Origin of the sequence: Lacibacter sp. MH-610, assembly GCF_045780045.1 — a bacterium.
Taxonomy (GTDB): Bacteria; Bacteroidota; Bacteroidia; order Chitinophagales; family Chitinophagaceae; genus Lacibacter.
Window position 1 is genome coordinate 2,015,601 of sequence record NZ_CP116002.1, and the last position, 57,671, is coordinate 2,073,271.

General features: G+C 39.7%; 58 protein-coding genes and 1 tRNA gene (2 of these 59 cut by a window edge). 36 read left to right on the forward strand and 23 right to left on the reverse strand.

Annotated elements, in window-relative coordinates:
* The 5 genes from PDL71_RS09235 to PDL71_RS09255 form a co-directional block, all read left to right on the forward strand.
* Positions 1–263 carry the end of a hypothetical protein gene (locus PDL71_RS09235; RefSeq protein WP_407520215.1) on the forward strand. The gene continues 658 nt to the left of window position 1, outside the view, so the window shows 263 of its 921 coding nt (coding positions 659–921); its start codon lies off the left edge, out of view; the stop codon is at positions 261–263.
* 64 nt (positions 264–327) lie between these two features.
* Positions 328–768: a hypothetical protein gene (locus PDL71_RS09240; protein ID WP_407520217.1), complete on the forward strand. Its 441-nt coding sequence runs from the start codon at positions 328–330 to the stop codon at positions 766–768.
* 35 nt (positions 769–803) lie between these two features.
* Positions 804–1,307 (forward strand): GNAT family N-acetyltransferase, encoded by a 504-nt coding sequence (locus PDL71_RS09245; protein ID WP_407520219.1) that lies wholly within the window; start codon positions 804–806, stop codon positions 1,305–1,307.
* 86 nt (positions 1,308–1,393) lie between these two features.
* Positions 1,394–1,990, forward strand: a complete 597-nt coding sequence (locus tag PDL71_RS09250) for a hypothetical protein (protein WP_407520221.1) — start codon at positions 1,394–1,396, stop codon at positions 1,988–1,990.
* Positions 1,991–2,087: 97 nt separating this feature from the next.
* On the forward strand, positions 2,088–2,783 hold the full coding sequence (locus tag PDL71_RS09255) for a GIN domain-containing protein (protein ID WP_407520223.1): 696 nt from the start codon (positions 2,088–2,090) through the stop codon (positions 2,781–2,783).
* Positions 2,784–2,994: 211 nt separating this feature from the next.
* Here the strand turns inward: PDL71_RS09255 and PDL71_RS09260 are convergent, their stop codons facing one another.
* The 7 genes from PDL71_RS09260 to PDL71_RS09290 all read right to left on the reverse strand — a co-directional run bounded on the left by PDL71_RS09260 (position 2,995) and on the right by PDL71_RS09290 (position 9,211).
* Complete coding sequence (locus PDL71_RS09260; RefSeq protein ID WP_407520225.1) at positions 2,995–3,678, reverse strand: hypothetical protein; 684 nt, start codon at positions 3,676–3,678, stop codon at positions 2,995–2,997.
* 198 nt (positions 3,679–3,876) lie between these two features.
* Positions 3,877–4,362: a GIN domain-containing protein gene (locus PDL71_RS09265; RefSeq protein WP_407520227.1), complete on the reverse strand. Its 486-nt coding sequence runs from the start codon at positions 4,360–4,362 to the stop codon at positions 3,877–3,879.
* Positions 4,363–4,390: 28 nt separating this feature from the next.
* Entirely contained in the window at positions 4,391–5,167 is a 777-nt protein-coding gene (locus PDL71_RS09270) for a hypothetical protein (RefSeq protein WP_407520229.1), read from the reverse strand.
* Positions 5,168–5,341: 174 nt separating this feature from the next.
* Positions 5,342–6,181 (reverse strand): hypothetical protein, encoded by an 840-nt coding sequence (locus PDL71_RS09275; RefSeq protein ID WP_407520231.1) that lies wholly within the window; start codon positions 6,179–6,181, stop codon positions 5,342–5,344.
* Positions 6,182–6,215: 34 nt separating this feature from the next.
* On the reverse strand, positions 6,216–6,437 hold the full coding sequence (locus tag PDL71_RS09280) for a hypothetical protein (protein ID WP_407520232.1): 222 nt from the start codon (positions 6,435–6,437) through the stop codon (positions 6,216–6,218).
* A gap of 31 nt (positions 6,438–6,468) precedes the next feature.
* On the reverse strand, positions 6,469–7,821 hold the full coding sequence (locus PDL71_RS09285; protein WP_407520234.1) for a glycosyltransferase: 1,353 nt from the start codon (positions 7,819–7,821) through the stop codon (positions 6,469–6,471).
* Positions 7,822–7,939: 118 nt separating this feature from the next.
* Entirely contained in the window at positions 7,940–9,211 is a 1,272-nt protein-coding gene (locus tag PDL71_RS09290) for an OmpA family protein (protein ID WP_407520236.1), read from the reverse strand.
* 198 nt (positions 9,212–9,409) lie between these two features.
* Here PDL71_RS09290 and PDL71_RS09295 point away from each other — a divergent pair, with 198 nt between their 5' ends.
* The 6 genes from PDL71_RS09295 to PDL71_RS09320 all read left to right on the forward strand — a co-directional run bounded on the left by PDL71_RS09295 (position 9,410) and on the right by PDL71_RS09320 (position 19,216).
* A complete protein-coding gene (locus PDL71_RS09295) occupies positions 9,410–11,425 on the forward strand; it encodes a tetratricopeptide repeat protein (protein WP_407520238.1) in 2,016 nt (671 codons plus the stop codon).
* A 179-nt stretch (positions 11,426–11,604) separates the two neighbouring features.
* Positions 11,605–14,634, forward strand: coding sequence for a two-component regulator propeller domain-containing protein (locus tag PDL71_RS09300; protein WP_407520240.1), 3,030 nt, complete (start codon positions 11,605–11,607; stop codon positions 14,632–14,634).
* Positions 14,635–14,718: 84 nt separating this feature from the next.
* On the forward strand, positions 14,719–15,777 hold the full coding sequence (locus tag PDL71_RS09305; protein WP_407520242.1) for a sensor histidine kinase: 1,059 nt from the start codon (positions 14,719–14,721) through the stop codon (positions 15,775–15,777).
* A complete protein-coding gene (locus PDL71_RS09310; RefSeq protein WP_407520244.1) occupies positions 15,774–16,835 on the forward strand; it encodes a sensor histidine kinase in 1,062 nt (353 codons plus the stop codon). Before PDL71_RS09305 ends, PDL71_RS09310 begins: the two co-directional genes overlap by 4 nt.
* 132 nt (positions 16,836–16,967) lie before the next feature.
* Positions 16,968–17,732, forward strand: coding sequence for a LytR/AlgR family response regulator transcription factor (locus PDL71_RS09315; RefSeq protein ID WP_407520246.1), 765 nt, complete (start codon positions 16,968–16,970; stop codon positions 17,730–17,732).
* 119 nt (positions 17,733–17,851) lie between these two features.
* Positions 17,852–19,216 (forward strand): S41 family peptidase, encoded by a 1,365-nt coding sequence (locus PDL71_RS09320; protein WP_407520248.1) that lies wholly within the window; start codon positions 17,852–17,854, stop codon positions 19,214–19,216.
* An 86-nt stretch (positions 19,217–19,302) separates the two neighbouring features.
* On the opposite strand, the gene PDL71_RS09325 is transcribed toward PDL71_RS09320, so the two are convergent.
* Together PDL71_RS09325 and PDL71_RS09330 are read right to left on the reverse strand one after the other, a co-directional pair.
* Positions 19,303–19,896: a c-type cytochrome gene (locus PDL71_RS09325; protein ID WP_407520250.1), complete on the reverse strand. Its 594-nt coding sequence runs from the start codon at positions 19,894–19,896 to the stop codon at positions 19,303–19,305.
* Between the two features lie 40 nt (positions 19,897–19,936).
* Positions 19,937–20,125, reverse strand: coding sequence for a hypothetical protein (locus PDL71_RS09330; protein WP_407520252.1), 189 nt, complete (start codon positions 20,123–20,125; stop codon positions 19,937–19,939).
* A gap of 422 nt (positions 20,126–20,547) precedes the next feature.
* Here PDL71_RS09330 and PDL71_RS09335 point away from each other — a divergent pair, with 422 nt between their 5' ends.
* The 10 genes from PDL71_RS09335 to PDL71_RS09380 all read left to right on the forward strand — a co-directional run bounded on the left by PDL71_RS09335 (position 20,548) and on the right by PDL71_RS09380 (position 31,190).
* On the forward strand, positions 20,548–21,132 hold the full coding sequence (locus PDL71_RS09335) for a Crp/Fnr family transcriptional regulator (protein ID WP_407520254.1): 585 nt from the start codon (positions 20,548–20,550) through the stop codon (positions 21,130–21,132).
* A 139-nt stretch (positions 21,133–21,271) separates the two neighbouring features.
* On the forward strand, positions 21,272–21,997 hold the full coding sequence (locus tag PDL71_RS09340; protein ID WP_407520256.1) for an outer membrane beta-barrel protein: 726 nt from the start codon (positions 21,272–21,274) through the stop codon (positions 21,995–21,997).
* Positions 21,998–22,071: 74 nt separating this feature from the next.
* Positions 22,072–23,574: a hypothetical protein gene (locus PDL71_RS09345; protein ID WP_407520257.1), complete on the forward strand. Its 1,503-nt coding sequence runs from the start codon at positions 22,072–22,074 to the stop codon at positions 23,572–23,574.
* Between the two features lie 60 nt (positions 23,575–23,634).
* On the forward strand, positions 23,635–27,198 hold the full coding sequence (locus PDL71_RS09350; protein ID WP_407520259.1) for a two-component regulator propeller domain-containing protein: 3,564 nt from the start codon (positions 23,635–23,637) through the stop codon (positions 27,196–27,198).
* On the forward strand, positions 27,195–27,947 hold the full coding sequence (locus PDL71_RS09355) for a LytR/AlgR family response regulator transcription factor (protein ID WP_407520261.1): 753 nt from the start codon (positions 27,195–27,197) through the stop codon (positions 27,945–27,947). Before PDL71_RS09350 ends, PDL71_RS09355 begins: the two co-directional genes overlap by 4 nt.
* 78 nt (positions 27,948–28,025) lie before the next feature.
* Entirely contained in the window at positions 28,026–28,607 is a 582-nt protein-coding gene (locus PDL71_RS09360; protein WP_407520263.1) for a DinB family protein, read from the forward strand.
* Positions 28,608–28,638: 31 nt separating this feature from the next.
* Complete coding sequence (locus tag PDL71_RS09365) at positions 28,639–29,058, forward strand: DUF4345 domain-containing protein (protein ID WP_407520265.1); 420 nt, start codon at positions 28,639–28,641, stop codon at positions 29,056–29,058.
* A gap of 83 nt (positions 29,059–29,141) precedes the next feature.
* A complete protein-coding gene (locus PDL71_RS09370) occupies positions 29,142–29,756 on the forward strand; it encodes a hypothetical protein (RefSeq protein WP_407520267.1) in 615 nt (204 codons plus the stop codon).
* Positions 29,757–29,900: 144 nt separating this feature from the next.
* Positions 29,901–30,332, forward strand: a complete 432-nt coding sequence (locus tag PDL71_RS09375; RefSeq protein WP_407520269.1) for a RidA family protein — start codon at positions 29,901–29,903, stop codon at positions 30,330–30,332.
* Between the two features lie 66 nt (positions 30,333–30,398).
* Complete coding sequence (locus PDL71_RS09380; protein ID WP_407520271.1) at positions 30,399–31,190, forward strand: hypothetical protein; 792 nt, start codon at positions 30,399–30,401, stop codon at positions 31,188–31,190.
* A gap of 62 nt (positions 31,191–31,252) precedes the next feature.
* Here PDL71_RS09380 and PDL71_RS09385 read toward each other — a convergent pair whose 3' ends face one another.
* Complete coding sequence (locus PDL71_RS09385) at positions 31,253–31,807, reverse strand: DUF6580 family putative transport protein (RefSeq protein WP_407520273.1); 555 nt, start codon at positions 31,805–31,807, stop codon at positions 31,253–31,255.
* Positions 31,808–31,917: 110 nt separating this feature from the next.
* Between PDL71_RS09385 and PDL71_RS09390 the strand changes: the two genes are divergently transcribed.
* Entirely contained in the window at positions 31,918–32,271 is a 354-nt protein-coding gene (locus PDL71_RS09390; protein WP_407520275.1) for a YraN family protein, read from the forward strand.
* 136 nt (positions 32,272–32,407) lie between these two features.
* Here PDL71_RS09390 and purB read toward each other — a convergent pair whose 3' ends face one another.
* Positions 32,408–33,745: an adenylosuccinate lyase gene (gene purB, locus PDL71_RS09395; RefSeq protein ID WP_407520277.1), complete on the reverse strand. Its 1,338-nt coding sequence runs from the start codon at positions 33,743–33,745 to the stop codon at positions 32,408–32,410.
* 158 nt (positions 33,746–33,903) lie between these two features.
* Between purB and PDL71_RS09400 the strand changes: the two genes are divergently transcribed.
* The 10 genes from PDL71_RS09400 to PDL71_RS09445 all read left to right on the forward strand — a co-directional run bounded on the left by PDL71_RS09400 (position 33,904) and on the right by PDL71_RS09445 (position 43,014).
* Positions 33,904–34,647, forward strand: coding sequence for a menaquinone biosynthetic enzyme MqnA/MqnD family protein (locus PDL71_RS09400; protein WP_407520279.1), 744 nt, complete (start codon positions 33,904–33,906; stop codon positions 34,645–34,647).
* An 81-nt stretch (positions 34,648–34,728) separates the two neighbouring features.
* Positions 34,729–35,169, forward strand: coding sequence for a hypothetical protein (locus tag PDL71_RS09405; protein WP_407520281.1), 441 nt, complete (start codon positions 34,729–34,731; stop codon positions 35,167–35,169).
* A 6-nt stretch (positions 35,170–35,175) separates the two neighbouring features.
* The gene (locus tag PDL71_RS09410) at positions 35,176–36,435 is read left to right on the forward strand and encodes a class I SAM-dependent methyltransferase (protein WP_407520283.1); all 1,260 of its coding nucleotides are present in this window, start codon (positions 35,176–35,178) and stop codon (positions 36,433–36,435) included.
* Positions 36,436–36,452: 17 nt separating this feature from the next.
* On the forward strand, positions 36,453–37,166 hold the full coding sequence (locus PDL71_RS09415) for an FkbM family methyltransferase (protein ID WP_407520285.1): 714 nt from the start codon (positions 36,453–36,455) through the stop codon (positions 37,164–37,166).
* Entirely contained in the window at positions 37,163–38,038 is an 876-nt protein-coding gene (locus tag PDL71_RS09420; RefSeq protein ID WP_407520287.1) for a GDP-mannose 4,6-dehydratase, read from the forward strand. Before PDL71_RS09415 ends, PDL71_RS09420 begins: the two co-directional genes overlap by 4 nt.
* Before the next feature lie 47 nt (positions 38,039–38,085).
* Positions 38,086–39,144, forward strand: a complete 1,059-nt coding sequence (locus PDL71_RS09425; RefSeq protein ID WP_407520289.1) for a glycosyltransferase family 9 protein — start codon at positions 38,086–38,088, stop codon at positions 39,142–39,144.
* Complete coding sequence (locus tag PDL71_RS09430) at positions 39,141–40,412, forward strand: hypothetical protein (RefSeq protein ID WP_407520291.1); 1,272 nt, start codon at positions 39,141–39,143, stop codon at positions 40,410–40,412. Before PDL71_RS09425 ends, PDL71_RS09430 begins: the two co-directional genes overlap by 4 nt.
* Before the next feature lie 2 nt (positions 40,413–40,414).
* The gene (locus PDL71_RS09435) at positions 40,415–40,999 is read left to right on the forward strand and encodes an acyltransferase (RefSeq protein WP_407520293.1); all 585 of its coding nucleotides are present in this window, start codon (positions 40,415–40,417) and stop codon (positions 40,997–40,999) included.
* Positions 41,000–41,002: 3 nt separating this feature from the next.
* The gene (locus PDL71_RS09440) at positions 41,003–42,133 is read left to right on the forward strand and encodes an NAD-dependent epimerase/dehydratase family protein (RefSeq protein WP_407520295.1); all 1,131 of its coding nucleotides are present in this window, start codon (positions 41,003–41,005) and stop codon (positions 42,131–42,133) included.
* A complete protein-coding gene (locus PDL71_RS09445) occupies positions 42,133–43,014 on the forward strand; it encodes a glycosyltransferase family 2 protein (protein WP_407520297.1) in 882 nt (293 codons plus the stop codon). The genes PDL71_RS09440 and PDL71_RS09445 overlap by 1 nt, the downstream gene beginning before the upstream one ends.
* Here the strand turns inward: PDL71_RS09445 and PDL71_RS09450 are convergent.
* Together PDL71_RS09450 and PDL71_RS09455 are read right to left on the reverse strand one after the other, a co-directional pair.
* Positions 43,011–44,114: a glycosyltransferase family 4 protein gene (locus PDL71_RS09450; RefSeq protein WP_407520299.1), complete on the reverse strand. Its 1,104-nt coding sequence runs from the start codon at positions 44,112–44,114 to the stop codon at positions 43,011–43,013. The two genes, PDL71_RS09445 and PDL71_RS09450, sit on opposite strands and share 4 nt — an antisense overlap.
* Positions 44,115–44,171: 57 nt before the next feature.
* On the reverse strand, positions 44,172–46,637 hold the full coding sequence (locus tag PDL71_RS09455) for a YfhO family protein (RefSeq protein WP_407520301.1): 2,466 nt from the start codon (positions 46,635–46,637) through the stop codon (positions 44,172–44,174).
* Positions 46,638–46,990: 353 nt separating this feature from the next.
* On the opposite strand from PDL71_RS09455, the gene PDL71_RS09460 reads away from it, so the two are divergent.
* Positions 46,991–47,761 (forward strand): queuosine precursor transporter, encoded by a 771-nt coding sequence (locus PDL71_RS09460; RefSeq protein ID WP_407520303.1) that lies wholly within the window; start codon positions 46,991–46,993, stop codon positions 47,759–47,761.
* A gap of 12 nt (positions 47,762–47,773) precedes the next feature.
* Here the strand turns inward: PDL71_RS09460 and PDL71_RS09465 are convergent, their stop codons facing one another.
* Genes PDL71_RS09465 through PDL71_RS09485 form a run of 5 tightly spaced genes read right to left on the reverse strand, consistent with a single transcriptional unit; the run spans position 47,774 to position 51,438 of the window.
* Positions 47,774–48,226 (reverse strand): NUDIX domain-containing protein, encoded by a 453-nt coding sequence (locus PDL71_RS09465; protein ID WP_407520305.1) that lies wholly within the window; start codon positions 48,224–48,226, stop codon positions 47,774–47,776.
* Positions 48,226–49,164, reverse strand: a complete 939-nt coding sequence (locus tag PDL71_RS09470; RefSeq protein WP_407520307.1) for a magnesium transporter CorA family protein — start codon at positions 49,162–49,164, stop codon at positions 48,226–48,228. The genes PDL71_RS09465 and PDL71_RS09470 overlap by 1 nt, the downstream gene beginning before the upstream one ends.
* A 39-nt stretch (positions 49,165–49,203) precedes the next feature.
* The gene (locus PDL71_RS09475; protein ID WP_407520309.1) at positions 49,204–49,764 is read right to left on the reverse strand and encodes a DinB family protein; all 561 of its coding nucleotides are present in this window, start codon (positions 49,762–49,764) and stop codon (positions 49,204–49,206) included.
* A gap of 22 nt (positions 49,765–49,786) precedes the next feature.
* Positions 49,787–50,566 carry a diaminopimelate epimerase gene (dapF, locus tag PDL71_RS09480; protein ID WP_407520311.1) on the reverse strand — a complete coding sequence of 260 codons (780 nt, stop codon included), beginning with the start codon at positions 50,564–50,566 and terminating at the stop codon, positions 49,787–49,789.
* Complete coding sequence (locus tag PDL71_RS09485; RefSeq protein WP_407520313.1) at positions 50,563–51,438, reverse strand: nucleoside phosphorylase; 876 nt, start codon at positions 51,436–51,438, stop codon at positions 50,563–50,565. Before PDL71_RS09485 ends, dapF begins: the two co-directional genes overlap by 4 nt.
* An 82-nt stretch (positions 51,439–51,520) precedes the next feature.
* Between PDL71_RS09485 and PDL71_RS09490 the strand changes: the two genes are divergently transcribed.
* Positions 51,521–51,591, forward strand: a tRNA-Cys gene (locus PDL71_RS09490).
* Positions 51,592–51,855: 264 nt separating this feature from the next.
* Positions 51,856–52,254, forward strand: coding sequence for a hypothetical protein (locus tag PDL71_RS09495; protein WP_407520315.1), 399 nt, complete (start codon positions 51,856–51,858; stop codon positions 52,252–52,254).
* Between the two features lie 38 nt (positions 52,255–52,292).
* Here PDL71_RS09495 and PDL71_RS09500 read toward each other — a convergent pair whose 3' ends face one another.
* The 3 genes from PDL71_RS09500 to rocD all read right to left on the reverse strand — a co-directional run bounded on the left by PDL71_RS09500 (position 52,293) and on the right by rocD (position 55,973).
* Positions 52,293–53,945: a glutamine--tRNA ligase/YqeY domain fusion protein gene (locus tag PDL71_RS09500; protein WP_407520317.1), complete on the reverse strand. Its 1,653-nt coding sequence runs from the start codon at positions 53,943–53,945 to the stop codon at positions 52,293–52,295.
* A 71-nt stretch (positions 53,946–54,016) separates the two neighbouring features.
* Positions 54,017–54,580: a VIT1/CCC1 transporter family protein gene (locus tag PDL71_RS09505; RefSeq protein WP_407520319.1), complete on the reverse strand. Its 564-nt coding sequence runs from the start codon at positions 54,578–54,580 to the stop codon at positions 54,017–54,019.
* A 157-nt stretch (positions 54,581–54,737) separates the two neighbouring features.
* The gene (gene rocD, locus PDL71_RS09510; protein WP_407520321.1) at positions 54,738–55,973 is read right to left on the reverse strand and encodes an ornithine--oxo-acid transaminase; all 1,236 of its coding nucleotides are present in this window, start codon (positions 55,971–55,973) and stop codon (positions 54,738–54,740) included.
* Between the two features lie 263 nt (positions 55,974–56,236).
* On the opposite strand from rocD, the gene PDL71_RS09515 reads away from it, so the two are divergent.
* The gene (locus PDL71_RS09515) at positions 56,237–56,722 is read left to right on the forward strand and encodes a VOC family protein (protein ID WP_407520323.1); all 486 of its coding nucleotides are present in this window, start codon (positions 56,237–56,239) and stop codon (positions 56,720–56,722) included.
* Here PDL71_RS09515 and PDL71_RS09520 read toward each other — a convergent pair whose 3' ends face one another.
* Positions 56,723–57,460: a DUF2971 domain-containing protein gene (locus tag PDL71_RS09520; RefSeq protein WP_407520325.1), complete on the reverse strand. Its 738-nt coding sequence runs from the start codon at positions 57,458–57,460 to the stop codon at positions 56,723–56,725.
* A gap of 10 nt (positions 57,461–57,470) precedes the next feature.
* Positions 57,471–57,671, reverse strand: partial view of a 4-(cytidine 5'-diphospho)-2-C-methyl-D-erythritol kinase gene (ispE, locus tag PDL71_RS09525; RefSeq protein WP_407520327.1) — the end only. It continues 708 nt past the right edge of the window; only the last 201 of its 909 coding nucleotides appear in the window; its start codon lies off the right edge, out of view; it ends in the stop codon at positions 57,471–57,473.

Consider the following 57,671-nt stretch of genomic DNA (forward strand, 5'->3'; position numbering starts at 1 on the left):
GTTATTTAGACAAAGTGTTTGTTAAAGCTCAATACGTAGGTGAAAAACACCTGACACCGGATGAACGGAATGCATATCAAAAGGCGATTGCTCAAACCAATGCACAAATGCAGCAATTGCATGGTCAGCAGTGGGGGCTTATACAAAATGAATTAAACTTCATGAAGCAATCAACTGATATTATTATGGGTCGTGGCATCCGGTGGGATCCATCCAGGAACCGTTATGTGCAGGACGGCGGTATAGTAACAGAGTACTGGTAGCAGATAAATATAGTTATGTATTCCTGTTTTGATACAAATTCTATGGGTTTTAAAATAAAAATGTATGACAATCAAAATCAATACTTCAATTGCAGCTATTTTTCTTTGCTTTTCCTGTTATAAAAAGCCTCCACAACCCAACGAGCTACCAGTTACAAAAACTGTTCAGTTTCAAATTGCACAGGCCAGGGATTATTCGGCACCTGTTTATGATGGCCTGAAAATTGAGCTCAAACTATCGGTAGCAAAAGAAAATATAAAAGACGGCAAAGTACTGGCCTTATGGGATACTACATTCAGTTTAAGAAGCATTCGTGAATTTGCTGTTACTGCTGCTCCTTTTACCTTAAGTAAACAATTTAACGATATTTGGCAAAGCAGCCAGGTACTGCGTGTATCAAGAGCGTTTAAATATGTAGATGCGGCAAATCAGGTTACTCAAAACGGTTTTGGTGAAACCATTCCTGCAGCGGTAGAGGTAAAGCAGTTTCCTGTGAATTTATAGCGAGATTCTTTTGATTGTTCAGGTAATTCAATTTTATGATAGAAACAGCACGGCTCATTTTGAAACCTTTAACCTACACTCAGTTAGTAAAATATATAGCTGCAGATGGGTCATTGGAGAAAGAGTTGCAATTAAATACGGTTTCCAGAACGATATCGCCTGAGTTAAAGGAAGCGTTAGAACAAACCATTCTTCCGAATGTAGCTGATACTTCAAAAGACTATTTATATAATACATTGTGGTCTGCAATTGCAAAGGAAAGTAATCAGATTATTGGTGATTTATGCATCATTGGCGAGCCGAATGCTGCCGGGGAAATTGAGATTGGTTATGGTACTTATGATGCGTTTCAGGGCAAGGGATATATGACAGAAATAGTACAAGGAATTATTTCATGGGCTAAAACGCAGTTATTAGTAAAGTCAATCAAAGCATCTACTGAAAAAACAAATACTGCTTCTTTCAGAGTTCTTGAGAAAAATAACTTTATTAAAGTTGGTGAAACTGATACTGAGTTTAAATGGAAATTGGAGTTCTGAGCTTCTGGATGGTTGGATTATTTTCACATGATTATGTGATTGTTGTTTGTCTGAAAGTTGCTCAAATTTGTACAAACTTTATCATCATGCAATGCAAGAATTTAGTAATAGTCCTTTTTCTGGTCATAACCTTCGGCTCCTGCAAAAAAGAAACAGCAGTGGAAAATCCTTCTCCTTTGCCGGAGGTTGAAATGATATACTCCAATCTCAATGACCTTGAAGTAAAATACCTGAAGGATGCCGTTGTAGATATTAATAAGGACAACAGGGTTGATTTACTTTTTGAAGTCCTTCGGGTAGGGGACTTTGTTAACAAAGTGGATAAATTTCAGTTTAATATCCTTACGTCTATTTATACGGGTGTGCCTGTAAATAGTATTGAACAAATACCTGTAATGCAAAAGGGTGCACTTGTGCCGCTTGCAAATTTTACAGAATATGAATGGTATAGCGCTTCTGAAATAAATCTTTTTGAAAAAGTTTTGTTTGAAAATGGTGTTGTTCTATGGCGTGGTAACTGGCTAACGGCTCAAAAAGCATTTTTACCCTTTCAAATACGTATCAATAATCAAAGACACAACGGGTGGATTGAGGTAACGGCTGACCAGGCAAATGAACGGTTGATTTTACACCGTGCTGCTTACAGCAAACTGCCGAATAAGGATGTTAAGGCAGGATTTTAAAGACCCGTTTACAAATTCACATATTTATGCATTTATTTTTTGTTCTTATTACCTGAATTTTGAGCACTTAGTTTCTTCTTAATTAAACCTTATCATCATGCAAAAATTATTCTCAGTCCTGGTACTGGTGGTTATCATTTCATCCTGTAAAAAGCCCACCAGCCCGGTGCCACCTTCTCAACTCCTTTTTTCCTTTACAAACTTCAATAAGGTAAGTACGGGAGGTAATTTTAAAATTCAAATTACCAGGTCCGATAATTATTCTATTGCAGCAAGAGGCCGGCAAATTGATCTGGATGATATGAATGCAAGCGTGGCAAACGGTGAATTGTTTATTGAGTACAAAAATCCACTGCGTGTGCATGAAGAAGTTTTAATAACTATTGCCATGCCTTCTTTGCGTGGTTTTCAAATCTATAACAGGGCCACTGCAGACATAGCCGGTTTTACAGAAGCTGCGGAAGTAGAAGGTACAGTGGGTCAATATTCAAATGCTTCTGTACAAATGAATGTGACCCAGTTTACAATGAATGTACTCGATAATTCAGAGCTTTTACTAAAGGGCAGTGCAGAAAAAGTATATGTGAGGGCGGATAACAAGGGTGTTGTTCATTCTTATGCTGTTCTTTCTTCGCTTGGTCATGCTATAGCTGCTAAAAATTCTACTATCCGCATTCATGCGGCTGATGTGATTAATGCAAGTGCCGTGCAAAACAGTACTATTTACTATAAAGGAAATCCCGGTAATAAATTTATTGCCGAAATAGATAATTCAAGAGTTATTGCAGAATAGTGGTTTGAGTGTGATGATAAAAGGGGTGGCGAAAGCTGCCTCTTTTTTAAAGTACTGCGGATCTTAATTCAGCTTCAGTTAGTCAGTAGTTTAGGTACATATACAAAGCGCCCTGCTATTCTTAGCGGGGTTTCTTTATTTATAAAAAACCGGAATTACCTTTTGTAATCCCGGTGTATACTTATTGAATTGAAGCGGATCTGCTTTTTTTTCAGGAAGCCAGTAAAGCGCCTTCTGTAATATTGCTTAAAACTGTTTGTAAACGATCTTCAGGTAATTCTTTTTCAGCTAAACTGAGCATGCCGTTGAATACAAAATCAGGGGCATTGTCTTTAATACTCTTTAACCATCCAATGATTTCCTGGTTGCTTAAGGCACGCATCATCCAGGTGCTGTACTCCTGCATCTGTTCCGGTGGTAATTGAGCAATGATCTGTTGTGTGATGCCATGCAGTTCTTCATCGCTGTAATAATTCCAGAGCAATTGATTCAGCACCCGTTCTTCTTTGGCCATATGATTCAGGTTAAATACCAGGAATTCAGTAAATGCCAGGCGAATAGCGCTGCCCAGTTCTGTTTTTTCGGCATCCAGTGTTAATCCATCAAACATGGTAAGCAGGGAGCGGAGTTTATTGCTGAGTTCATGATCCAGCACATGTTCTTCTTCGAACAAATTAACTACAGATGGTTCGTATGTTTCAATAGCAGTTAAAACAAAATGATCTTCTGTATGCGCATGTTTGTCAAACAGGTTCAGTACCTGTGTAACCTGGTTAAATACAGGCTCTGTTTCTTCTGATACTGTAAAATCAATTTTTTGTAATTGGCCGGCTGTTGTGTAAAGCATTTCACGCAGGCCTTTGTGAATCATGTAAAACAGGTTGTAGCGTTGCATAATAATAAGGTTTAATTGTTAAGTTAATAATGCTAAGTTCAGAAAGTGAGTTTTGCTGAGCAATGACGGGTGCAATGAACCGTTGTTTCGGCCGTATGAGTTGGAGATTTTATTAATGCCTGCTTTCTTTTATAAGGCTTTGAAAAATGCCGGCAAAGAATTGCCGGCATTAACCTAAACCAACTATTGATACGGAACTCAGTTCTTTATCTTTCTTGATTGATACGTAAACGTATAATCGTTCGTAGCTGTTACATTTACTTTTCCTAATGAGCGGATCATGACTTTACAATCGCCATTAACTGTAATATTCAATCCGTTATTCTGAAGTGTCTGGTAACTGCCAATAATAGAATTGCCGTTTACTAAAATGCTCTTTAAAAAACGGGCAGACACAAAAACCGCTACCGCCTTTTCTTTATGCTCTTCCGTGCCTGAAATAATAAGTTCACCGTCTTTGAAACTTACATCTACTGAATGAACAAAGCCGGCTCTGCCTTCAATGAACACGTCATTTGTAATATCATCAATCAATACAAGGTTGACGCCGTTATTTAAAACAATAGAAGTAACGGGTGCAGCAACTTTGATCGTTTTGTTCTCCGTTCTTTTTTCAGCATCTGCCTGTGCAAATGTTGTGCAACCCAGAACAAGGGCTACGAAAGTGATCATTAATTGTTTCATCGTGATAAGGTTTTAATTGTTTAAGTGATCAGGAGGCGGTTCTGTACACGAGGCCTTCAAGGATTATGCTAACGGCATTGCCTTGCTTTTGTACTCTCATTTTAGTAGGATAGTAGCCGCTTTGTTGAACTTTAGCAGGTTGGGGGATGAGTCTTTCAAAGTTAGCAGTGGTTTTCAAAAAATCCAGTGTTATCATGGGTTCATAAAAAACTACTTTGCTGTCATAAGAACCATAAATAAATGTTTGCGTGAAAGGTTGCGGGTTGTTCGGGTTTAATTCAGGTGAAGTAACATCAACCCAATGCTTACCCATGGTTGGTACAGGATCGGCACCTACATGCATTGGTGGTAAATAACCTTCAGCAGGATCAGCATTTAATTTGGCGGGATCTACATAAGTATTTCTTTCGGCAGATGTGCTGGTGTAATAATGAATGTCAAAGTGCGGTTTTGTATAAATGTTGACAGGAGGATGTCCTTCAGGATTCCAGTTTAACCATACATGCTTAAATACAATTCCGTTTGCTTTTTCATGGAAGAGTAAAGCTGCATTGTCATCGTGTGAATGTCCGCCGTTGTTATTGCCGCCGCCTGTAGGTACACTGTTGAGCACATCATTATCAATTGAAACAGCAATACGTTCCAGTTTGCCATCGCTGCTTAACTGCACCCAGGTCCATGCTTTGCCATGGTGCATTTGAACTTCCGGTCCTTTAAATATACCGGCTTCGTTTTTTCCTTTGTCTTTAGTACAGGAAGCGGTAAACAAAATAATGGCCAGGGGAAGAATCAAGAATTTTTTCATGATGAAAGGTTTTAGTGATTAAATAATTATGAACTCAAAATTGCAGCGGTAATTGATGCTTAAAAAGTAGGTACTGCATGAATTGAACGATTAATAGTATGAATTGCAAATGCGTTAATAAAAAAACGAAAGAGTCCTGCAGGACTCTTTCGTTTTTGTGAATGTTATGATGGATTAGTGAATTTCATTCATCCATTGCTCAACAAATGTTCGGGCAGCTTCCACTGCTTCCCTGCCTGCACGAAATCCCATTTTCCAACGATAGCTTTTACTTTCATATACTTTGTTTGCAAAATATTTATTTCCGTTCTTTTCAACCAATTGTGCATTAAAGTCAATGTCTTTTGTTTCATCAAGAAACTGTTGCATGCGCATTTTTACAAACAGTAAATGATTTGATGGATACTTCGCTTCCCAGTCAGCTAAAAGTTTTTCATTACCCTTTTGGGCATCTTTCACAGCCTGGGGATAGTTTTTACGGTAGGTGGCAATCATTTTGTTATTGGGGTCTTCTGCTTCTTTCAATTGCTTTTTGGCATCTACCACCATTTTTTCAAACATGGGTTTAAAGGAGGCCTCCGCTTTTTGTGCACTGGCTTCCATCTCAGCAACTGATTTCTTGCTCCTTTCTATCAATTCTTTCTGCATTTCCTCCGGTGTTTGCAAGGATTGTATTTGTGGCTTCTGATTTTGTTTTAAGTCATTATATGCTTTTATAAAAGCAGCACTGTTAATGTAACTTTTACTGTACACCAGTACGTCTTTAACAATGGCTGCCCTGTTACCTGTTGCTATATTTTTAGCATTACGAAGCCCGTATTCATTAAAGGAGCCTGAAAGAATGGTGCTTACAATTCTTTCCTCTGCATCTTTTTTGGAGATGCCTAATTGTTTTAAGAAATCGCCGGTAAATGTTTTTACAGTAAATGAAAAAAGAAATACCGTTGTGAGAACTGCCGGCGTTAACAGCATAAAACCCGGAATGTATTTATTTGTTTTAATGTAACTGTTCATAAAGAAAGTTTTTAATTGATGAATAAAATATGTTTTACAGGAAGAGCCTGTAGTTGAAGTTTTGTTCTGTTGCTCCTTTTATAAATTGCTGTAATTCTTCTTTAATGCTTTTGGAAGAAGTAGATTCCTGCTGTGGCATTTCAAAAGCACTTCGTCTGTAAATACAGCTATTGTTATTGAAGCAGTTGATACACTTGTTTTCAGCACAGTCGTTAACGGTGCCAGTATTGTTTGATGAAAGAAGGTATTGTTTCATAATGATGATTTTTTATGGTGATATGTAACGGTTAGTAAACCTGTTCGTTTGGAAGGGTAGTTGCCCGTTTCCTGTTTGATTTCCGCAATACTTCATTTACATACTTCAGTGTGAGTTCATTGGCATTATACTGCTCAAATTCATTAGCCAGGCAATGAATCTTTTGTTTATACACTGCGTTGTTTAAAACTTCTTCTACAGCTGCTTTTACCTGTGAAGCCTTGGGTGTTTCTGTTTTGAGATTGATGCCGTATTTAAAATAACCGATACGTGCACAAATTTCATTTTTACCTTCATGTACACCGGCCACAACCAGTGGAAGACGATTCTGGATGCCCAGCGTTACTCCGCCATAACCACCGTTGGTAACATAAACATCCACATACGGCATTACATCATTAAAAGGAATAAAGTCTTCAATGATAATGTTGTTGTAAGGATATTTTTTTCTTAATGTATCTGTTTCTGATCCGCCTGTAGTGCAAACCACCAATGTATCACTGTTCTTAAATGCTTCTAATGTGGGAACGATGAGCTTGTTTACATCTTTTTCAACTGTGCCTTGTGTAACCAGTACCACTTTATTGTACCTCGTTAATCGTTCATCGTACCAGGGTTTACGGTTTTTGGAACGGGTCCATGGTAACAATGCACCTGCAAAGCGGATGTTACGGCTTAAATCGCTTCTGTAGTATTCAAAGCCCGGAGTGCCTATCTGCAATACATAGTCAGACAGTTTTGTAACCATATCAAACAAAAACACATCGTCTGCATAAACTCCATAGCTATTGAGCAGGTTATGCATTAGTTTGTTTGATTTTCTGAACAGGAATTTTTTGGCTATGGTACGAAGCAGTGCATGTTTCCATTTGCCCCATGAGGTAGAAGCCGGTGTTAATCCAAGCCCCGCAGGTCCCAGGTCTTTTGATTCTTCCATTACAGGAACTACACCGATAGATATAACGGGCACTTTCATGTATTCTTTTACTAAGGGAATTGCAGTAAATAAATTATCTGCAATCATAAGATCAAACGGAAATGCATTGTAGATATCCTGTATGTCATCCAGGTATTCTGTAGAGCGGCGGATGAAAAAATGTTCAAGATCGTAATTGAGTTTCTTGATCTGGCTGTTGATCTTTGCTCTTTCCGGAAACCGGGCATCTACTGTAGCTGCTGTAACATCCAATGCGTTTTTAAAGGTAAAGTGGGGTATTCCCATCTGTTCTAACTTCTCAGTATAAGCTGATGAAGCATACCAACGCACATCAAATCCTTTGGATTGTAAAAAACTGGCAATGCCTGTAAGCGGGTTAAAGTGACCGTCTGCCGGTACTGTGGCAAACAGAATACGTTTACCATTGAGGTTTAAAGTTTGATTCATGATGATGTTAAGGTTTAAATGATAGTCAATAATAAATTGATCTGTTACGTTTTTTCCTGCATGCCTGAACGAATTGATGATAATATGTTATGAATTGAAGGGCTGAACGACCGGTGTCTTATTGTTTTATAAATTCTACTCTCCGGTTCTGTGCCTTACCTTCTTTGGTTTTATTATCACCCACCGGAACCGATTCGCCTTTGCCATCACTCTCAAGCCGGGAGCGATCAATTCCATAATTTTTGATCAAAGCCTGCATTACTGCTTCCGCTCTTTTTTTGGATAGTTCCAGGTTGGATGCATCGCTTCCATCACTATCTGTATGCCCGATAATTTTTACTCTTAACTGAGCGTGTTGTTGTAATACATCAGCAATTTCTTTCAGTACGCCGCTGCTTTCAGGTTTGATGGTGGCTGTGTTTACATCAAATAAAATGCCTGTAGTTGAAAACGTACCCTCTTCTATCAGTTTGTGTCTTGTATCCGGCAGGCCTTTCGCCATTTTGATATTGCCGATTGCATAACCCACTTCTGCATCTGCTCCGCCATAGCGCTTTACATCAAAATACAATTGGTTGATGATGGAACCCGCAACAATTGCTTTTGGTAAATCGTAGAGTTTAGTTTCATTAAACCAGATGCGTAATCGTTCTTTCTGCACCTGCATGGCCACATGAATTACTTTATTAAAGTATTGCTCTAACACGCCAAACTTTTTGATGTCGGTGGTCAGGTATTTTTTTCTTTCATTGTAGGTATGCAGGTGCATATGTGAAGCATTGTTATCATAAGGCTGAACTTTTAGTTCGGTAGCAAACGTATAGGTATAGTCTTTCAGTAATTCATTGGCGGCGGGCTCATAAGTGCCTGATGCAAGTACACCAAACACCAACATAGGGAAAGGTGCTTTGGGATTGGTGCGTCGTAATACCAAATCAAATTCTACGGTAAAATTCTCCGTGAGTGAATCTTTGTTATCAGTTAAGTAAGCGGAGTTTTGATTCAGTTGTGCCCATTTGCCGGCTAACCCGTTAATCGTTACAACAGCGCCTGTACCGTTACTGTTCCAGCCCACAGGCAGTTCGCCCATGGCATCTGCAGCAAAATCATTACTGTAAATAACCTGTTCGCCGGGAATGAAATCGTATTTGGCGAATGACTGTAAACCATTGTTAACTGATGATGCTTCACTTGTTTTTGAATTGTTCGCTGTTGTTTGTTCTTTGCCTTCAATCTTATCCAGGGTTTTATCAATTTCGCCATCAATTTTTTTATCAACCCGGTTGTTTACTTTGTTTTTGATTTTATTCAGCAGGCCGCTTCCGTTTTGTGCCTGTACTAAGAAGGGGGCAATGGTAACTAAAAGAATGATGATAAGGTTTCGTTGCATGGTTTTGTGTTTTAAAATGCAAATATGAAAACCTGTTTCAAAGTTTTTATGAGGAGGTGTGATGAATTGAAATATATGTTGTGTGAAATGCACTGCTTTTTTAAGCAAACAATTCATGCAGGCAATAACGCAGTTCATCTACAGCAGGGTTGAGCAGTTTGGCTCTGCATTCTATTTTCGTGTTGTAAAAACAAACGGATGAAACAATACTTTTTTCTGCTGTTGATGCTTTCTTTCCATCTTTCAGTTCAGTCGCAATCAAAAAAACCGGTTAACCCGGCTATGCCCGATGTAAATGCGATGATGAAAATGAGCCCGGCTGAACTGGAAGCTTATAAGCAAAAAATTTTAAAACAATCCAGTATGCAGGCGAAGCAGATAGCTGCACAATCTAATATTAAGCTGGATGAAATGCTGCTGCCGGATTTTGAAGTTAAAATGCCTCCTAAAGACATGAAGCGGCTTGCCCTTATTCCCAAACAGCCTCCCACACTCATTCAACTGGCTGATGGATTACTGCAATCTAAAAAACAATTAGAGAGTGTAACGCCAAAAGTCATTGTGGAAGAAGTAAAAAATATAACTGCCGTTCAAACTCCGGAGCAACAACACGGTTCTGCCATTGGTGCTTTTTATGGTGATAAACCTGTGGAGGCATTACTCATTGCAATGAATGCTGTACTTAAAAATCCATCAGAAGCCATTGGCTGGAATAATCTTGCTGCCATGATGAATATGACCGGGCTGGAACATAAAGCCATTCCTATCCTGATGCATCATTTACAAAATGAACCTGACAACAGCATGCTGCTGAATAATATGGGACAGGCATATTTGGGTTTGGGCGATATTGGTATGGCTGAACTGTTTTTAAAGCAATGTCTGCAAAGCGATCCGTATCATCCTGAAGCTAATCGTAGTATGGGAATGATCCGTTTTTTTTATAAGGAGTATGAAGAAGGAATGAAGTATTTTGAAAAAGAGCTCGAAACGGCTATGCGGCGCAGTACACTTGCTTTAATGCGTAGCAAAAACAGTGCTTTGAATTTGTACAGGCTGCGTAAAAGACGCCCCAATATGCCCCAACGGAATTTCTTTGATGAAATACAGTTGGGCAAATTCACTCATGCTCCTTTACCGGAACGTACCGATGAAACAAGAACGGCGTTAGCAAAAATGGAATCCTTTGGTCAATCCGTAACCAATGAGATGTTATATTGGAATGAAAAAAGTTTATTGTCAAAAGAAGAGATCAGAATTGACGGGCAACGTATTCCCGGTATTTATGCTGATCTGGTTGAGGCATTGCTCCATGATTTGCATGAAGTGTACACGCCACAGGAGTTGAGCTTGTTTACAGACCTGGATCTAAATCATATTGCAGAGTTGCTGAATGATTATCACCGTAAACTGGCAGCGGTGGAATGCCCGGTTGCTCCGGCAGGTGCAACGCATGAAGTATATGAAGCTTATATTAAAAAATGTTGTGACTTGAAGAAACCCATTATGGATGCATTTGTACAGCAGTACAATGCGTTTGTAACTGCAAGGGCTAAAAGGGGCATTGGTATCTGGCGGGAATATATTAATGATTTAATCAATATTGTTTCCCTGGAGCCAAGTGCAGGAAATAAAATAATGGTGTACAAAGCACTTCATGGTTACTTCATCTTTTTATCGGGCACGGGTATGGGGCAGTTCCTGGATCCTCCTATGGAATGTTCTGTGCAGTTGAATACAAACGAAGCTGACAGCATTATTGCTTCCAGCCGTAATGTGGATTTGAAATGTCCGCAGGCTTTGAATATTGAATTTGATGTTGTGATTGCCAAGCTGAAAGCTGATTGTAACAAGTATGCCATTGAAGGCGGTAAATTACTCCAGGGTATGTATGAACATAACTTTCGAACAGGAACTACCACGCTTGCTGCAGGCGTTGGATTAAAGGCCAAGTTTTTTAAAGAAACAGGAAGTGCGGATATTAAACAGATGGTGTACATCTCCTTTGACAATAATAATGAGTTCAGTGATTTTGGGTTGATGGGTAAGGCATCCGTTAAGATAGCTGATAATCCTATTAGCGTAGGTGAAAAAGGAAAGATTGGTGGAACCATTGGCGGCATTGAAGGGGGTTATACACTGGGGATGAATTCCGGTTGGAAATCTTATGTAAAGGGAACGGGTGCCTTGGCCGATTTTATAAAGATTCAATAGGTTATGTTGCCCGCTGCTGATTGTAGGTGATATATGATAAATGCCCGGTATTGATAGCTGCAGTACAGACCTTTGTATGAATTGTACAAAATCCTGTATGAATTGTGGAAGCCATTGTATGAACTGACCGCTATTCCGCCGCTTCTTTGTTATTTTTGGAGGAACCTAAAATCAAACTGTTGCGGCAAATATTACTGCACATATTATTGTTTACTAAGCTTACAGGTTTGTACGCACAGCAACCTAATTATCTTTTTGAGCACCTGGGTATAAAAGAGGGTTTGTATGAGGAAATAGTGGGTGCTGTACAGCAGGATTTAAAAGGGTTTATATGGGTAAACACAAGTACAGTATTACAACGTTATGACGGGCATAGGTTCATCAGTTTTTTTCCGGGCAGACGCTTACCTGAGGGTACAATCCGTGCTATGAAGATGGATCAAAAGAACCGGATTTGGTTGTTAATTGGTGATGCACATTTCGGTTATCTTAATCCTGATGATTTTTCGTATCACCCGGTAAAAGTGGATGCGCCTGAATTGTATGGAGGTATTCCAACGGGTATGTACATCAACCGTAAGGATGAGGTAATGCTCGTGTATGATAAGCTGGGCTATATAACATATACAGATGCCTCAGGCGTTGCATCATTGGCAAATAATCCTTTTGTATTGCCTTCTGATTTGCAAATGGTTCATCTATGGCAGGATGAAGCGTACAACTACTGGATAGGTACCATGCAGGGGTTGGTAAAATACAATACTTCTAAAAAGCAATTATCCTACCGTGGTCATAATATTGAAAACGATCCTGTGATAAAGGCATTTGAAAATGTACCCTCCATAAATAATCTGTATTTAGATAAAAGCAGACGATTCTGGATTATGTCATGGCAAAACCCCGGTTTGTCTATTCAGTCTTTTAATATTGAAACAGGAGAGCGGCAAGAGTGGGCTCAGGTCATTGGTAAAACCATCAACAACCAATATTATGTTCCTTTTGGTTTATTGGAAACCAATGATGGCAATATCTGGCTGGCAGGTGATAATGTTTTTGGCAGGTTCAATATAAAGGATCATTCGTTTATGCTCGTTCCTAATAATATACCCGGTCAGTACAGTTTGTTGTATGACATGGTTACCTATATGTTTGAGGATAAAGAAAAAAGTATATGGCTGGGTAGCAATAAGGGTTTATACAGGTTTAGTCCGGGTAGTCAAAAATTCCTTACTGTTAAAATGCGTGTACCCGCTTCAGTAACCGATGATAAAGCGGAGGTAACTCATTTTCTTCAAACCTCAAATGGAGAATTGTTAGTAAGCACGTGGGGAAGAGGTATATATAGTTTTGACAGTTCTTTAAAGCCTGCCTATACACAATATACTACTACAGGACTCGCCACCAACTACGGCATGGTATGGAATATGCTGGAGCGTAAAAACGGAGATGTATGGTGTGCTATGCAAAGCGGAGCCGTTTTTATTTTAACAACTGATAAAAAGTTTATTCATCTATTACCTCCTGCTGCAGAAGGACATACTATCCGGCAAATAAAAGAAGATAAAAATGGTAATATCTGGCTCGGAACGCATAGAGGTGCTGTTATTCAATGGAAGGCTACTGATAACAGTTTTACTCTGAAACATAAATTCAGGGGACTTGTGTCAAGACTCTATGTTGATTCGTTTAATGAGTTGTGGGTTTGTACAGATATTGACGGTGTGTACCGTCTTAATACTACTACCGGTGAAATACTGGCACATTACACCAATAAAGCACCCAAAGGAAAATCTTTGTTGATCAATGGTGCTTCTGATGTATTACAGTACAACGACAGTATTTATTTCATTTCCGGTAATGGTCTCAATATTCTTAACCGCACAAGAAGTACATTTAAATATTATGCTGCTAATAACGGATTGCCCAATATCCAGATATCAAATATGATAAAAGATAAAAACGGGTATATCTGGATGTCTTCAGCCGGAGGCATTATGAGTTATCATCCCGGGTTACAAAAATTAAGTTCTTATACAGCAGCTGATGGAGTTGATAATTATAACTTTAATGCCGGGGCTGCAGCCTTGTTAAAAAACGGTCATATAGCTTTTGGTACCAATAAAGATTTTATTGTATTTAATCCGGAGTTATTTACAGTTGTAAAATACCTGCCGCCAAAAGTGCAGATAGCCGGTGTTGAAATCAGGAACAAACGCCAACTTGTTGATTCCTTACTCAAACTGGAAACCATTGAACTCTTGCCGGATCAGAATTCATTTAAAGTACTGCTGGCTACATTAAAGTTTCAGGATATTTACCAGGTAAGATACAAGTTGGAGCCGGTTGATAAGGAATGGAAGATTGCCGGAGATATGAATGTAATTGAATACAATTATCTCCCGCCCGGCAAATATGTTTTAAAAACAGCTTGTATGGGTGAAGATGGCAAGCTTGGAGAAATCACTTCACTTGTAATTCATATTCAGGCGCCATTTTATTTAAGATGGTGGTTTTTCAGTGCTGTTGCCTTAGCAGTAACAGGTTTGTTAATCTGGATTGACAGGGAACGGATGAAACGTAAAGAAGCCATCCACCAAATGCGCAGCAATATTGCCGGTAAACTGCATGAAGATGTGAACATGGCTTTAAACAACATTAATATTCTCAGTGAAATTGCAAAGATTAAGGCGGATACTGAGCCTGAAAAATCAAAAGAGTTTATTGAGCAGATACATACTAAAAGCCATAACATGATGATTGCTATGGATGATATGTTATGGAGTATTGCCCCGGAAAACGACAGCATGGAAAAAACCATTGAGCGCATGCGGGAGTTTATTGATGCCCAAATGAACCGTTATGCTGTTCATATTGAATTGATAATAGATGAACGTTTAAAATACCTTAACCTGCCCATGCAATTGCGGCATGAAGCTTTCCTGCTGTTTAAGGAAAGCATTAATGGTTTACTGGATGCCAGGGCAGATGACATCCGCATTCAGATGGGGCAGGATAAATCCAGCCTGCTGTACATGATTGAGTGTAACAATGATCATTGCGATATTGAAGAATTGAACCGTTTTTTAAACAACCGGAAACTGGCTGAGAAACTGGATGGTATTAACGCAAAACTGGACATTCACATTAAAAAGAGTTATGCTGTGGTGGAGTGCAGAATTCCACTGCATCCGTCACAACAATTCATGTAAACTATTTAACAACTTGTTCATGAAAACATCGATACGAACATTTTAGCGTAAATAAATATGCAATTCTTTTGAAATTTGTAAAACATGAAACTGCATTTACCGCAATACAACGGAAAAGACAACTTAGTGATGGCTATTGTGGTGCCTTTATTTGGTTTTGTGTTCAATATTGTGAATTTTCCCGTACAGTATTTTTCTGATCTCTTTCATTTCATCGTTTTTACTGTTCTTTCCATCTTTTATTTCTGTATTTATTTTATCATTTGCGGAGGCATTGCTGTTGTATTCAAAAACGCATTTCCTCTTGAAAAGGATTTGCCCAAACGTTTGTTTATTACCATCATCGTTTTCCTGCTTACTACGGGTCTTTTTCTGTATGGCATACTCCAGACCTATGAATGGTTGCCCTGGTTTAATTACACCTATAATGAGAAAATCTTTCTCTGGAATTATTTCAGCCTTGGTATTATTAATATTTTTCTCATTTTTTTAATGGAAGGGATAAGGCGTTACAATGATTGGAAGGAGAATATGAAGGAAACGGAGAAACTGGATGCTGCCTATCGCCAAAGCCGTTTAAATGCATTAAAAAGCCAGGTAAATCCTCATTTTCTTTTTAATAGTTTAAATACACTTTCCGGCCTTATACAGGAAGATGAAGAAAGGGCAGAAGCTTTTCTGAATGAAATGAGTAAAGTGTACCGCTATATGTTGCGCACAGATGAGGAGCAATTTGTAACACTGGATACAGAGCTGAAGTTTGTACAATCTTATCAGCACCTGCTCAGCACCCGTTATGGTGATGCTTTGCGTTTGCATGTGCAGGTGCAGGATGAACACTCAGGACTTTATATAGCGCCGCTCACCTTGCAGGTGATTATTGAAAATGCATTTACTCAAAATGTACTCAGCAAAGCCAGGCCTTTGTTCATTACCATTCAATCTTCTGCCAACGGGCATTTGCTGATACAAAATAATATTCAGTTAAAACAGGTAAAGGATGTGCTGGATACAGAGGCAGGCTTGGATAACCTCGTCAAAAAATATGCGTTGATGGGCATGCCGGTAAAAGTAGATGATACGCAGAGTGAAATCAGAACCATCAGTATTCCATTATTAAAACAGGAGGAGGTAGCAGCATGAAACTGATGAAGCCGCCCAAACTGGAGTTTTATACCTTCCTCATGTCAATGCCTTTGATTGATGTGGCGCTCAACTATGTGTTGTATGAGGCAAGAATATGGCAGGGCATAGATATCTGGCTGTTTTCATTTCCGTTGCTGTTTCTCATAGGTGTTGGTTCATGGTATTGTCATGTATTGTATAGTAACTGGGCGGAGCGTAGATTTCCATCCCTTGGAGAAAGCAGGCAACGTATTCTCATGAAAGTTTTCATCATTGTGTTTGTAATGACACCCAGCATCCTGCTCATTTTTCTCTTGTACGATTATTTTCACATACTCGGTTACCGGTTTAAAAATGAACACCTGCTGCAGGGAATTATAATTGGTGTTTGTGTAAATATCATCTTTGAAACACTGTATGAAGCTGATTATATTTTTTCAAAGTATAAAGAAAGCGTAGCGGAAAAAGAAACCATGGAACAGCTTTCTGTTTCACAGGAATTTGATTCCTTAAAGAACCAGGTAAACCCGCATTTTTTATTCAACTGTTTTAATACCTTGTCCTCACTCATTACGGTTGATAAGATGCTTGCTGAAAAGTTCCTGGATGAGTTGAGTAAAGTGTATCGTTATTTATTGCGCAGTAATGAAGAGGGAGTGAGTACCGTAGAGAATGAGATTCGCTTCATCCGTTCCTATTACAAGCTGCTGCAAACAAGACACGGTGAAGCTGTTCAACTCAATATTCAGATTGATAAACGCTATGAGCCTTATTATCTTCCCTCACTAACCCTGCAGTTGCTGGTAGAAAATGTAGTGAAACACAATGCGCTTTCAAAAAACAAACCCCTGGTGATTGATATTTTTACAGCTGCCGGTAATAAACTCGTGGTTAATAATAACCTGCAGCGTCGTACGGTAAAGGCCCCCAGTAACGGGGTGGGTCTTGAAAATATCAAGGCGAAGTATAAACTACTGCGGCAGCCGGGCTTTCAGATCATAGAGGATGATAAAAATTTTACCGTGGTGCTGCCCTTGATCTGGAAAGGTACCATGGCAGAAAGAGAAGCTCTGTAAAATCAGTTCATCTGGTTTTACAACAGTTCATCAACTGATTGTTACGGTTTAGGAACAGGGAACTCCCGCCATCACGGAAAGATGTTTAACTTACGATTGTAAACCAACTTTATCTGAAAAAAATAAGGCACTATGAAAGTTTTAATTGTGGAAGACGAAGAACTGGCGGTAAAAAAATTACGCAAAACCCTTGAAACGGTAGATGCAACTGCAGAAGTAGTGGGTACGGTAGACAGCATTAAAGCCGGTGTGGAGTGGCTGGAGCAAAATCCGCAACCCGACTTAATACTGATGGATATAGAGCTGGCTGACGGGCAGAGTTTTGAAATTTTTAATCTTACTGAAGTAAAGAGCCCGGTAATCTTTACTACATCGTATGATGAATATGCATTGAAAGCATTTAAAGTAAACAGCGTTGATTACTTGCTCAAACCCATACAGAAAGATGAACTGCAGTCGGCACTCGAAAAATTCAAAAAGACACATGCAGCAGGTAAAGCGGATATCAATATTGACAGCCTGGTTAAAGAATTACAGTTGAAACTGCAGCCTAAGGAATACCGCAAGCGGTTCCTGGTTAAGAATGGGCAGAAGTTAGTAAGTATTGAAGTGAATGATATTGCTTATTTCTACAGCGATGGCCGTTTGAACTTCTTTAAAACAAACGATAATAAAAAGTTTGTAGTTGACTATACCATGGATGAGTTGGAAGAAATGCTGGATCCTGAACGTTACTTCCGCATCAGCCGTTCCTTTTATGTGTCAATTGCCAGTATTGATAAAATTGATGACTATTTTGGTAACCGTCTCATACTTCAGTTAAAACCGGCGGTAGATAAAGAAGCACTGGTGAGTCGTGAAAAAGTAACGGATTTTAAAAAGTGGATGGGGAAGTGATTCCGGTTTATCGGGATGAACATTTATCGTTTATGTAAACCGGTCTTTTCAACAGCACATCGAACATGCAATGTAGAATTGGGTTAAAATGCTAACTTGCTTTTATTAATACACAGCTCATGCGTTTATGGTTTCTCCTGCCACTGTTAGCCTGTTGTGCATCGTCATTTTCACAAACCTACATTCCCAGGCAAAAAGCATTTGATGATGTGGATTATTTCATCAAAACGATGGAAGAAGTGCATGTTAATCCCTACATGTTTGTAACAAGGGAAAAACTTAACAGTGCCGTTCAGCAGTTAAAAGATGGCTTAGGTGATTCCGTGAGTACTCGGGAATTGATTACAAAATTGTACAGCATTACTTCATTGCTTAAAGATGCACATACTTCACCCGCTATTTTTCAAACAATTTTTCAGGACGAACTTAAAAAGGAACAATTCTTTCCGTGGGAATTAGTTGTTTATGAAGATCAATTGTATGTGCCGGTAAGTACAAGTAAACTGTCCGGTGTGCCTGCAGGCGCCATAATTGAGCAGATAAACGGGTACAAAATGAAGTCGCTCTTACAGCAAATGAATAGCTATTATGGCGGAAATGAAATTTATGCCCGGGAAATGACAGTAAAGTTGTTCGGCTATTTTTTGTTTTTGAATAACATAAAAGCACCTTTTCACATTCTTTATAAAGATACTGCAGGTATCACCGGAACACTTAGGCTTGAAAAAGGAGTAACATTCGGCAAAGCACTGGTAACAACAATGCCGCACCTGCGCACACCTTATACGTTTGAGATTATTGATAAGCGTGTAGGGTATTTTAATTTCATGGGGATGTCAAGTCAGATGGATTTATTACAGCGCTACCTGGATTCCTGTATGAAAATTATGAGGGATAATAACATCAACGTTTTAGCCATCGATCTTAGAAAGAACAGTGGCGGTAATTCCCTGCTGGCTAATTTGGTTATCAGTTATTTCAGTAATGCTAAGTATAATTTAATGGGCGGACGTGAATGGAAGGTGAGTAAGCTTTATAAAGAATATCTCATTCAAAACGGAAACACTGCCAGTGATTATCTGAAAAAAGAAAATGGAACTATTTGGAAACTGGGTGGTTGTAAGCCTGTGAAATCTCCTTTCCTGCAAAAGGAATTATTTACCGGAACAGTATATCTTATTACCGGGCCTTTTACTTTTTCAAGCGCTAATATGTTTGCAGATGGAGTAAAAGAATATAAGCTGGCAACAGTAATAGGAGAGCCCACCGGTGAGAATACAAACGATTTTGGTGAAATTTTTAATATTACATTGCCGCATTCTAACATTAAAATGCAGGTAACTACTTCCTATGATTATGGCGCCGGTTGTAAAAAGAATATATTTCAGCCTGTAATACCGGATATTCCTGTTTACTCAACTTTGCAGGATAAAATTCAACAGAAGGATAAGGTGCTTGAATATATTTTATTACAGATTAAATAAAAGATTAAAGAAAACGCATCATTTAATTGATGCGTTTTTAACAACTACATAAAAGGTGTTTTCCGTTAGCCTCAATTGAACATTACTTACAGTTCGCTGAATTTCTTAGGTGCTGGTGGTACATTTTCAACCGGTTTTAATGTTTTTAAATAAGCGTGAATGGATGCAAGATCTTCATCGGTCATTAATTTGTAATTGAACCAGGGCATGGGAGGCAAAAGATCCCGTCCGTTTGCGTCGCCTTTAAATTTACCGTTGCGGATGGCATAGATAAATTTTTGTAAGGGCCAGCTTCCAGCTCCTGTGGCATCACCTGTGAGATTAGCACTGAAGGATACACCCCATGGGCCGGCATATGCTGTAAAATCTTCATTAAACTGCGTAATGCCTTTGTTCGCCATTACCGTATCAAATTTTGGAAGAGGTCTTTGTGAAGGGTAGCCGGAGAGTCTGCGTTCAGGATCAATTTCCGGTCCTTTGGGTCCCATGGTTTTAGGAGAGTGACAATCATCACAAACACCAACCGTAACAAGGTATTCACCCCTGCGCACTTTTGCAGCAGAGTCAAGTGGTGTTTTTTGTTGTTGTGTTGCAGCAGAATTATCACTGTTGTCACAGCCAATGATGGCAGCAGTTGACGCAAAAAGAATCACAGCAGCTTTTACAATTGTTGTACGCATAGCAGATAAGGTTTTTAAGATGAATAATTATAAAAAAATACTAATAAACATTTTCAGGTTCTTTTGCAGGTAAGTCAATCAGAATGACGGTGCTGTCTTCTTTCAGTATTCTTCTTTCGAACACCCGGTCTTGTGCTGCATCAGCAGCATTTTGTTTATCTGAAGCTGCATACAGTATTGTAAGCAGAACAGCAACCAGTGTAATAAATTCTGATGTTTTTAATTTCATGATCCCTGTTTCAGGATGCAAATTAGCACTGCGCCATTCCCGTAAAACGGCGAGTTGAATGAATTGTAGCTATTTGAGGTTGAATTGTAGATGCAGTTTAATTGTGCGCTCCTTATCTTTTTCTTAGTTGATGCATCCGCAGTTGAAGCACTGTTTTCAGCAATTCACATACTTATGTGATTGTACTGCGGGTGTTTTGATATTACATTTATGTTGTAATCGTTATCATCACTATTAAACCTTATCATTATGAACGATTTACTTTGGGCACATGTGTACGTGCTGCCAATAGGAGAAACCGGGGTGCGGTACTTGCTCATTAACTGTACTACTAACCCCCAGAATAACTGATATATTACCGGCATTTGTAATTACATACTCCGCTTAACAAGCCATAATTAAATGGTCAATTCTGTATCTTTATGCAGATGGAAATCGAACTGCTTAAATCCTATCTCACCCAACTGCATCCTTTAGCTGCTGAAGAGTTGGATGCATTTACCTCTCACTGGCAACCTGTTACTTACAAACGTAAAACCATTCTTACTGCTGCCGGTGAAACGGAGAAGTATTTATATTTTGTAGTGGAAGGTGTGCAACGTGCTTTTTACCTGGGCGAAGAAAACAAAGAAGCCACCATCGTTTTTACTTATCCACCATCTTTCAGCGGTATAGCTGATAGCTTTTTAACACAAACACCATCGCTTTATTTTTTAGAAACAATAACCGCCAGCAGGCTCCTGCGCATCAGTTATGATGAAGTGCAGCAGCATCTTAAAAATATCCCCGCCTTACAACAGTTATTTTTCAAGACAACAGCATTTGCCTTAAAAGGCGCTTTGGAGCGTCATATTGAACTGCAGTGTTTTACTAATGAAGAAAAGTTTAAAGTGCTTTTAAAACGAAGTCCTCATATCCTGAACCTTGTTCCTCACAAATACCTTGCTTCCTACCTGGGCATTGATGCTACCAACTTCAGTAAGTTAATGAGCAGTGTAAGGATTTGATCTGTGTAGCTTTCTTTTTTTTGTTCCGGATTCCTTTAACTCATTTCAACAAACCGTAAACTAAGCCACATTGTGTTGTTTCCGCAACACCGCTTTTTCTTTGTGCTGTAACTACAATGCTTCAACTAAAATCAAAAACATGAAAACAGCACTTAGTACATTTATTCTTTTTTTGTTTGCAGCCGCTATACAGGCTCAAAGCACAAATAAAAAAGTTACTAAAGAATCCCAGGGCATAACACCGATATTTCTGGAGATTGATGGTGTAAAAGGTGAAAGCAGTCCTGATACATTGCCGCCGGCACCTAAAGGGAATTTCTTTATCGGTGCTGGTCCGTTGGTGTCACAAACCAGTAATACCAATTTAAGTCCACGCATGTCAGTTGCTTACAGAACAGGATTTACAGTACATGCTGGGTATGCATTTGCGTTTGCAAAAAGCCGTTTGCTCATCAATGCATCTTACAGCGAAGGCGGTGTAAATGTTGCTGTGGGTGATATTAACGGTGATGGTAAAGCAGATAATGAAACGGCAAAACTTCGTTACATCAGTATTCCTGTGCAGTATCAGCATTTTATAGGTGAGCGTAAACTGTTTTATGCAGGTGGCGGTGGTTATGCAGCCTTATTGTTGCCAGCCATCCAAAAAGTAAGGGCTTATAATGAAGGTTTTGAAAAGCAGGATGCAGGGTTGCTGTTTTCGGCAGGAGCTAAGATAACATCACGTATGCATCTCACTGCAACCTATCAATTAGGTTTGATTGATATTGATGTTGCAGCGGCAAACACTGCCAGAAACGGAATGGCCTTCCTTATGCTTTCTTATTCAGTTGGTCCCATCATCAAAATAAAGCCAAAGGGCTAGCGGAATTGCATCCACACAATTAATCAATACTTCCTTAAGAAACTATCCATCGCTTCACAACCAAACTCATAACCATGCGAAAGTTTATTATTATCCTCATTTCCTTATTTCCTTTTGTTGCAGCAGCACAATCGGTAGCTATAAATACTGACGGCTCTAATCCTGATAACAGCTCCATTTTAGATATTAAATCTTCAAGTAAAGGGTTGCTCATTCCACGATTAACAACGTTGCAGCGAACAAGTATTGCCGGTCCTGCTATTGGATTAACAGTGTTTGATATCAATACCTACAGCTACTGGGTTTATCGTGGTGATGTAAATGGAGGATGGCAGGAATTACTTACAGGTTTGAATAAACATTGGGATATTAACGGAACAAATATTTTCAATACCAATACAGGCAATGTAGGGATAGGTACGAATAATCCTCAATACAAACTTTCTATCAATGCCGTTAATCCCCGTATAGATTTGCTTAATAACGGAACTTCTACCGGATTTATGTCAGTAAACGGGAGTGATTTAAGACTGGGAACACAAAGCGGTAATTCAACCGGTTCTATTGTTTTCTCAACCTTTGGAGCAGATCGGGTTTTTATCACCAAGTCAGGACTGGTAGGAATTAAAACAAGCACACCTACTGAAGACTTAACCCTTGACGGTTTTTATCCTACTTTCCAGATTCAGCATGACGGAACAAGAATCGGATTTGTATCAGCACAATCAAATACAACTAATTTCAGAATCGGGACTAATTCAACCAATACAACCGGTAAATTATTATTACAAACAAAATTAATTGATCGTATTGCCATAGATGAAGATGGTCTTGTGGGTATTGGTACTTCAAATCCTACTTCTATACTCAGTATTAATTCAACTAATCCCATTGTGCAATTAAAAAATGACGGGGTAGATAAGGGTTTTATTCAATTGGTGAATGATGATATAAAAATAGGAACGAATCTGGCTAATACTACAGGACAATTCATCGTACGAACAAAAGGTGTTGACCGGTTTATTATTGATGAAAATGGGAATGCGAGTTTTGGAAACAACAGCAGCGGAGGTATTCTTTCAATGAATGGACCCTTTTCTTCAGGTCTTACATTGTCCTCCGGAAATCTTGTACAGGGTTTTGTGCGTGCTACACCGGATGGTTTGGATATTTACAGAACAAATCCGGGAGTTGTCCGTATCCGTTCAAACGGTGACGGCATATGGTTTATGCCTAACGGACAAATCAGTGCAGGTGGGGGAGGTAAAACAGCAACAGGTTATGTGTTTTCTATTGAAGGAAAAGCAATTGCCACTGAGTTCAGAGTATTAGCCGTTGCTGCCTGGCCGGATTACGTATTTCAAAAAGATTATAAGTTGAAATCATTGCAGGAGGTAAAAAATTATATCGCAGTGCATAAGCACCTGCCCGGTATTCCTTCAGCAGCAGCAATTGAAAAATCAGGAGTTGATTTAGGTGATATGACTAAACGCCTTATGGAAAAAGTGGAAGAACTTACTTTGTATATTATTCAGTTACAGGAGGAAGTTGATGCATTGAAGAAGAAACAGAAATAATTGATATATAAAAGAAAAGAACTAAATTTTGGAAGAAAAGTAACGGCAGTCTTGAGACAAATGAAATTTATATTAGTTGTGGTTCTCGGGTTTGGTTTCAAAATGCAGGCACAAACACCTGCATTTTACCATTTAACTACAGCCGATGGGTTGAGTGATAATAATGTGTACGATGCAGTGCGTGATAAAAACGGGATCGTCTGGATTGCCACACTGGAAGGATTAAACAGCTTTGACGGCAACAGAATTACAAAGTATTACAAGCATCAATATCCGCAAATGGCAGGGAATACCATTGATCAGATTCTGGTGGATGGAAACAATAATGTATGGCTGAGGGGGCTTACGAATGAAATAACAATGATTGACGCAAAACGCCGGTTTCATTTATATAAAGTAGGTGATACGGCAGACAGGGCAAGGGTAAACAACTTGTTTTACCTGGATAGTAAAGGTATTGTAGCATTAAAAGATCGTAAACACTATGTTATACAAAATACAAGTGAAAGGGCTTTGCGAAAATTGGAAATGCCGGGTGATTCTATATTGCCATCCGTTATTACCTATGTATGCAAAATGAAAGGCGATACCATGCTTTATTGGGGTCGAAATGTCTTAGCTGCTTATGATTTTAAAAACATGAAACCTCTTTTTAAAATTTCAGTACCCCGTATTCAAGGTATTGTGCAATTGAATGATGACGAGGCAATGGCTTATATACAAACCGGAACTGTCTTTTACCGAATCAGCATGAAGCAACAGAAGATAGTGGGCGAAATAAAGAATATGAAAGATGCGGGCGGGAAATTGTTCAGCGGCGATTTAAGAGTTTCAACCCGTATTGCAGAAAATAAAATAGGTATTACTTCAAGATTTGATGGTCTCTATATTTTTGATTTCAATACATACACCTTTACTAACTGGAAGCATGATCCGCTGGATATACGCTCCCTTGGAGGAAACAATACTTATCGTATTACTTACGACAGCAGCGGTTATTTATTTGTTTGTTCCTTAACATCCGGGGTTAATTATGTAAACCTTTTGCAGAATCCTGCCACTACCAAATATTATTTTATAGACAATAACAAAGAAGTGTTTGACGGATTTATTCAATCCCTTGTTACGGACAATGAAGGCGGATTGTGGATGGGTTGCCAGGACAGGCTTACGTATTGGAACAGCAATCAAAAGAAAACTGAATATGTTTCTTTGCGGCAAACTGATGGTACTTTGATCAGCGAATCGGAAACCATACGTGCCCTTTGTTTTGATAGCAAAGAACGTTTATGGATTGGCAGCAGCACCAAAGGGGTGTTGTTAATGAACAAACAACGGCAGATCAGTCATCAACTTAGGGATTCTGCTGCCGGAAATGTTAATGAATTGCCATCTGTTTGGATTAACAGTATTGCCGAAGATAAAAACGGAAATATGTGGGTGGGTACGTTGCGTGGCACCTGTATTGTTAATGCAGCCACACTTAACATTACAAGATTGGAGAAGCATCCATTGCTTGCGCCCATTGCAAGAGCAGCGTGTAATAAATTGTGGAGAGATAAAAATGGATTTATGTGGATTGCTACCACAAGAGGTGTGTGGTGTTATGATGAACTGAGAAATACCTTACAACATTACAATACAGAAAGCGGATTGATCAGTAATATGGTACTGGCTGTGAATGAAGATACAGCGGGCAATTATTATTTTGGAACGGCTGAAGGATTATCTGTATTGTCAACCAATGGAAAATTTACAAACTACAACCGTACAAACGGCTTAAGAAACAACCGGTGTGAAGGTATCATACGTGATGCGGATGGCTTTATATGGATTGGTAACCTCAGTTGTATTTTGCGGTTTGATCCCGGTAAAAAAACAGTTGCCTTGTTTGAGGAAGGTTTGGGTTTTAATCATTCAGGTTTCAGAATGCGTTCCTGTCATCAATCTGCAAATGGCGAATTGTTTTGGGGCACTGATAAAGGATTGGTTTATTTTTTCCCGAAACAGCTTGCACAAACTGTTACAGCTATTCAGCCATCCATCAGCGCTATGCAGGTGGGCGATTCAGTTTTACGTTTTACAATGCAGGAATCTTTCAGCTTTTCTTATAATACATCTTCATTTGTGTTTTATTATTCTACGGGAGAATTATCGGGAGGTAAAAAAAGTCAATTGCTCTACCGGCTTTATGGGTTTGATACAGAATGGAAAATTCCTGTTACCGCAGGGGAAGCAGTGTACAGTAAATTACCTCCTGGTTATTATCGCTTTGAAATTAAAGCATCAAGGGATGGTACAAATTGGGTAAACGGGTTGTATGTCGTTGAACTAACTGTAAATAAACCGTGGTGGCAAACCATTTGGTTTCGGCTGTTGGTCATAGTGTTGGCAGGAACCGGGTTGTATTTTGTTTACCGGTACTATCAACGCAGAAGGGAGGCTAAAGAAATTCAAAATATGGTTGAATACTTTACAAACAGTGGGTATGAATATTCAGCTGTAAATGATATTTTATGGGATATCTGCCGTAATTGCATTTCAAGATTACAATTTAAGGATTGTGTTATTTATTTGATGGATGAGGAAGGTAAAGTACTGCAGCAAAAAGCGGCGTATGGTCCTAAGAACCCGAAAGAGTTTGAAATTTTAAATCCTATTGAAATACCTGTAGGTAAAGGGATAGTAGGGCATGTAGCAGTAACGGGCAAAGCATCCATCATTAATGATACGAGTAAAGACAATCGTTATATTGTAGATGATGAACGACGGTTTTCCGAAATTACAGTGCCCTTAGTGCATGATGGAAAAGTAATCGGCGTAATTGACTCAGAGCACCCGCAGAAACACTTTTTTACGGATGTACATTTACAGGCGCTGCAATCAATTGCAGCTATTTGTTCTGCAAAAATAAGCAGGGGAATGGCTATGGAAGCCATGAAAAAGAATGAAAAGGAATTGATGGAACTGAATATAAAAATGGCTGAATCAAAATTCCTGAACCTCCGGTTGCAGATGAATCCGCATTTCCTGTTTAATTCATTAAGTTCTATTCAGCATTTAATTGTATCGCAACAAACAACAAAAGCCTATAAATACCTCACCATTTTCTCTAATTTTCTGCGTTCTCTTTTAAACTATGCTGAAAAGAATTTTATTCCATTAGATGAGGAATTGAAAATTCTGAATATGTACATCGAACTTGAATCTCTTCGGTTTGATGACAGTTTTTATTATGAGCTGAAGGTAGATGATGCCCTGGCGGGTGAAGAAGTACAGGTTCCCTCTTTAATGATACAGCCTTTTGCTGAAAATGCTATCTGGCATGGTTTGCTGCACAAAGAAGGAGAGAAACGGCTGCTTATTCATTTTAAAGCAGAAGAGAATGCATTGCTTTGTATTATTGAAGATAACGGTATTGGCCGGGCTAAAGCGGCGGTCATCAACAAAAATAAAATTGCATCTAAAGTGCATGAAAGTAAAGGTATTGGTATTATTAAAGAACGATTACAGTTGCTACAGCAAAAAACCGGCAAGCCCGCTTCCATAGTATTTGATGATCTGCAACCATCGGGCACAAGAGTTACCATCATTATTCCATATTATAATCCTGAAGCGTTATGATTAAAGCAATGATAGTGGATGACGAAAAATCTTCTATTGATTTACTGCAGTGGTTGATACAGCAGTACTGCCCTGATATTACTGCTATTAAAACGGCACGCAGTGTAAAGGAGGCGCTTCCGCTCATTCAGTCGTTTGAGCCTGATTTGCTTTTTCTGGATATTCAGATGCCTCATGAAAGTGGTTTTGATCTGCTTACTTCAGTTGAGAAATGGAGTTTTGAAGTTGTGTTTACCACAGCCTATAATGAATTTGCCATACAGGCAATTCGTTTCAGTGCCTTGGATTATTTGCTGAAGCCTGTTGATGAAAAAGAATTACAAAAAGCGGTAGAACGTTTTAAAGCAAAGCGTATTTATGCATCGGCAGGACAGATGCTCTTCCGCAACTTTATGCAAAATATTTCGCAGGGCAATAAGGAAAAGTTCAAACTTGCATTAGCCGATGCTACTGAAATAAAATATGTGGCACTGGATGAAATTATAAGGCTGCAGGCAGAGAGTAATTATACACATATATTTCTACGAAGTAAATCTGTTTTTGTAAGCGCCAAAACACTGAAAGAGTATGATGAGATTTTATCCGGTCATCATTTTATGCGAGTGCATAAGTCGCATCTTGTAAATCCTGCTTTTATTGAAGCCTATACCAAATCAGGAGAGTTGCAGTTGAGTGATGGCTCTGTGGTTGAAGTATCACGTCGGAAAAAAGAATTTGTTCAGGAGGCCCTGAAAGGCATTGGATTATAAAGGAGTTTGAAAATCTTGGTATTTACCAAGAATAACTTTTTTGTTCTGTTTCATTTTTGTATTCTAAATAAACAGAATATGAAATACAACAGTAATTCACTACTTGAAAGTTTGCAGGCAGATGTACGGCAACTGATTCTGGAAGCAGAGCAACTCAAAGCATTGCCCGCATCTGTGATGCATTTACAGCCCGAAGCCCATCAATGGAGTGTGGCACAGGTGCTGGAGCATCTCAATATTTACAGCCGCTTTTATATTAATGCTATCGAGCAGAAATTGCATCTGAATCAAAGCGGCCCTAATACAGATTTTACACCGGGATGGCTTGGAAACTATTTTACGAATCTCATGATGCCGGATGCTGACAAGCGGATAAGCAAAAAAATGAAAGCACCTAAAAATGCGGCTCCTTCGGCACAGCCGGATGGTAAAACAATGTTAGAGGAATTTGTAAACCATCAGCATCTTTTGCTCAATCTGTTACAGATTGCTAAAACAGCCAATCTGGACTACAATCGAATTCCTACTTCGCTCAGTAAATTGATTTCATTAAAGCTTGGCGATACGTTCCGGTTTTTCATTGCACATGAGCAACGGCATTTTATACAGATTCAAAATACATTAAAACAAGTCTATCCGAAATTACAAGCGGCTGCCTGATTGGTTATCATTCATCATTAAACCTTTTATCATGAAAAAAAGAACATTTTTTAAAATCGCAACTGTAACTCTTCTTTCATTTTCTGCCTTTTCCATTTTAATGGTAAGCATTATGGCCTTCATGAATCCTCAATCGGTTATGGATCTTGTACAGGTTCAATTGCCAAACAATGATGCGTTCAGTTCAATTCGTGGTGTGTATGGCGGAGTTGGTTTTGCAATTACGACTGTTATCATATACACTCTTTTCAAGAGCCGGAAAACCGGGTTAGCATTTATAGCATTACTCTGGGGAACCTATGCCGTTTCAAGACTCATAACAATTGCTGTAGAAGGTAGTTTGGGTAGTTTTGGTCAGCAATGGCTGATGATTGAATCATCTTTGTGTTTGATGTCGCTGCTTCTTTTATTGTTATATCCTGAACAAACTGCGGAAACTGCCGGCAGATAAAGCTTAAAGAAAGTATAATCACATCTTTATGTGGTCTAAGGGTTTTGGGAAAGCTACATCTTTACATTTCAAAACCTTATCAAATGACGTACAAACATTTTGTATTGCCTTTATGTGCAATAATGCTGCTGGTTAGTTCCTGCAGAAAAGAGAAACCGGCAGCAGTACAACTTCCTTCGCCGGAAGCAAATCTTATCCGGAATCTTGTTTTCACTAATCTCACTAATGTTGAAAAAAATATTTCCTACGGAGCATCAGTTACAAAAATCAGTAGCGGTGTTGTGGAGGGTAATTTCTTTCTTCATGTGGAGGCAGGTGAAACAACACCGGGCAAGTCGGCTGAATCCGTTCGTTTATACATCAATGCATCGCACCTGGCTACAGGTTTAGCTAAGGGCTATACGTTCGGTCAAGCGGAACCGGCACTCAAACGTGTATTCTACAGTTTTTCTTTTAATGAATCTGCAACTGCTACCTGGGGAAGTATTACTGATTCAAAATTCGGGGTAGTATTTGAAGGGTTATTGAATATTACATCCCACGATGTTAAAAATAAATTAATCAGTGGTGTCTTCGAAGTAAAAGCAAGAAGACTGCTCAACGATCCTACAGTAAAGAGTATTGCTGCTCCTATTGACCCGGCTAATCAATGTGATTTGATGCTTACAGGTACATTCAAAAATGTAAAGCTTCTTTAAGGTATCAAAATTCGAATTCAACAATATTTACAGGAAATTAAATCTGTGTAAAGCAACGTATGTAACTATCGTATGGTCAGGCCTGTAGTTGTTCAATAGCAGTAATTGCAAACTCAACCAATGTTGTATCAAAAAATTGATCTTATGCGATTCTTAAGTATACTACTTTTTCTCTTTTATGCCGGTACAGGGTCAGCACAAAATAATGTACAGAAAGAAAAGTTCCATTTTCAGTTAGGCCAGCAGGACACAGTTGGCGGCTATGCCCAGGTTATCAAAACAGGTAATGTTATTTATGTTTCTGGCACGGTTGCTTTAAATGTTACAGAAGCTGACTTGAAGCGGGTGTATAAAGTAATTGAGAAAAGCCTGGAACATTTCGGTGCTTCCTTACAGAACGTAGTTAAGGAAACAATTTTTACAACAGATATGGAAGCAATGAAACAACTTAATGCTATCCGTAAGCAAATTTACAAAGGTGATTATCCGAGCTCCACCTGGGTACAGGTAGTTCGGCTGTTTATGCCGGAGGCCAAACTGGAGATAGAAGTAGTAGCTTATTTACCTGAGAAGTAAATCAAATCATCATTATCGATTTTATCAATTTCAATTTTCATTTCTTAACCATTTAAAAACAATCGTATGTTTTCAAAAAACCTTATCACAAAAACGCTCTTTGCAACATTTTCCGTAATGGTAGCATTTACTTCCTGTAAAAAGGAAGACTCTGTTAAAACACCTTCAAAGCCTTTACAACTCACAGAGTTTAAAAGCGGAGATGACATTACCCGTTTTTCTTATAACACAGATGGTAGTCTTAAAACTTTGTTTCTGTCTAATGATCCCATCAGCCTGGATGATGATGTAACTTACACTGTTTCTTACCTGGCTAATAAAAAGATCAATGAGTTTACAGGTTCTAACGGTACAAAGATCAAACTCAGCTACACTAATGGGCTTATTACAAAGGCAGAAGCATTTAACGGCACCATAAAGTATGCTGAAACAGTGTATGAGTACAATGGTACTGTATTAAAATCCGGAACAATCTCTATTGTAGATCAGAATAATACAGTTCCCTATTTTAAATCTGATCTTACATTTAATGCGGCAGGAAATGCTACCCGTTCCAATGCATTTGTATTCAATCCGCTTACCAATCAATTAGAAGCAGCGGGTTATGTATTAAATCAGTACGATAACAAAGTGAATCCTTTTGCTGCTCTCAATGATGTTATCCTTGTTTTTTGGCAGGAAACTTCTAAGAACAATGTTGTTAAGCAGGAGTACTTCAGCAATACAGGTGCTGCTGAAGAAGTGGTGGAAACAACTTACACTTACAATGCCCAGGGTTATCCTGTAACAGCAGTGATGCGTGAAACTGCTCCGGGTCAGCAACCCAGTACAGCAACCATCAGTTTTAAATATCAATAAAACTTGCATCAAAAAAGAAAACCCCGCCATGAGCGGGGTTCTTTATATTATTGATTTTACAATTAAGCTGTTGCCGCTTTTCTTGAAGCGAGAAGGGCATAACCACCAAACAGGATGGCAGCAAATAAAGCTGTAGCCCAAATACTATTTGTATAGAAAGGAATACCATCAACATAAGTTTGCATAAGACCCGCCATTGTTTTGGGGTGATGATAACCGCCTCCGCCAATCCATACCAGCAGGTTGCTGATAAAGAAATACAAAGTAGGAGCGGCTACTGCACCGGCAGCAATTTGAACGGGTTTTGATTTATTTACAAAAAAGCCAACCACTGTTAAACCTGCAATCAGCAGATAATTTATTAATTGACCGCCATAAAAACCTTTGATGCTGCTCAGTCCGGCAGTATACAAAAACTGGTATAAGGCATCACTGATGAACATACTCAGCAAGGGTAAGGCAAAGGAATATTTCTTATCCTTAAAAATGGAGCCGGCAAATAAAGCCATCGCAATTTGCGGTGCAAAACCCATAGGACGGTTGGGTATGATACGGTAAAGTGATGCGATTACGATTAATACGGCAAGGCTATACAGGAATTGCTTATTCAACTTCATAAGAATGTTTCGTTAAGTTACAAAAATAGAGAAAATCAGCTCCTGTTCCCGTTTTTTGTAAACATCAGTTTTTTCCCATGGTGTGGAAAAGATATTGGCTAAATTTAAATATGGCACAACACCTCCATACAGGCAAGCATGGGGAAGACCTGGCGGCGGCATGGCTGGCCGCACAGGGTTTTGAAGTATTGCACCGCAACTGGAAGTACTCCTATTTTGAGCTGGATATTATAGCTGCACGGGAAGGCGTGCTGCATTTTATTGAAGTGAAAACCCGTACTACTGATACCTATGGCCATCCGGAAGAAGGAGTAACGGCTAAGAAAATGAAGCGGTTGATGCAGGCAGGAGAGGAATACTTATACCTCCACCCTGATTGGAAAAGGATTCAATACGATATACTAAGCATTCGTTTGCACAGGTACAAAGCGCCGGAATACTTTTTTATTGAAGATGTAAGTTGAAAGGCTTAGGCTAAAAAAGAAAAAACTTCCTGAAGGAAGTTTTTCGAAGGACTTGGACGTCCGGTAGTTTTAAATTGATATTGGATAACTCAAATATGAGATGAAAAATTGAAAGGAACAAATTTTTATTTTGAATTTAAAAAACTCCCGTATAATTAAACGGAGTAATTGCTTTCAATTCTTTCTTAAGCGCCGGGCTAATCTTTAATCCATCAATAAATACATGCATGCTTTTTTGAGTAATAGCCGCATTGCCTCTTGTTAATTCTTTTAATGCTTCATACGGATTGGGATAGTTTTCCCTGCGTAAAATAGTTTGAATCGCTTCGGCTACTACTGCCCAGTTAGCTTCCAGGTCCTGTTTTATTTTTTCTTCATTGAGCAATAATTTGTTCAAGCCCTTTTCAATGGATTTTAGTGAAAGAACAGAATGGGCAAAGGGTACGCCGAGGTTGCGTAATACAGTTGAATCGGTTAAATCCCGTTGCAGTCTTGAAATGGGAAGTTTGGAAGATAAATGTTCCCAAAGCGCATTGGCAATGCCTAAATTTCCTTCTGCATTTTCAAAGTCAATCGGGTTTACTTTATGCGGCATGGCGCTGCTGCCCACTTCCCCTTTTTTAATTTTTTGTTTGAAGTAATCCATCGAAACATAAGTCCATACATCCCGGCACAAATCAATAAGAATGGTGTTGATGCGTTTCATAGCATCCATCTGGGCCGCTAAATGATCGTAATGTTCAATTTGTGTTGTGTATTGCTGACGCTGGAGACCAAGCCTTTTTTCAAGAAACTCGTTTCCGAATTTTTGCCAGTTGGTTTTTGGGAAAGCTACATGATGGGCGTTGAAATTACCGGTGGCGCCACCAAATTTTCCTGTAAACGGTATTTGCGTTAACAGCTGAAACTGCTGCTCCAGCCGCTCCGTAAACACCAGTATTTCTTTGCCCAGTTTGGTAGGAGAGGCGGGCTGACCGTGTGTTCGGGCAAGCAATGAAATATTTTTCCAGTCTTTAGCAAGATTTTTTAAATGAAGGATGAGGTTGCTAATAGCCGGCATCCATTCCTGTTCTAATGCATCTTTCCATAATAAAGGAATAGAAGTATTATTCACATCCTGCGATGTTAAGCCGAAATGAATCCATTCTTTCAGATGGGAAAGTTGAAGAACTTCCAGTTCCCGCTTTAAAAAATACTCTACTGCTTTCACATCATGGTTGGTAACACTTTCCAGGTTTTTAATAGCGGTTGCCTGCTCAACGGAAAAATCAGTAACGATCTTCCGTAACTGCTTTGCCTGCACAGACGTAAGCTTGAAAAACTTTTTATCGGCCAGGAAAATAAAGTATTCCACTTCTACATGAACCCTGTACCTGATGAGTGCGTATTCTGAAAAATAAGCATCCAGTTGGTGTAACTGGTTACGGTAACGTCCATCAATGGGAGAAACAGCGGTGAGGTTTTGTAAGTCCATGTTATGATTCGTTGTATTCTTTTGATGCTGAACAGGCTTAAGAGCGTTCAAGAGTCACGCTAAAGGCGTGATGTGCCATGCGACGCAACAGAAGCAACATAGAATTCAGCAGCCGACTACCAAAAAAATCTTTTCTTTGCCCCGCAAAAGTAATTGAATTGGAGAAGATAAAAGTTGGTGCGGTTAGTTATTTAAATACGAAACCCTTGCTGTATGGAATGCAAAACGAACAGTTTTTGCAAACTCACGAACTGGTGCTGGATTACCCGGCACATATTGGTGAGGCATTAAAGCAGGGTATTGTAGATGTAGGCCTGGTCCCTGCAGCCTTACTTCCGTCTTTTGAGCAATCCTTTATAGTAAGTGATTATGGTATTGCGGCTGATTTTGATGTGGCTTCAGTATGCCTCTTCAGTGAAGTGCCGCTGGAAAAAGTTGAAACCATTTACCTCGATTATCAAAGCCGTTCATCGGCTGCCTTGCTTAAAATACTGATGCGTGAGTTTTGGGGTATTCAACCGGCATTGGTTGAAACAAAAGATGAAGGCTTCCGTACTAAAATCACCGGTACAGCAGCCGCACTTGTTATTGGCGACCGGGCTTTTGAACAGCGTCGTTTAAGCACTTACGTTTATGATTTGGCAGCGGAGTGGCGTGGTTTTACAGGGTTGCCTTTTGTGTTTGCAGTATGGGTGAGCCTGCAACCGATGAGCCCGGAATGGATAGAGCAATTTAATGCGGCTAATGCAGCGGGTATGAATTATCTCGAAGAAATTGCGGAGGCGCAGAAATATTCGGCATTTAATCTGCGTACTTATTTTCAACATCATATTGCTTACCGTTTAACAGAGGAGCGGTTAAAAGGCCTGGAGCGTTTTCTTGAGTTGTTGAAAGTGTATTAAACATATTCTAACTTCTGATTATTTTCTAGTTGAAATTGACTGTTACCAAATATCTTTGGCTAATCGATAATATATAAAGTTATGGCAGAAACCCTCGGTATGCTTTGTGATAAGCTTACTATCGTTAAACTGAAAGAGTATCATTCAGAAGATCCCCAACGTCTTGAAAGCTTAGCAAAGCAAGCCGTTCAATTACAGCAGGAAATAGATGCATTTGTAAATGATGCAATTGCAGGATTTATTCCGGCTGACAAACTCACTTTTGCTGCCAACAAAGTATTTAAAAAGCAAGGGAACGAAGTGGCTGAGGTTACGGGTGCTATCGGCACACTGTTTTCTCAGCTTGCTGATGTTAACTGCAGGTTATGGCATGAAGTGGAAAAGGGGTATGATATTGAAAATGTTCCTGTAGCCGAAAAGGACGGTCTTATTAAACAACTTGCTGTACTTAATCTGGAGCGGAATAACTGTATTGATGCCATTGATCTGAAATTTAAAGAACTCATTCAATCTCAAAAATAAGTTGATATGCATGTACGAAAGAGAACAACCTGCAGGGTATGCGGTTCATCTTCTTTAACTCCTGTTATTGATCTGGGTCCCCAGTATTTACAGGGTTCGTTTGTAAAACCCGGCAAGGAAATGCCGTCCACACGGAAAATTAACTGCTCATTAGTACGCTGCAACCCGCAACTGGATGAAAATGCATGTGGCTTATTGCAAATGGAGCATAGTGTGCCTCCGGAAATACTGTATGCAGCCTACTGGTACAGAAGCGGCACCAATGCTACAATGCGCAATCACTTAAAAGGTATTGTTGATGAAGCGTTGCTGCTGGTTAAAAAGAATAATTGTAATGTACTGGACATCGGCTGTAATGATGGTACTCTTTTAGGCTATTACCCGGAGTCCTTTGTAAAATATGGTTGTGATCCCAGTGATGTTGCCCAGGAAGTGAAAGGAGCTAAAGTAGTACAGGATATTTTCCCATCAGCGGAGTTAAGTAAAGTGATGGGAGAGGATAAGATGGATATCATTACTTCCATCGCCATGTTTTATGATTTGGAAGATCCGGTAGCTTTTGTGCGTAATATCAAAAGGGCGCTTTCGCCGGAAGGTATTTGGGTGTTTGAAATGAGCTATATGCCCCGTATGCTGGAATTGGATAGCTATGACACAATTTGCCATGAGCACCTGGAGTATTATAGTCTGGCCGTGCTGGAAAAGATAGCAGCTATGGCAGAAATGAAAATTTTCAAAATAAGTTTTAACGACATCAACGGTGGCAGTATCCGTTGTTTTGCTACGCATAAAGAAAGTGGATTGTATTACAATCTTGCCGATCACCATATGATGAATGAGATACGGCAAAGAGAATTTGATTTGGAACTGGATACTGACAAACCTTATATCGCTTTTCAATACAGAATTGAAAAAGTAAAGGATGAATTACATAATCTGCTTGTTGATTTAAAACGGCAGGGAAAGAAAGTGCATATCTATGGTGCATCAACAAAAGGAAATACCATTTTACAATGGTGCGACATCAATAACATGCTGGTAGAATATGCAGCAGAGCGTAATCCAGATAAGTATGGTGCTTATACTTTAGGTACCAATATTCCTATCATAAGTGAAGCAGAAAGCAGGGCTATGAATCCTGATTATTACCTGGTGCTGCCTTGGCATTTTAAAGATGAGTTTATTGAAAGGGAGAAGGAAGCATTGGAAAAGGGAACCGGCTTTATCTTTCCTATACCAACCATCGAGATTTTTAAAAAATCCTGATTGTAACAAACCGGTACATGAATCTGCAAAGAATTTTTACCAAGTTCAAAAAAGCAGTTGATACAATTCAACTTCGCTCTAAAGTGAGTTATTCGCAGAGTGGAGAGGATATAATTGTTGACTATTTCTTTGAAAGTATTGGTATTTCAAAGCCGACGTATGCAGATATTGGTGCCAATCAACCGGTTAAAGGAAATAATACTTATCTTTTTTATTTAAAGGGAAGCAGAGGTGTTTGTATTGAGCCGGATATAAGTTTGATTTCAACCCTTAAGCAAAAACGACCCGGTGATTTAATTCTGAATCTTGGTATTTCAACTTCTGTTAGTGCAGAGGCTAACTTTTACTTTTTTGATGGAATTTATAGCGCATGGAATACTTTTTCAAAGGAAGATGCAGATCAGAAAATGAAGGAATCGGGCCTTGCATACCGTCAAACGAAAGTAAAGCTTGAGACGGTTGAAAATATAATTAATCAATATCAGTTGGGCCATATCAATTTTATCTCGCTGGATGTGGAAGGATGGGATCTGCCCATTTTACAAAGTATTGACTTTTCAAGGATACGACCTGAAATGATTTGTGTGGAAACAATTACATTTTCTCTTCACAATACAATGCAGAAAAATGCTGATATTATAAATTATATGCTTACACAGGGATATAAGGTTTATGCAGATACTAATCTGAACACTTTGTTTTGCCGAAACGATATATTTAACCGTTCATGAAAGCAATTATTTTTGGAGCCAACGGTCAGGATGGATATTACCTGCGTAACCTTTTGCAAAAGCAAGGGATAGAAGTAATTGGCATTTCAAGAACCGGAGGGTTTCTTACAACTGATATTTCGAGTTTTCATGAAGTTGAACTGCTCATTAAGCATTCTCAACCTGAATTTGTTTTTCACCTGGCGGCTAATTCAACTACCAGGCATGAGGCTATGTTTGAAAACCATCAGACGATAGCTGCCGGCACTTTGAATATATTGGAAAGTGTCCTTCTTCATTCAATCCAAACCAAAGTGTTTATCTCAGGAAGCGGACTTCAGTTTGTTAATCTGAATCGACCCATAAAAGAAACTGATCCATTTGAAGCACGGGATGCTTATTCAGTAAGCCGTATTCAATCAGTATATGCAGCACGCTATTTCAGGAACCTACATAATGTAAAAGCTTATGTTGGGTATTTTTTTAATCATGACAGTCCCAGAAGGTCTGAACGTCATGTAGCTCAAAAAATAGCAAGCGCTGTTCAAAGAATTGGAAATGGTAGCGAGGAACGTTTAGCCATTGGAAATATTTCAACAATAAAGGAGTGGACTTTTGCGGGAGATGTAGTAGAAGCCATATGGCAACTGGTACAGCAAAATGAGGTTTATGAAGCAAATCTTGGCTCCGGATTGGGATATTCAATAGCAGATTTTCTTGAAGCGTGTTTTTCTTTAATAGGTAAACAATGGAAAGATTACGTTGATGTAGAGGAAGGATTTAAAGCAGAGTATGAACAGCTTGTTTCTGATTCTTCACTCATTCAATCTCTTGGCTGGAAACCCAAAACCTCTTTAAATCAGTTGGCACAGCTGATGATGCAGCAATCATGAGTAAGGATAAAATTTTATTGATTCAATTGTTTTCAAACGGTGATTGTTTGTATGTAACGGGTATTGTTCGCCGGATTAAGCAGCAAGATCCATCTTCACATCTTACTTGGATTGTATCTTCTAAATGCAAAAGCATGCTTCTTAATAATCCTGACATTGATGAAATAGAAGAAGTAGTTATCCCCGATGCATCACTGAATGAAGCAGTATTTAATCGTGTTGTTAAGGAAGCATTTGAAAGAACGAAGTCAGGGTTGTATTCAAAAGTTATAGTGCCGCAATTACTGGGCTCTAATATGAAATATTATGACGGCACTGTATGTTCTTCTTTGTTCAGGAGTTCTGGTTTAAGTAATAATGATTTAACTTGTCCACGTTTATTTCTTACTTCAGCCGAAAAACAAACTGCTGATTCCTTTGCGGAGCAGTATAACCTGAAGAGTTATAAACATATAGTTTTATTTGAGTGTGCCCCCCAGACAAATCAACTCTTACTTACAGATGAACTTATTCTTGCTTATTCAAGAGCGATTGTACAACAGGGGGATGCTTGTGTAATTCTGTCTGCCCCCAAGGCCTACCAATTCAATGAGCCCCATGTAATAGATGGCAATGTGTTGTCTATAAGGGAAACTGTAGCGTTAACGCATCATTGTACAATTTTACTGGGATGTTCCAGCGGTATATCCTGGGCAGCAACAAGTAATGCTGCCAAACCCTTACAATTTGTACAGATACTTGCCCCGGATGCTTATTATTTCAATCCATTGTCAATAACCTTAAAGAAATGGCAACAACCTCTCAATAATTTAATTGAGTTGGTTGAATTTGATGTTTCAAAAATCGGACAAGTCTTCAGGGATATTTTTTCAAAAGGATTCGATGCTTCAAGGGAAACCCATAATCAAAAAGTTGAAGTGCAGTTTCGTTTGCACCGGGGTATTGTTTATCAATTCCTGAAAAAGGGTAGATTGGGTGAAATCATTACTTTCGTAAAAACGAATATTAAAGCTAATGGATGGAATTTCCACATGCTTAAGTACATTTCACTGGGTTTTATATTTTTCCCAGTTCAATTAATGTTTGATCAATTTAAAAAGAATTGAACGCCATCTTCACCATAGTCGCTAAAAATTACACAGGCCTTGCACAGGTGCTGGAGGCATCTGTTCGCAGGAACACTGATGCTGATTTTTACATTTTTGTAGCCGATGAATGGAAGGGTGATGAGACAGTTAAGGCGTCCTTGCCTGCACATATCCTTACTGCAAAAGAAGTGCTGGGTATTGCAACTGAAGAATGGGAGCAGATGGCTTTTAAATACAATCTCGTTGAGTTTTGTACAGCCATCAAAGCCTCCTGTTTTCAATATTTGTTAGGCAGGGGTTATGAACGGTTGGTTTATTTTGATCCGGATATTTATGTGTACAATCCGCTTCAACCTGTATTTGAACAGCTGAACAATGTTTCCATTGTTGTTACACCACATATTCTGAAAGAGCAGACTCCCTTTAAAGGCAATTACGAGGATCATTTGTTTTTACTGAACGGAACGTTTAATCTGGGCTTTATCGCCATAAAAAACACGGCTGTTTCGGCTTCTTTTTTAAAATGGTGGCATCACCGTTTGGTGCATCATTGTTTTTTTGATAACGATCGGGGTACTGCTACTGATCAGAAATGGATCAATCTTCTGCCTGCAATACTTCCGGCGTCGGAGTATCTCATTACCCGTCACAAGGGTATGAATGCAGCTCCCTGGAATTTTCATGAACGTAAAATTATCCATGAAAACGGAGTGCTATATGTAACAGACAGGGATACGCCGGGAGAGAAAGAGCCTTTACTCTTTGTTCATTTTTCAGGGTATGATTACTCTCAGATAGGTAACGGTAATATTGTGCATAAAACCACTTCCATTACGGCTTATCCTGACCTGGAACCTGTATTGCAGGAATATGGTGATGCATTGGCAAAAAGCAGCTTCCTGCAATACACAGGGCTGGTTTATTCCTACAATAAATTTGATAATGGTGTTGGTATCATCAGTCTGCACCGCCGTATGTACCGGCGTTTGCTGGAAGAAGAAAAAGCGTTGCCCCATCCGTTTTCAATGGAAGCCGGCAGTTATTATCAGCTGCTTTCAAAGAACAGATTGTTAGATCATTCCCCCGTTTCTGCAGATAAGCTCACGAATAAAAATGTAAAAAACTTTGATGCCAAGCTGGCTTATGTGCAGATGTTCTTTACTTTCATAAAACGGATCATCGGTGTACGCAGGTACAGTATCATGATTCGCTTTTTCCGCCGCTTTTTTGCAGAAGAAAACCAGGTGTTCCTGGTAAGTAAAGAAGCGGGTAAAAAACTGCAGTAACTATGTTCAGAAAGATTCTTTATTACCTCTTTCAGTTTCCGCTTTTCAAACTTCAGTTGGGAAGTATCGGAACGGGTACAAAGTTGCTGCAACCCATCATTACCGGAGGTAAGCGAATTTTCATTGGTAAAAATGTGTTTATCCGCAAGCATACATGGCTGGCGGCAGACCCTGTTACGGGTTGCAGTTCCTGTGAGTTACGTATTGGTGATGGAACGTATATCGGCAACTTTTGCCACATCTATGCAAGCTCTAAAATTGAAATTGGTAAGAAAGTGTTACTGGCTGATCGGGTATACCTGAGTGATAACCTGCATTCATTTGAAAATATCAATGTGCCTGTTATGGATCAACCGGTAAAACAACTGGCACCGGTGATTTTAAAAGACGGTTGCTGGCTGGGCGAAAATGTTTGTGTGATTGGCGCTACCATCGGTAAGAACAGTGTAGTAGGGGCCAACGCTGTAGTAACGAAAGATATTCCTGATTACTGTGTGGCAGTCGGGGCTCCCGCAAAAATTATAAAACGTTATCATCCTTCACAAGGCGTATGGTTGCCAACGAATGAGGAAGGAGTATTTATTTGAACTATGAATATTTTAATCACAGGTGGTGCAGGTTTTATCGGCTCTTCGCTTGCGTTGCAATTAATTGCCCGTGGACATAGCGTTACAGTGCTGGATAATTTATCAGAACAAATTCATGGAGCTGATGCAGAAACAGGTTCTTTTCTGTTTCAACGGATAAAAGATAAAGTTCAGTTTGTAAAAGGAGATGTTTGTAATGAAGCAGATTGGAAAAAAGTATTACCCGGTCAGGATGTGGTAGTGCATTTGGCTGCAGAAACAGGCACCGGCCAATCCATGTACCTCATCAGGAAATATACAGATGTAAATATTGGCGGTACATCGCTCATGCTGGATTTACTGGCGAATGGAAACTATGATGTAAAAAAAGTGGTTATCGCTTCTTCAAGAGCTATTTATGGTGAAGGACGTTATAAAGCCGGTGATGGTACTTATGTTTATCCTGGCTCCAGAAGTAAAGAGCGTTTAAGTGCCGGCAAATTTGATGTGGAGTACAAAGGCGATGAAAACCTGCAACTGGTGGCAACAGATGAGGAAAGTAAAATACATCCTACATCAGTGTACGGTATTACCAAGCAGGTGCAGGAACAAATGGTGATGACGGTTTGTCCTTCTATCGGTGTTTCGCCTGTAGCATTCCGTTATCAGAATGTTTATGGTCCGGGTCAATCGCTCAAGAATCCTTATACCGGTATTCTTTCTATATTTTCCAATCTTATCAAACACAATCAATCCATTAATATTTTTGAAGATGGAAAGGAAAGCCGTGATTTTGTGTTTATTGATGATGTAGTTGCCGCTACTGTTGCCGGTATTGAAATGAAAGAAGCTGATGGTGAAGTGTTCAATGTAGGAACCGGTGTTGCTACCACTGTACTGGAAGTGGCGGAAGCACTTGGTAATGGTTATGGAAACGAAACATCGCTGCAGATAACCGGTGATTTTCGGGTAGGAGATATTCGTCATAATTATGCTGATCTCACAAAGATTCAGCAGAAGCTTGGATTTGTGCCCCGTGTTTCCTTTGCAGAAGGTATTGCACGTTTCACTGCCTGGGTAAATGAACAGGAAGTAGCGTTGATTGATTATACAAAGTCGTTGAACGAAATGAAATCAAAAGGATTGATGAAGTAATGCCTGCACTTGCCCTCATAACCGTTTTGTATAAAAGTGATGAAGTGCTGGAAGATTTCTTTTCCGGCATCTCAAAGCAGAATTATACGGATTATAAACTCTACCTGGTTGATAATTCCTGGAACGATGCCTCCACTTCACTCATTCATAGTCTGCTGAAAAAATACCCGGTTCAGGCGGTTGAGCATATTAACAGCGGTGGTAATATTGGTGTGGCGGCCGGCAATAATCTTGGTATTCATCATGCACTGGCAGACAGATGTACTGTTTTACTGTTTCTCAACAATGATATTTTTATACCGAAAGACAATCTGCTCCAACAAACTGTTGCTTTGAGTGAAACGCATAAAATAGTAACACCTAAAATTTATTATCACAACAGTGATCTTATCTGGATGGCGGGAGGCTATATCAGTCATTCAAAAGCCATCGGGGTTCATTACGGTATGAGGCAGAAAGATACTCCTGCGTTAAATAAAGCACAGTATGTAACGTATGCGCCCACCTGTTACCTGGCAGTGCACCGAAGTATCATTGATGAAGTTGGCTTGATGGATGAACGCTATTTTGCGTATTATGATGATACCGATTTTGTAGTGCGGGCTTTACATCATGGTTACAGGATTTGGTATGAACCTGCTTTGTACATCAATCATAAAGTTTCATCCAGCAGTGGAGGGGATGATTCGCTTTTTTATATCTATTACGGCAACCGGAATAAACTGATTTTCATTCGCAAGCATTATAAAGGATTGCATAAACTGTATCTCTTGGCTTATTACTTTATTGTTCGTTTCTTTTTCTACTATTTACGTTTTGATCAGCAACGTAAGCATCAGTTACTAAAGGCTACCAAAGATGGGTTGGCATTGCCGCTTTAAAGTTGCTGCATTACTTTTTCAACGATATATTTCCAGCTGAAGGTTTTGTAAAATACCGGGGGTGTTACACTGTCAGGTCCCTGTAAAGCAGTAATAATAGCATTGGTAAATTGTGGCCAGTCATTATCCGGCACGATTGTGAGTTTATTTCCGCACAGCTCAGCAACTACTCCCGCTGCACCTGTTTTAACGGATACAACGGCTGTGTTCATGGCCAATGCTTCAATCATTTTTGTTTTGATACCTCCGCCGCTTTGCACAGGGTTTAAAAGTAAGTCTGCTGCCTTTGTGTAACGGTCAATATCATCTACAAAGCCGAGATAAACTATGTGCGGATGATCTTTTAAATCATTGTAGGATACAGGTAAGTTTTTACCTGCAATCAAAAGTTTGTATTTCAGTCCTGATGAAACAAGTGCCGGGTTGATCTTTTCAATGATGGCATCAAGTGCCTGCCGGTTGGGTTCATAATTAAGAACGCCGTTAAAAAACAACAGGTGATGCTCAGTGCTGATGCCAAGCTCATGGCAAACAGGTGCCTTTGTTTCTGCTTTATCAACAGGAGGTTCTTCCTGTGGAATGCCATAGGGAATTACCACGCATTTATCAGCTCTTACTTTCAAGTCAGTAATAAATCCCTGGCGGTCTTCTTCTGTAATGCAGAAAACAAGATCTGCTATATTCAGTACACGGCCTTCATACCATTTGAGTAAAGGCCACCACCATTTGCCTATGGAACGGAAACGTTGAAATTCGATATTATGTGTGTGAACAGCCAGTTGTACACCGGTTGATTTTTTTAAAAGCCAGGCAAGCCAACCTAAATACGGATGTTCTATGAACAGCCATTCAACTTGCTGCTGTTTTAAATAATTCTTCAGTCTGAAAAAAGAAAAAAAATCAGCATAACGCAACTGGCTGCTGCGTAGGAAATGTTTCAGTGTATAAGCTTGTACAAGCCGGGGATCATTATCAGGCGTGCCTATCACATGAAGTTCTGCTTTGCGACCTAATGCATCATAAAACCCCGCTATCAGTTTCTGCCCGCCGGATTGTGCAGGCAGAAAACTGTATGGAACGATGGCCGCAATTTTTTTCATGTGTTCAAGTCTGCTGTTTTGGAGCCACTATTTATACCGCTCTTTCGGGATATGTAATCAGGCTTTAACGCTTCTGTTCTTCCATTCCCAAAAAATAGTAGCAGCTACTAACAATACAATCAAAATCGATACAATGAAGGATATATTTCTTCCCGTGTAATAGCTGGTAGGTTCAAATTTGAATTCAATTTTATGAGAACCTGCCGGTACTGTAATGCCTCTAAGGAAATAATCAGCTTTTACATAATCTGTTTTCTTTCCGTCAACATAAGCATTCCATCCAAAAGGGTAATACACTTCGCTCAACACAGCAAACTGTGGAGTGGCTGCATTGGTGCTGTATTCAACAGCATCGTTTTCATATTTCACCAGTTTAATAAAGGCTGTTGAATCATATGCCGGGGCAGCTATTGTTTTTTCTAAACTCTTATCCAACACAACTGTATCTCTCAGCGATGTAACTCCGATTGCTTTTAATTCATTCGCCGGACCATCTACAAACTTTACACCTTTCACGAACCATGCACCGCCATAAGCCAATGGATTTTGTTGTACAGCTGTTCTGCCGCTTTGAGGATCCTGCAAAATAATATAACGTGTATCCAGTGCATTCAATACATCGGTGTTAGGCGCAGCGGATAAATAGGTTTCAATCACATCCTGGTACACCCGTAACTTGGCCGGATGATAACCACCAACGGAACGGTGGAAGTAAGAAGTTCTGGATTCACTGAAACGATCACCGGCGGTGTTAAACACACGGAAGTGGGCGTCTTTATCTGTCAAAATCTGGTTGTCAGTATCGTTCGCAGTAAAGTTTTCTGCTGACAGTTCATCTGCAGAGCGGTAATAATTTTCATTAAGATAATCGCCGCCTACAGCAATCAGATCAATTACTGATACGGCGCCTAAAAGAATCACCGCTACAAGACCATTGATCATTTTACGGGAGTAAACAAATGCAATAGCCAGCAACAATGCAATGAAACCTGCTAAACGCAGTACCTGAGATAAGAACATTGCTTTGCGGTCTTCTTTTAAACCATTAACGATTGCTTTGCCAAATTCGTTGTTCCCGTCTTTATCTGTATACGCTTCCAGAATGTTTTTATCAATGCCTGCACTGTAGCTCTGCATCAGGTAAACGATAAAACAAATGGCAAGAACACCTCCCGCAACGTATAGTATCTTTTTAAAATTCGTTTTCAGAAAATCTGCACCTGCGTTTACAAATACAGCCTGCATGGTAAGCATGGCCAGTACAGGAACTGCCAATTGCGGAATCACCATCGCCATTGAAGGTGCCCTGAATTTGTTATAAAGTGGTAGTGTGTTAAATACAAAGGAATTAAATCCTTCCAGGTACTTACCCCAGCTTAATGCTATACCAAGAATACTTACTCCTAATAAGGCCCAGCGTAACGGAGATTTTACAAAGAAGATGGAAAGCAAAGCAAGTAAAACAATGATGGCACCATAGTAAACCGGACCACTGGTGCCTTCAATAATTCCTCCCCAATAAGCCGGTATTTGTGAAATCACTTGTGTGGCACTGGCTTCAGGTACTCCTTTCTCCACCAGTTTCTCAATTACTTTTGAATCTTCCGGAAGAGGAGTGCCGCTGCTGCTGCCAAATGCTTTCGGCATAATGGTGGTTAAGGGCTCCGCTAAACCATTGCTGTAGCTGAACGCATAATCAGCATCCAATCCATTTGTTTGGGTGTTAGTGATATTGTTGTCTTTTATTTCCACCTGCTTACCGCCACGCATGGTTGCTTTTGCATATTCATATGTAGGCATCAGGATAACGGCAGTTCCTGCCACACCCATTCCGCCGGCCACTGCTGCCAATGAAAATGCAATCACCATATGTTTCCATTCTTTATTACGGATCCAGTCAATGGCATACGCAATGGAAACAGCAATGGCAATTAAAAGAAAGTAATAAGTGATTTGCGGATGGTTTACACCTACCTCCATTACAGCAGCAACAGATGCAAGACATAATCCCCTGAGATAATATTTCTGGAAGATCAAAATAATGCCGGCTAATAATGCAGGCATGTACGCAATGGCATACATTTTTGTTTCATGCCCTGCACCGATGATGATGGGATTGTAAGTGCTGAAGGCAAAACCAAGTGCTGTAACCATACTTATGTAAGGGTTCACTCTCAACACAATACCGAGAATATAAAAACTGATACAAGCAAGGAAAAAGAAGTTGATGGGTTTGGGCAGGCCCAATGTAAATACTTTGTTGAGATCAGGAAGTACTGATTTGCTGTCCATCGCCACCTGGTAGTTGGGCATACCGCTGAACAGGTGTGTATTCCATAACGGAAACTGGCCGGTCTTTTCTTTCTGTTCAAATGAGTTTTGTGCCATTCCCTTCCAGCCCAGCACATCATGCTGGCTCAATACATTTCCCTGTAAGGCAGGGCGTCCGAAAAATGCAGACGCTGCAAGAAATACGAGCACTGCAATGACATGTGGCATCAACTTTTTATAATCGAATTTCATATGACTGATTTTTCAATTTACAGTTGAGCAAAATAATGGTATTTTGGGCTACCATCAACATTTTTAACGGTTATGAAGGCGTTTCTTTTCCTCAGCAGGGTAGGGTTTCTTTTAAACAGCATTTTCCTGTTATGTTTTCTGCTTCGATATATTCCATCGGCTGCCGAACTTTTTCCTCAGTCAATCGTTGCTGTAATGCTGGTGGCGGGCTGGATGTTATCACTGTTGATTAACTTGCTCCACGTTATCTGGTGGTTATATTGGAAACGATCCGGTGTACAATTTACTCAGTTACGCTGGGTAATCCGGTTTAATGTGGTCATGTTCATTTTTCAATTACTATTTTACTTTTTATGATTCATCAAATCATTAAGGATAAACCTACAAGACTGTTTCTGATATTGGGAGGTTTTTTTATTGCCAATGCTATTATTGCTGAAGTGATTGGAGTAAAAATTTTCTCCCTGGAACCAACACTTGGGTTTGATAAATTCAATTTTACCCTGTTTGGTGAATCTGGGCTGTCCATGGATTTATCAGTTGGTATTTTACCGTGGCCGGCTGTTTTTATTATGACGGATATCATTAATGAATATTATGGTGTAAAAGGGGTGCGGTTTCTTTCTTTTCTCACTGCCGGTTTAATTTGTATAGCCTTTGTCATTTTTTATATCGGAATTCATACAGTGCCTGCCGATTGGTGGGTGAGTTCACAAACGGCTAAAGGTGTTCCGGATATGCAGGCCGCTTATACGCAGGTGCTGGGTCAGGGCATGAATATTATCATTGCATCACTCACCGCTTTTTTAGTAGGCCAATTAACGGATGCAACCATATTTAAAAGAATTAAACGGGTAACCGGCGAACGAAGAATCTGGATGCGGGCCACTGTTTCCACTTTGTTCTCGCAACTGGTAGATACGATTGTTGTAAGCTATATTTACCTGTATTTTTCTCAGGGCTTTCCGTTTGCAAGGGTTACTGGTATTGCCATAGTAGGTTATAGTTATAAATTTTTAGTGGCTCTACTTGCTACTCCATTGGTTTACCTGGTACATGCTTGGATTGAACGTTACCTGGGTAAAGAAAAAGCTGCGGAAATGAAGAAAGCCGCTTTACAATAAAATCAATAAGGATCAGAATCTTTCTTTCAGCAGTCTTGCAACGATTTTATCAATGGGCAATGTTACCAGCTCTTCATTGAAATCTTTCCACTCAATTAAGCGAAATACTTCAGCCTCGCCTTTGGGGTCGGCAATTTGGTGTGGTTGAAAATCAAAAGGTGTTGCTTTAAATTCAACTGAAAATGGCTCCAATGCTTTTGCAAAATAATAGATGGATACGATTTGATGCGATGGATTAAATGCACTCATCTGGAAATAATCAGTGGTGTAGATATGATCGCCTATTTCCACATCCAGGTTCATTTCTTCTTTGAACTCCCGTTTTAAACAATCTCTTGTTCCTTCGCCAAACTCAAGGCCACCACCCGGAAATTTGGTATAGTAGCCTCCACGTATGAATTCATCACTCACTACTACCTGTTTCTCTTGTGTTAACAGTATGCCGTAAACCCGAATGTTAAACATTAAAATAATTTTTTACGCATGAAGTACAAGCCAATAAGCAAAGAAAGACCCAACGACAGCAGTATGGGAAAATAAAAAGCAGCAGGGGAGTGCTGGCCCGGCAGTGGTACATTCATACCATAAATACTGGCTACCAATGTGGGCAACTGTAACATAATGGTGATGGATGTTAAACGCTTCATCACCTGGTTTTGATTGTTGCTGATGATGCTGGCAAATGCATCCAACGTTGAGCTTAGGATGTTGGTATAAATATTTGCCATTTCAAGGGCCTGGCTGGTATCTACAATCAAATCCTGTAAAAACTCATCCTCTTCTTCTGTTAAGCCCAAGAAATTGGTTCTTTGCAATTTCATCAACAGCATTTCGTTGCTGCGTAGTGCAGTAACAAAATACACGAGGCTTTTTTGAATCCGCATCAGGTCCAGTAACTCTTCGTTCCTGTTGGCGTCATACAGTTTTTGCTCCAGCGTATTACGACGATGATTGATTTCTTTCAGAAATTCAATATAAGTCTGTACGATCTTCTCAAAAATCTTGAGGACCATCATATTCCTTTTATCAGGATGACGGTTCTGGAATGTGTTCAGGAATTTTTTGATGGCACCATTATCAAAGGAGTTTACCGTTACCACCTGGTTATGCGTTAAAATAATGCAGATGGGAATGGTAATGAAGAAAGCGTCGCTGTCGTTGAAGGAATTGTTTTCAGTAGGGGTCTTGATAACGATGAGCTTTACATTGTCTTCCAGTTCATAACGGCTGCGTTCATCAATATCCAAAGAGTCGCTTAAGAAATCAAGCGGTATGTTCAGCTCTTCTGAAATTTCATGAAACTCTTCCTGCTTAAGCGGGGGAACAATATTTACCCATGCCCCGTTTTCAGGTTTGTCAATGGCCAATGTCTGGCCGTTTTCATTTTTAAAAAATTGAAGCATGGCGGCGCAAAGGTAAAGCGCATCAGCATTCAGCGCTCACTAAAGTTCAATACCCTGGCTGTTTCGCTGACGCATGGTGTTAAAGTGGTGCCAGCAATGAAAAATATTGAAGTACATCAGCTCTCTTGCCGTAATGTTACCAAGTATGGGGTGGGGAAACTGGTAGCGATCAATATTCTCATCTTCCCAGTAGTATCTCACTTCGTTTAAATAACGTGTTACGGTTGCCTCAAAGTGTTCAATGATGGAATCCTTTTCCTGTTTGGTTTTATCCACTTTGGGAATGTATTCCTTTGTTGCTTTTGCACCGTTTGAAAGTGCTGCTGAATATTTTTCCTGCAGCTCTTCATACGGGAGTGACTGGTGTAAAGGTTTTTTAAAAAGATATTTCGAAATGAACTTTGGAATAAACAATCCTTTCCAGCTCCGGGCAAAAGATAGTCTTAAATGCTCCAGGTTTTCTGCGGCTGACCATTTATCATCCCTGTAAAAAAAACGATCTGTATCCATGTTTCTGCAAACACGCAGAATTTCTTCAACAATCGATTCTGTGCTTGAGATGATATGATACTTATCAAGATGATAACTCTTTGCCTGCATAGCTGTTGGTGATTTTTTTAAGTTAGAGGTTCATGCTTCCATTAAAAACAAAGGTTGCCGGGCCGCAAAGCCATACATCTTCAAACCGGGTTGGCCCTGTCTTTTTAAATTTTACTGATAAGGTACCGCCGGGTGTTTTTACGGTAATATGCTGTGGTTCTGTTGCGTCAGCAAAGGCTGCAATGGCAGAAGCGGTAACACCGGTGCCGCATGATAAGGTTTCATTCTCAACCCCCCGTTCATAAGTTCGCACATCTATTGTATGGGGTTGAACACTTACAAAGTTAACGTTGATGCCTGCACCACCAAATTTTTCATTGTACCTGATGGAGCGTCCTTCCTGAAACACATTTATCTCTTGAGTGTTCTGAACCCATTTAATATAGTGCGGCGAACCCGTATCTAAAACACTATGGTCGTTGTATTTTTCTATAGCACTTACATCTTTCATCTTCAGTTCTACGTGGTCTCGTTCATCAATAGTTGCTTCATGCGGACCATCGGTTGCAATAAAATGAGCTTTGTCTTTAATCACTCCCAGCTTTTTTGCAAAAGCTACCAGGCATCGGCCTCCATTGCCACACATACTGCTTTCACCTCCATCCGCATTGAAATAAATCATTTCAAAATCATAACCTTCTTTCAATTGCAGCATCATCAATCCATCAGCCCCGATTCCAAAATGCCGGTCGCAGATGAAGGCTACCTGTTCTTTGGTAAGGTTTGAATAGATGCCATCCCTGTTATCAAGTATAACAAAATCATTACCGGTACCCTGGTATTTTGAAAACGCAATCTTCATATGCCTTCAATAATGCTCAATGATTTTTTAATTAAAGTCTCTACCGCTGCATTACCATCTTTACTGAATTCTTTTTTCACCCTGTTGGCTACAATTACATTCATGGATAAGCATTGATGACCCAGCAGTTTTCCCAGTCCGTAAATAGCACTGGTTTCCATTTCAAAATTAGTAATGCGGTGATTGCCAAATGCAAATGTGGTTAACCTGTCTACAAATCCCGGATGCATCAGTCCTAACCGTAACACTCTTCCCTGCGGACCGTAAAATCCCGGGCAGGTAACGGTGATGCCGTGATGATAACCTTCTACAAAATGCTTCAGCAGTTGGCTGCCGCAACCGGCAATATATGGTTGTGATAAACTGTCCTGTATTTGTGTATGCGTTACAAATGCATGAACCAATTGCTTTTCTTCTTCATTGTTTTGATGACGGTAAAAATGCAACAGGTTATCAATGCCCAACCCATGTGTAGAAACTACTAAATCATCAACATTAATGTGTGGCTGCAGGGCACCGCTGGTACCCATACGCATGATTTGGAGAGAAGTGAGTTGCGGCTTGATCGTTCTTGTTGCAAAATCAATATTTACCAGTGCATCCAGTTCATTCACTACAATATCAATATTGTCAGGGCCAATGCCGGTAGAAACACAACTGATCCTTTTTTTGCCAACATATCCTGTATGTGTAATGAATTCCCTGTGTTGATTTTTATGTTCAATGGAATCAAAATACTTACTCACTTTGGCCACACGGTCAGGGTCGCCAACGGTGATGATGGTAGGGGCAAGTTCTTCCGGCCTTACGTCTAAATGATAAACAGCGCCACGACTGTTAATGATTAGCTCACTTTCAGCAATTCGTTGCATAAGGATTGGGTCATTTTGCCCGAATATACTACATTTGCACCTCATCAATCGGTTCAGTTGACTGAAGCGGAATGATGGTAACGGTCCTGTGGCCGAGTGGCTAGGCAGAGCTCTGCAAAAGCTCCTACAGCGGTTCGAATCCGCTCGGGACCTCAAAAAATAAAAGCGTTGATAGCATCTTCGCTTTTTTTATGCAGTTATTTGAAATGAAATTTGGGAGTCCTGTGTCCGCCGATGTTTAGGCAGATAGGCAGAGTTCTGCAAAAGCTCCTACATCCCGCTTTGAGGCGGGATCGGGACCTCCAATTAAAGGATTACACAGTAATCCTTTAATATTTTTTGGGTGTTGCATGCTGTTGTGCTGCTATTAAACTTTTTTTGCGTCGCACTCTTGTACGTTCTTAATTCTATTGAACAATGAAGTACTCAAATTATATTGGAATCCTCGCCGGCGCCATCATGCTGGCCGTTGCGTTTATGCCATGGATTTATATCCCCAGTATTCAGACTGAAGTAACGGGCTTTGGGGCTGCAACTAAAACTGTATTTGGTAAACCGGCTTTGATGAACAGCTATCTAATGGTGCCGATTACTCTTTGTTTTTTATTGCCTGTGATCTGGGCCAAACGCATTAATCCTTTTTTAGGCGCTATCAATTTTGCGTGGGCATTACGTAACCTGTTTCTGCTTTCTACCTGCCGTAACGGGGAATGTCCTGATCGATTTTTCTGGCTTTATATTTATGTGGCAGCCGCTTTTATTGTATTGGTGATGACAGTACTTCCGGATATGAAAGTAAAAAGTTCCAGGTTGTAACAAACAGCCCGGAACTTTATAAATGCTTTTCTCAAAATTTATTTGCCTTTACTCCATCCGTCTTTCAATGTAACGGTCCTGTTGAAAATGAATTTATCTGCAGAGCTGTCTTTATCCAGGCAATAGTATCCTTTCCGTAAAAACTGGAATCGGTCTGCTGGTCTTGCATCTTTTATCGAAGGCTCAGCATAACCTTTTACAACAGTCAAACTATCCGGGTTGATATAGTCTTTAAAATCACCTTCTTCGCTGGCCGGGTTTTCTACACGGAACAAACGGTCATATTCTCTTACTTCCACTTCTATTGCATCTGCAGCATTTACCCAATGCAAAGTGCCCTGTACTTTGATGCCGCTGGTATCGCTTCCGCTTTTGCTTTCAGGAATGTAGGAGCAATGCAATTCCTTAATGCTTCCATCATCATTCTTCACTACTTCATCGCATTGAATGATGTAGGCACTCTTCAAACGCACTTTTCCACCGGGCGATAAACGGAAATATTTCTTAGGCGGATTTTCCATGAAGTCATCCGCCTCAATCAGAATTTCTCTGCTGAAAGGAAGGTTACGAAGGCCACCATTCACATCTTCAGGATTATTTTCTGTACTTAACTGCTCGGTTTGACCTACAGGGTAATTGGTAATGACCACTTTGATAGGATTGAACACCACCAAACGTCGCAAGGCAATTTTGTTAAGATGTTCCCGTACACAAAACTCCAGCAAACTGAACTCAATTAAATTATCTCTCTTGGCAACGCCTACACGCTCTGCAAAATCACGGATGCTTTCCGGTGTATAACCTCTTCTCCGCAAGCCACTGATAGTGGGCATACGTGGATCATCCCAGCCACTCACATGTTTTTCATTCACCAGTTGTAAGAGTTTGCGTTTGCTCATTACAGTGTAATTGAGATTCAAACGGGCAAACTCATATTGTTTGGATGGAAAGATTTCCAGTTTTTCAATACACCAGTCGTACAAAGGACGATGCGGAATAAACTCCAGTGTGCAAATACTGTGGGTGATCTGTTCAATCGAATCACTTTGTCCGTGTGCAAAATCATACATGGGGTAAATGCACCAGGCATCTCCCGTGCGGTGATGATGCGCATGCTTGATGCGGTAGATGATGGGGTCACGCATGTGCATGTTGGGACTGGTCATATCAATCTTTGCCCTCACTACCTTTTCACCATCTTTATACTTGCCTGCACGCATATCTGCAAAGAGCTGCAGGTTTTCTTCCACGCTTCTTTCTGCATATTGGTTACGAACACCCGGAGTGGTGGGTGTTCCTTTTTGTTTGGCGATCTCTTCACTCGTACTGTCATCTACATAAGCCAGGCCTTTTTTGATCAGCTTCACTGCAAATTCATATAACTGTTCAAAGTAATCGGATGCATAGAATTCATTGGCCCACTCAAAACCCAGCCAGCGGATATCATCTTTGATGCTTTCTACATATTCTGTGTCTTCAGTAACAGGGTTGGTATCATCAAAACGAAGATTGGTTTTACCGCCATACTTGATAGCCAAACCAAAGTTTAAGCAAATGCTTTTACTGTGACCGATATGCAAATAACCATTGGGCTCCGGTGGGAAACGGGTGAGGATGGATTGATGCTTGCCGCTCTTTAAATCCGCTTCAATAATTTCTTCAATAAAATTCAGGCTTTTCTCTTCGCTCATGGTGTTGATGAATTGGCTGCAAATTTAAGGGTTCGGCGTGGGTTTCAAGCAGGGATGCACCGTTACAGAACTTATTGGAACAATTGCAACATGCCATAAATCAACCCGATGGCCAAAAAGGGGAGCAGGGTAGTTCTCACTATTTCCATGCCTGCGGCCACCTTATAAAACCGGGCTTTTACGAAAGAGCAAATGGTTAATACCGGCACACTGATGAGCAACGCAATGAGTAATGCTTTTTCCAACGGTGCTGTAAACAAAAAAGGAAGAAACACAAGGATGCCGCCGACGAGATAAAATAAGGCTACTCTTATTGAAGGATTGATAGTATCTGTAATGTATTCCGGTTGACGTTGCGGATGATCTTCATCCTGTACAGGCAACCCGATGTTTTGATAAATTTCTCTTTCTTTTTGTAAGGCTTCGCCGGTAGCTGATTTGTTTTCGCTTTTTAATGTCAACCAATGACCAAGCCCGAGGATGAGGGCACTTACCGGTAAATAAATTGCAAACACCCATTGAAACCACTCCTGCGATATTTTAATGAACGTCATGGTGGCTGCCAGTATCAATGGGCTGCGGATACCATCAATTAAACCAATGATGAGTGAGGAGATAATGTTCTTTGATTGCACGGTGCAAAGAAATGCGCTTTTATGAAAAATGGAATAAAATACATTTCACGCCCGCCTGAACCATTCGGGCAGGCAGAGCCGCAAAGAAACCAAGGCGCAAAGGAATTTTGAGACTCTCTATTCTTCTTGATAGTTGTTTTGCTCCTTTGCGTGAAAATCATCCCAGCACCTTCAAACTTTTTTCAATGATGCTTACGCATTCATGAATCTGTTCTTCAGTAATCACTAATGGAGGTGCCAGGCGGATCTTATCACCATGCGTAGGTTTAGCCAGCAAACCGTTTTCTTTCATCTCCATACATAAATCCCAGGCAGCTTCCGGATTGCTATGCTTAATTACGATCGCATTTAATAAACCTTTACCACGCACTAAACTGATATAGGGCGAATTCAAAGCTTTCAATTCATCTCTCAACAGTTTGCCCAGCCGTTCTGCATTCTCCGCCATGTTTTCATCTTTCAACACCTGTAAGGATGCCATGGCAACAGCACATGCCAAGGGATTGCCTCCATAGGTACTTCCATGTTCACCGGGTTTAATAGTCATCATAATTTCATCATCAGCCAATACTGCACTTACCGGAATGGTACCACCGCTTAATGCTTTACCAAGAATGAGAATATCAGGACGTACGTTTTCATGATCACAGGCCAGCATTTTACCGGTACGGCATAAACCTGTTTGTATTTCATCACCAATGAAAAGTACATTTGCTGCTTCGCAATATTGTTTGGCGGTAGTGAGATAACCTTCATCCGGCACCACCACACCTGCTTCACCCTGGATGGGCTCTACTAAAAAGCCGCATACATTTTTATCTTCCAAAGCTTCCTGCAAAGCTTCCAGGTCATTGTAAGGAATTACTTTGAAGCCGGGCATGTAAGGTCCGAACTTTGTATAAGAGCTTGGGTCTGTACTAAATGAAATCACTGTGCTGGTGCGACCATGAAAATTATGGGCACATACAATAATCATTGCTTTGTTTTCTTCAATGCCTTTCACCGTGTAACCCCAGCGGCGTGCCAGCTTGATGGCCGTTTCCACAGCTTCCACACCGGTATTCATGGGCAATACTTTATCATAACCGAAATAACGGGTGATGTATTCTTCATATTCGCCCAGGAGGTTGTTATGAAAAGCACGTGAGGTTAACGTCAATTGCTGCGCCTGTTCAATTAACGCCTTTACAATTTTGGGATGACAATGTCCCTGGTTTACGGCGGAGTAACCGCTGAGGAAATCATAATAGCATTTATCGTCCACATCCCACATAAAAACGCCTTCGCCTCTTTTGAGTACAACGGGTAAGGGATGATAATTGTGGGCGCCGAATTGTTCTTCACGATCAATGAAAGATTGTGTATTGGCAGATACTGCAATAGTTGAATGCATAGTAGTTAATTGATAATTGAATAATGAAAAAAGGAGAATTTTGAAAACAGTAAAACTGTTTGTATGTCCCCCTTTAGGGGATAGGGGCGTCGTCTTATCCTCGGTGGTTGAGGAAATCTAAATTGAAGTGGAGAAAGTGAACGCCAATTTTCATCAGGGCAAAAATAGTTTCTTAATTTGAGATGGCAAAATGAGAGCGAACATAGGTCGGTACGGCTGCAAGCCGTCAGACCTGAGAATCATACTACATAAAAATTTAGTTCATGAGTTACACCATTCCCCCTCAAACCCGCATCGGCCATGTACATTTAAAAGTGAGTAACCTGGAACGCTCCTTACAATTTTACAGAGACTTGTTGGGTTTTGAAGTAATGCAGTATTATGGTGACAGTGCTGTATTTCTTTCTGCAGGAGGTTATCATCATCATATAGGATTAAATACCTGGCACAGTAAAAATGCAGGGCCGGCTCCCGTGAATACAGCCGGTTTGTACCACACTGCTATTTTATATACAACAAGAAAAGATTTAGCGGTGATTTTAAAACGATTGATGGAGGCCAATTATCCATTAACCGGTGCCAGCGATCACGGTGTAAGTGAAGCGATTTATTTAAATGATCCTGATAGAAACGGAGTTGAATTGTATTGGGACAAACCAAAAGAACAATGGCCGATAGATGAAGAAGGTAATTTGATGATGGTGACGGAACGATTGGATGTGGAGGGGTTGTTGAAAGAGGCGAAGTGATTATAATAATTGCATTTTCAAGGGCAAATAATCTAATTGGTATTTTTCATTATTTATTTGTACAGTTTTAAATTTTATGTTTTGATATCCACAAATTTCCACAGTTTTAATAACGTCTTTTATGTAAGCATGTGTAACTTTAAAGCCAAATATAATTTCTTTTAGACAATTTTGATTAAATGCGAGGTATCCTGGTTTAGGTGTTATAATTCTGAATTCTTCTTCATACTTCCAGTCAGATGATTTTGTAATACAGAAACTTTCATTTGGTTTATCAGTTGGTCTTATAGTAGGGTATTCGTCAGTGTATTTTACTTCCAAAGGTGTAAATGGGATATCATTTTTATTTGTAAAATCAAATTTTAAACAAACACCATTATACTTGTCTGTATAATGTGACCATATAAGTAGATTATTTTCTTTTTTTGAAAAGCTACAAATACCAAATCCTTTTATTTCCGAAATAACTTTTTCGTTCCATTCGAATACAGCTGTATTTAATTGCTCGTTTGTAATTTGCTGAATTGCATTTGGAATCAAGTGACTGAATGTGGGATACTTAGTTTTTAATTCTTTTTCAGCTTCAAGTTTTAGGTCATTATAAATTTCTTTAAAGTCAATTAAAAACCTCATGTCGAAGGGGTCGTTAAAATCATAGGGGTTTGAGCACCATACTGAGTTTCTTTTAATTAACTCTAGTAAATAATTATTTGCCTTATGGTATTTATATAGAATCATTGGAATACTATTAAATGACTTTAGTAAACTTACTATTGAAGAATTTACTTAAATCTTGCTGTCCTTTCTCAAACATTCCAAACACCGTACTTCCACTTCCCGTCATACTTGCATACAAAGCACCGGCATCATAAAGCTGTTGTTTAATAGCAGCAGTTTCAGGATGGGCTTTGCAAACGGGTGCTTCAAAATCATTGATCAATTCTTCTTT

Bases quoted from the DNA above. Each gene is read 5' to 3' on its own strand.
- PDL71_RS09240 (WP_407520217.1), top strand. From the start codon at position 328: ATGACAATCAAAATCAATACTTCAATTGCAGCTATTTTTCTTTGCTTT.
- PDL71_RS09245 (WP_407520219.1), top strand. From the start codon at position 804: ATGATAGAAACAGCACGGCTCATTTTGAAACCTTTAACCTACACTCAG.
- PDL71_RS09250 (WP_407520221.1), top strand. From the start codon at position 1,394: ATGCAATGCAAGAATTTAGTAATAGTCCTTTTTCTGGTCATAACCTTC.
- PDL71_RS09255 (WP_407520223.1), top strand. From the start codon at position 2,088: ATGCAAAAATTATTCTCAGTCCTGGTACTGGTGGTTATCATTTCATCC.
- PDL71_RS09260 (WP_407520225.1), bottom strand. From the start codon at position 3,678: ATGCAACGCTACAACCTGTTTTACATGATTCACAAAGGCCTGCGTGAA.
- PDL71_RS09265 (WP_407520227.1), bottom strand. From the start codon at position 4,362: ATGAAACAATTAATGATCACTTTCGTAGCCCTTGTTCTGGGTTGCACA.
- PDL71_RS09270 (WP_407520229.1), bottom strand. From the start codon at position 5,167: ATGAAAAAATTCTTGATTCTTCCCCTGGCCATTATTTTGTTTACCGCT.
- PDL71_RS09275 (WP_407520231.1), bottom strand. From the start codon at position 6,181: ATGAACAGTTACATTAAAACAAATAAATACATTCCGGGTTTTATGCTG.
- PDL71_RS09280 (WP_407520232.1), bottom strand. From the start codon at position 6,437: ATGAAACAATACCTTCTTTCATCAAACAATACTGGCACCGTTAACGAC.
- PDL71_RS09285 (WP_407520234.1), bottom strand. From the start codon at position 7,821: ATGAATCAAACTTTAAACCTCAATGGTAAACGTATTCTGTTTGCCACA.
- PDL71_RS09290 (WP_407520236.1), bottom strand. From the start codon at position 9,211: ATGCAACGAAACCTTATCATCATTCTTTTAGTTACCATTGCCCCCTTC.
- PDL71_RS09295 (WP_407520238.1), top strand. From the start codon at position 9,410: ATGAAACAATACTTTTTTCTGCTGTTGATGCTTTCTTTCCATCTTTCA.
- PDL71_RS09305 (WP_407520242.1), top strand. From the start codon at position 14,719: ATGAAACTGCATTTACCGCAATACAACGGAAAAGACAACTTAGTGATG.
- PDL71_RS09310 (WP_407520244.1), top strand. From the start codon at position 15,774: ATGAAACTGATGAAGCCGCCCAAACTGGAGTTTTATACCTTCCTCATG.
- PDL71_RS09315 (WP_407520246.1), top strand. From the start codon at position 16,968: ATGAAAGTTTTAATTGTGGAAGACGAAGAACTGGCGGTAAAAAAATTA.
- PDL71_RS09320 (WP_407520248.1), top strand. From the start codon at position 17,852: ATGCGTTTATGGTTTCTCCTGCCACTGTTAGCCTGTTGTGCATCGTCA.
- PDL71_RS09325 (WP_407520250.1), bottom strand. From the start codon at position 19,896: ATGCGTACAACAATTGTAAAAGCTGCTGTGATTCTTTTTGCGTCAACT.
- PDL71_RS09330 (WP_407520252.1), bottom strand. From the start codon at position 20,125: ATGAAATTAAAAACATCAGAATTTATTACACTGGTTGCTGTTCTGCTT.
- PDL71_RS09335 (WP_407520254.1), top strand. From the start codon at position 20,548: ATGCAGATGGAAATCGAACTGCTTAAATCCTATCTCACCCAACTGCAT.
- PDL71_RS09340 (WP_407520256.1), top strand. From the start codon at position 21,272: ATGAAAACAGCACTTAGTACATTTATTCTTTTTTTGTTTGCAGCCGCT.
- PDL71_RS09345 (WP_407520257.1), top strand. From the start codon at position 22,072: ATGCGAAAGTTTATTATTATCCTCATTTCCTTATTTCCTTTTGTTGCA.
- PDL71_RS09350 (WP_407520259.1), top strand. From the start codon at position 23,635: ATGAAATTTATATTAGTTGTGGTTCTCGGGTTTGGTTTCAAAATGCAG.
- PDL71_RS09355 (WP_407520261.1), top strand. From the start codon at position 27,195: ATGATTAAAGCAATGATAGTGGATGACGAAAAATCTTCTATTGATTTA.
- PDL71_RS09360 (WP_407520263.1), top strand. From the start codon at position 28,026: ATGAAATACAACAGTAATTCACTACTTGAAAGTTTGCAGGCAGATGTA.
- PDL71_RS09365 (WP_407520265.1), top strand. From the start codon at position 28,639: ATGAAAAAAAGAACATTTTTTAAAATCGCAACTGTAACTCTTCTTTCA.
- PDL71_RS09370 (WP_407520267.1), top strand. From the start codon at position 29,142: ATGACGTACAAACATTTTGTATTGCCTTTATGTGCAATAATGCTGCTG.
- PDL71_RS09375 (WP_407520269.1), top strand. From the start codon at position 29,901: ATGCGATTCTTAAGTATACTACTTTTTCTCTTTTATGCCGGTACAGGG.
- PDL71_RS09380 (WP_407520271.1), top strand. From the start codon at position 30,399: ATGTTTTCAAAAAACCTTATCACAAAAACGCTCTTTGCAACATTTTCC.
- PDL71_RS09385 (WP_407520273.1), bottom strand. From the start codon at position 31,807: ATGAAGTTGAATAAGCAATTCCTGTATAGCCTTGCCGTATTAATCGTA.
- PDL71_RS09390 (WP_407520275.1), top strand. From the start codon at position 31,918: ATGGCACAACACCTCCATACAGGCAAGCATGGGGAAGACCTGGCGGCG.
- purB (WP_407520277.1), bottom strand. From the start codon at position 33,745: ATGGACTTACAAAACCTCACCGCTGTTTCTCCCATTGATGGACGTTAC.
- PDL71_RS09405 (WP_407520281.1), top strand. From the start codon at position 34,729: ATGGCAGAAACCCTCGGTATGCTTTGTGATAAGCTTACTATCGTTAAA.
- PDL71_RS09410 (WP_407520283.1), top strand. From the start codon at position 35,176: ATGCATGTACGAAAGAGAACAACCTGCAGGGTATGCGGTTCATCTTCT.
- PDL71_RS09415 (WP_407520285.1), top strand. From the start codon at position 36,453: ATGAATCTGCAAAGAATTTTTACCAAGTTCAAAAAAGCAGTTGATACA.
- PDL71_RS09420 (WP_407520287.1), top strand. From the start codon at position 37,163: ATGAAAGCAATTATTTTTGGAGCCAACGGTCAGGATGGATATTACCTG.
- PDL71_RS09435 (WP_407520293.1), top strand. From the start codon at position 40,415: ATGTTCAGAAAGATTCTTTATTACCTCTTTCAGTTTCCGCTTTTCAAA.
- PDL71_RS09440 (WP_407520295.1), top strand. From the start codon at position 41,003: ATGAATATTTTAATCACAGGTGGTGCAGGTTTTATCGGCTCTTCGCTT.
- PDL71_RS09445 (WP_407520297.1), top strand. From the start codon at position 42,133: ATGCCTGCACTTGCCCTCATAACCGTTTTGTATAAAAGTGATGAAGTG.
- PDL71_RS09450 (WP_407520299.1), bottom strand. From the start codon at position 44,114: ATGAAAAAAATTGCGGCCATCGTTCCATACAGTTTTCTGCCTGCACAA.
- PDL71_RS09455 (WP_407520301.1), bottom strand. From the start codon at position 46,637: ATGAAATTCGATTATAAAAAGTTGATGCCACATGTCATTGCAGTGCTC.
- PDL71_RS09460 (WP_407520303.1), top strand. From the start codon at position 46,991: ATGATTCATCAAATCATTAAGGATAAACCTACAAGACTGTTTCTGATA.
- PDL71_RS09465 (WP_407520305.1), bottom strand. From the start codon at position 48,226: ATGTTTAACATTCGGGTTTACGGCATACTGTTAACACAAGAGAAACAG.
- PDL71_RS09470 (WP_407520307.1), bottom strand. From the start codon at position 49,164: ATGCTTCAATTTTTTAAAAATGAAAACGGCCAGACATTGGCCATTGAC.
- PDL71_RS09475 (WP_407520309.1), bottom strand. From the start codon at position 49,764: ATGCAGGCAAAGAGTTATCATCTTGATAAGTATCATATCATCTCAAGC.
- dapF (WP_407520311.1), bottom strand. From the start codon at position 50,566: ATGAAGATTGCGTTTTCAAAATACCAGGGTACCGGTAATGATTTTGTT.
- PDL71_RS09485 (WP_407520313.1), bottom strand. From the start codon at position 51,438: ATGCAACGAATTGCTGAAAGTGAGCTAATCATTAACAGTCGTGGCGCT.
- PDL71_RS09495 (WP_407520315.1), top strand. From the start codon at position 51,856: ATGAAGTACTCAAATTATATTGGAATCCTCGCCGGCGCCATCATGCTG.
- PDL71_RS09500 (WP_407520317.1), bottom strand. From the start codon at position 53,945: ATGAGCGAAGAGAAAAGCCTGAATTTTATTGAAGAAATTATTGAAGCG.
- rocD (WP_407520321.1), bottom strand. From the start codon at position 55,973: ATGCATTCAACTATTGCAGTATCTGCCAATACACAATCTTTCATTGAT.
- PDL71_RS09515 (WP_407520323.1), top strand. From the start codon at position 56,237: ATGAGTTACACCATTCCCCCTCAAACCCGCATCGGCCATGTACATTTA.
- PDL71_RS09520 (WP_407520325.1), bottom strand. From the start codon at position 57,460: ATGATTCTATATAAATACCATAAGGCAAATAATTATTTACTAGAGTTA.